Below are 56,865 nucleotides of genomic sequence, written 5' to 3'. Positions count from 1 at the left end.
CTATGTGGAGACTCCGTTGTGGGGCGGGCTGCTGGTCACGCTGGTGCTCTCCTATGTCGGCATCGTCGTCTCGCTGCCTCTCGGCGTCCTGCTCGCGCTCGGCCGCCGCTCGAAGATGCCGGCGGTCAAGATGCTGTCGGTGATCTTCATCGAGACGGTGCGCGGCGTGCCGCTGGTGACCATCCTCTTTATGGCGAGCTTCATGCTGCCGCTCTTCGTGCCGCCGGGCATGACCTTCGACAAGTTCCTGCGTGCCCTGATCGGCGTCGCGCTCTTCGCCTCGGCCTATATGGCCGAAGTAGTGCGCGGCGGCCTGCAGGCGATTCCCAAGGGCCAGTACGAAGGCGCGGATTCGCTCGGCCTCGGCTATTGGCAGAAGATGGGCCTGATCATCATGCCGCAGGCGCTGAAGCTCGTCATTCCGGGCATCGTCAACACCTTCATCGGCATGTTCAAGGACACGACGCTGGTCCTGATCATCTCGATGTTTGACCTGCTCGGCATCGTCAAGCAGAACCTGGCGGACGCCAACTGGGCGACGCCGCAGACCGCCAGGACGGGACTCGTCTTCGCCGCGATCGTATTCTGGGTGTTCTGCTTCGGCATGTCGCGCTATTCGATGTTCATGGAACGCCGGCTCGATACCGGCCACACACGATAGGACAAGGGGTACGGTCTATGACCACGGAGAACGCTGTCAGCGCCGAAGAGATCAAGGTCGATGTCAAGAAGATGCACATCTCCGACACCGACGTCGCGATCGACATCGTCGGCATGTCGAAGTGGTACGGCGATTTCAACGTGCTGAAGGACATCAACCTGAAGGTCATGCGCGGAGAGCGCATCGTGATCTGCGGGCCGTCCGGCTCCGGCAAATCGACCATGATCCGCTGCATCAACAGGCTGGAGGAGCATCAGAAGGGGAAGATCGTCGTCGACGGCAAGGAACTCACAAACGATCTCAAGAAGATCGACGAGGTGAGGCGCGAGGTCGGCATGGTGTTCCAGCACTTCAACCTGTTTCCGCACCTGACCATCCTCGAAAATTGCACGCTGGCGCCGATCTGGGTGCGCAAGATGCCGAAGAAGGAAGCCGAGGAGATCGCCATGCATTTCCTCAAGCGTGTGAAGATTCCCGAGCAGGCGAACAAATATCCCGGCCAGCTGTCGGGCGGCCAACAGCAGCGCGTGGCGATCGCCCGCTCGCTCTGCATGAACCCGCGCATCATGCTGTTCGATGAGCCGACCTCGGCGCTCGACCCCGAGATGATCAAGGAAGTGCTGGAGACGATGGTCGGCCTGGCCGAGGAAGGCATGACCATGCTCTGCGTGACGCACGAGATGGGCTTTGCACGGAAGGTCGCCAATCGCGTGATCTTCATGGACGCCGGGCAGATCGTCGAGCAGAACACGCCGGTCGAGTTCTTCGACCATCCCAGGCACGAGCGGACGAAACTGTTCCTCAGCCAGATTCTGCACTGAAGCGGCGTTCGCCATCCGCCTTCGCTGGCGAGCGTCCGGCGGATCAGAGTTTCAGCGCAGGCGGCTTCCAGCCGTAAAGCCAGTCGAGACTCGTGGCGAGCTTCTCCGGCGTGCGCATGCGCAGGATGGCGTTGCGCGCCATGGCGACAGGCCCCGCCGCGTGCCAGGCCATGCGGTTGAAGGATCCGCGCCGTGTAACGTGCTCGACTCGCTTGCGCCGCTCCTTTTCCCATGCGGCCAGCGCCTCGGCGATGCTGCCCGGCTGCGCCAGGACATGGCCCGCGAGCGTCTCGGCGTCCTCGATCGCCATCGCCGCCCCCTGGGCGGCAAAGGGCGTCATGGCGTGCGCGGCGTCGCCGATCAGTGCGATCCCGCCCGGCGCGGTCCATGGGCCGGCGGGCGGCACGGTGTGGAGCGGCCAGACCAACCATTCGCCGGCATCGTCCGCAAGTTTCTGAAGGGCCGGCGCCGCTCGCCGCATGGCGTTCTTGAGGACCTTCGTGTCCATCCTGCCGGACCAGGTCTCGGCCATCGCATTGCCGCGGGTGAAGGCGGCGAGGTTGAGCGCGGCGCCGGCGCGAACCGGATAGGCGACCATATGGAAGCCCGGCGCGAGGAAGGCGGTGACCACTCCGCCGATGCCGATCCCGGCAAGCGAACTGCCGGCTGGGCTCTCGGCGCGGATGGTCCTGCGCCAGGCGACCTGGCCCGAGAAACGGCTTTTCGCCGCGCCGCCAACCAGCCGCCGCGTCTCCGACCAGACGCCGTCGGCGCCGATGAGCAGCATCCCCGTGATCTGGCTGATGCGGCCGGCGATCTCGACCGAGACCGCCACGCCGAGCGGATGCTGGGTCGCGTCGCGGACGGTCGCGCCGGTCACGAGTTCGATGCCGGGTTCGCGCGCAACATGCGCAAGCAGCGCGCTCTGGAGGTCGGCGCGATGGGCGGTGAGGTAGGGCGCCTTCCAGCGCCATTCGGCGGCCGCGCCAAGCTGCACGCGGCCAAGCTCGGCGAGGTTCGAGGCATCGCGAAGCACGACTGCGTCGGGCCGCACGGCGGCGGGGCGCAAGCCCGGCAGCACGCCCAGGCGATCGAGGATGCCCGTCGCATTCGGGGAAAGCTGGATCCCGGCGCCGACTTCGTCGAGCCGCGAGGCGCGTTCGAAGACGCGGACCGGATAACCGCGCACGGCAAAGGCCAGCGCTGCCGTCAGGCCGGCGATGCCGGCGCCGGCGATGACGATCTGCCGAGTCCGCGCCTCAGCCACAGTTACCCGCCCCCGTGTCGGCTCAGGCAGCGCGGTCGAGATAAAGGCAGTTTTCGGGGCGGGTCTCGTTAGCCTTCAGCGAAGGATCGTAGCGGTAAAGCGTCGAGCAGTAGGGGCAGACCTTCTCCTCGTCCGCTCCCATGTCGAGGAAGACGTGCGGATGGTCGAAGGGCGGGTTGGCGCCTACGCACATGAATTCCTTGACGCCGATTTCGATGGCGGCGTGGCCCGCATCGTTCTGGAAGTGGGGAATTGATCCGCCTGCCATGTCATGCTCCCTCGGCCTCTGTCGATAGGTTTGCTGCCAGCGTTTGTCGCATAACCGCTGCTTTTGCAAGCAGCATGAAATCAAACTGTCGCAAAAGCCTGTCAGGAGGTAGATTGCGCCGACAGTCGGCTACAAACAGGCAAAGCCAGGGACAAGGGACGATATGAGCGAGTTGAAGCCGGCTCAGGCAGAGTTCACGGCCGTTGCCACGGCCGATGGCGTCTCGGGAAATCCGGACCGCTTCGTCAACCGTGAGTTCTCCTGGCTCCAGTTCAATCGCCGCGTGCTCGAAGAGTCCCAGAACGCCAACCATCCGCTGCTGGGGCGGGTGCGTTTCCTGTCGATCTCGGCGGCCAATCTCGACGAGTTCTTCATGGTGCGCGTTGCCGGCCTTGCCGGTCAGGTGCGCGAAGGGATCGTGCTGCGCAGCCCCGACGGCCGCACGCCCGAGCAGCAGCTCGAACAGATACTCCTCGAAATCGGACGCCTGCAGGAAGACCAGCAGAGGTCGCTGTCCAACCTCTTCGTGCTCCTGCGCAAGGAGGGCATCCAGAGTATCTCCGCGGACCAGCTTTCCAAGGACGAGCTTACCTGGCTCGAGGAGCATTTCCTCGAACAGATATTCCCGGTCCTGACGCCGCTGTCGATCGACCCGGCACACCCGTTCCCGTTCATCCCGAATCTCGGCTTCTCGATCGCGCTCCAGTTGCGTCATCTGAAGGACGGCGAGGGCATGACGGCGCTGCTGCGCCTGCCTACTGCGTTGAGGCGCTTCATCAGGCTGCCCGACAACAAATCGGAAATCCGCTTCATCCCGATCGAGGAGACGGTGGGCCTGTTCATTGGCAAGCTGTTTCCGGGCTACGAGGTCAGGGGTTCGGGCACGTTCCGCATCATCCGTGACAGCGATATCGAGGTGGAGGAGGAATCCGAGGATCTCGTGCGGCTGTTCGAGACGGCGCTGAAGCGCCGGCGGCGCGGCTCCGTGATCCGCATCGAGTTCGACAGCCAGATGCCCGAGGAACTGCGGGACTTCGTGGCCGGCGAACTCGGCGTTGCCGGCAACCGCATCAGCGTGCTCACCGGACCGCTCGCGGTGAGCCAGATTGCCGAGATCGTGGCGATCCCGCGCGACGATCTGAAGTTCACGCCCTACAATCCACGCTTCCCCGAGCGCATCCGCGAACATGGCGGCGACTGCTTCGCCGCCATCCGCGAGAAGGACATCGTCGTCCATCATCCCTACGAGTCCTTCGACGTCGTGGTGCAGTTCCTGCGCCAGGCCGCCGCCGATCCGGAAGTCGTGGCGATCAAGCAGACCCTCTACCGCACATCCAACGACAGCCCGGTGGTGCGTGCGCTTGTCGACGCCGCCGAAGCCGGCAAGTCGGTGACGGCGCTGGTCGAGCTCAAGGCGCGTTTCGACGAGGAGGCGAACATCCGCTGGGCGCGCGATCTGGAGCGGGCTGGCGTGCAGGTCGTTTTCGGCTTCATTGAGCTGAAGACGCACGCCAAGATGTCGCTGGTCGTCCGCCGCGAGGACGGCAAGCTGCGCAATTACGTGCATCTCGGCACCGGCAACTATCACCCGATCACGGCGCGCATCTATACCGACCTGTCCTTCTTCACCACCGATCCGGCGATCGCGCGCGACGTGGCGCAGATCTTCAATTTCATCACCGGCTATGCCGAACCGACGACGACCATGCGGCTGGCGCTGTCGCCCTATACGCTGCGCAGTCGCATCCTCGGCCACGTCGCCGACGAGATCGAGCATGCAAAGGCCGGCAGGCCCGCCCGGATCTGGATGAAGATGAACTCGCTCGTCGACCCGACCGTGATCGACGCGCTCTACGATGCCAGCCGGGCGGGCGTCGAGATCGACCTCGTCGTGCGCGGCATATGCTGCCTGCGCCCGCAGGTGCCCGGCCTGTCGGAGAATATCCGCGTGAAGTCGATCATCGGGCGCTTCCTGGAGCACAGCCGAATCTACTGCTTCGGCAACGGCCACGGCCTGCCTTCCGACGAGGCGATCGTCTATATCGGCTCGGCCGACATGATGCCTCGCAATCTCGACCGGCGCGTCGAGACGCTGGTGCCGCTCACAAATCCGACCGTGCACGAGCAGGTTCTGGGCCAGATCATGCTCGGGAACATAATGGACAACCAGCAGAGTTTTGAAGTATTGCCCGATGGCACCTCGCGGCGGATCACGCTGGATGAGGGCGAGGAGCCGTTCAACGCGCAGGAATATTTCATGACGAATCCGAGCCTCTCCGGACGGGGTGACGCGCTGAAATCGCATGCACCCAAGCAGATTGCGCAGTTCAAGCGGCGTAAAAAGGCAAGCGCGTCCCAGGCCGGATGATTTCTCTTTCGCAAGGGCGGCTGCAGGACCGCAGGCCGCTCTCCGTCATCGACATCGGCTCCAACTCGATCCGTCTTGTCGTCTACGAGGGCATCGCGCGCTCGCCGACGGTTCTCTTCAATGAAAAGATGCTGGCGGGACTGGGCCGCGGCATTGTCTCGACCGGCAAGCTCGATCCGGAGGCGGTGACGCGCTCGATGCCGGAGTTCCAGCGCTTCCGGGCGCTTTCCGAGCAGGCTGGGGCCGACCGGCTTCACGTGATCGCCACCGCCGCCGCCCGCGAGGCGGAGAACGGCCCCGATTTCATCCACCGCGTCGAGGCGGTGCTGGGGACCGAGATCCGGATTCTCACCGGCCGCGAGGAGGCCTATTATTCCGCTCTCGGCGTGATTTCCGCCTTCCATCAGGCTGACGGCATCACCGGCGACCTCGGCGGCGGCAGCCTCGAACTCGTGGACGTCAAGGGCGAGGCGATTGGCGACGGGATCACGCTGCCGCTCGGCGGCCTGCGCCTGCAGGACATGGCGAAGAACTCGTTCGCGACGGCTGCCAAGATCGCGCGGGAGCAGATCGCCCGTGCCGAACTGCTGCATGCAGGCGAGGGCAGGCCGTTCTACGCGGTCGGCGGCACGTGGCGAAACCTCGCCCGGCTTCACATGAACACCACCAACTATCCGCTGGCGGTGATGCATCACTACGAGATGAACATCGCCGGTTCGATTCCCTTTCTGCAGAAGGTGGCCCGCGGCGATATCGACAAGATCAAGGGTATCGACGGCGTCTCCAAGGCGCGTCGCGGGCTGCTGCCCTACGGCGCGATCGTGCTGCTGGAAATCATCGCGGCGATGCAGCCCTCCAAGATCGCGGTCTCCGCGCTCGGCGTGCGCGAGGGCTTTCTCTATTCGCTGTTGTCGGAGGAGGAGCGGCGGACAGATCCGTTGATCTCTGCGGCGGAGGAACTGGCGCTGTTGCGCGCCCGCTCGGTGACGCATTCGCACGAGTTGGTCCGGTGGACCCGTGAGGCCCTGGAGGCCTTCGGCATCGTCGAGACCGTGGACGAGGGGCGCTACCGCCACGCCGCCTGCCTGCTCGCTGACATAGGCTGGCGCGCGCATCCCGAATACCGGGGCACGCAGTCGCTCAACATCATCGCGCATGCTTCCTTCATCGGTGTCGATCATCCGGGCCGGCTGTTCCTGGCGCTGGTCAACGCCTTCCGCAACGACGGCGTCTTCAACGACGCCATCGCGCCCGAACTGAAGGCGCTGGCGACGCCGCCCTATGTCGAGCGCGCTAGGCTGCTGGCGGCGATGATGCGGGTCGTCTACCTGCTGACCGCATCGATGCCGGGCGTCATGCCTAGGCTGAAGTGGGAAAAGCGCGACAATGGCGTCTTGGCGCTGGTGATTCCCTCCGACCTCGCCGGGCTCTACGGCGAGCGGCCGGTCGGCCGGCTGGCGCAACTCGCCAGGATCTCAGGGAAAAAGCTGGAACTCGCTGTCGGCTGAGTCGGGCGATTCAACCTCGCCGCCCGTCGATCGACCAGCCGCCGGCGCCTGCCGCGGCGAGCGCCAGCAGACCACCGGCAATCGCGAGATCCTTCATGAAGGCCTGCTGGTGCATGAAAGCGAGCGTCGGATCCTCGCCGCCCTGTCCGTAGTGGCCGATGAACGCCGCCGCGACGCAGAAGGCCGAGAGCAGCAGGGCGGCCACGCGGGTCTGGAAGCCGACCACGATCAGCACGCCTGCGGCAATCTCGAACAGACAGGTCGCCCATGTGAGGAAGGAAGGGGCGGGGAGGCCGAGCGAGGAAAAGTAAGAGATGGCTGCCGCGACGTCTCCGAGCACGGAGACGCCGGACGCGAGGAAGAGGTAGGCCAGAAGCAATCGCGCCGCCAGAAGCGCTGCATTGGTCGCCATGAACGCCTCGCTCGAAGAGCCCACCCATGATCGGTGGCGATCATAAGGGCTAACGACGGTGCGTGGATGAATTTTCCGTCGCAAACGAAAATAGCCCGGATCGCTCCGGGCTATTTTTCTCATATGAGCGTTGGCGTCAGCCGCGGCGTGCGTCGACCGACAGGGCGCCGGCGCCTGCGAAGGCGAGCACCAGCAGGCCGCCGACGACCGCGAAGTTCTTCTGGAATATGAGGAACTGCATCATGTCGGCGAAGTTGGTGTGCGCGATCAGCGTCGCGCCGATCGTGAAGAGCGCGAGCGCCAGCGCGGCGATGCGCGTCTGGAACCCGACCACGATGGCAAGGCCCGCGACCAGCTCGAGCAGGCCGACCAGGACAGCGACGATTGTCGGGGCCGGCAGGCCGATGCTGCCGAACCAGCCGGCGGTGCCGCCGATGTCGGTCAGCTTGCCGAAGCCGGCGAGCACGAACATGGCCGCAAGCAGGATACGGCCGATGAGGATGGCGACCGAAGCGCCGGAGGTTCCGGCCTGGCCGGCAGTTGCAGAAGTGGACATCTCAGTTCTCCGTTGAGGACGTGAATTGGTGTCGTCGATATATCCGAGCGCGCCTGTTCACAGAAGGTGCGCAATTCCCGGCACTTCGTTCACAAAGGAAGAACATTCCAATTTGTCAGCCAGGATGCGTCATGTCCTCCGGACGCACGATGCGGTCGTAGTCCTCGCCGGTGACGAGCCCGGTCTTCAACGCTTCCTCGCGCAGCGTCGTTCCGTTCTTGTGGGCGGTCTTGGCGATTTTGGCGGCATTGTCGTAGCCGATGGTCGGCGCGAGTGCGGTCACCAGCATCAGCGAGCGATTCAGGGCCTCGCGGATATTGTCTTCCCGCGCCTCGATGCCGACGACGCAGTTGTCGGTGAAGGAGACGGCGGCATCGGCCAGCAACTGGACCGACTGGAGGAAGTTATAGGCCATCAGCGGGTTGTAGACGTTGAGCTCGAAATGGCCCTGGCTGCCGGCGAAGGAGATCGAGGCGTTGTTGCCGAACACCTGGATGCAGACCTGGGTCAGCGCCTCGCACTGGGTCGGGTTGACCTTGCCGGGCATGATGGAGGAGCCGGGCTCGTTCTCGGGCAGGGCAAGTTCGCCGAGGCCCGAGCGCGGGCCGGAGCCAAGCAGGCGGATGTCGTTGGCGATCTTGAAGAGCGAGGCGGCGACCGTGTTGATGGCGCCGTGGCTGAACACCATCGCGTCATGCGCGGCGAGCGCCTCGAACTTGTTGGGCGCGGTGGTGAAAGGCAGGTGGGTGATGGCCGCGATCCTCTCGGCAACCTTCTCGGCGAAGCCGACGGGCGCGTTGAGGCCGGTGCCGACGGCGGTGCCGCCCTGCGCGAGCTGCATGAGCGCCGGCAGCGTCATCTCGATGCGGGCGATGCCGTTCTCGACCTGCTGCGTGTAGCCGGAGAACTCCTGGCCGAGCGTCAGCGGCGTGGCGTCCTGCGTGTGGGTGCGGCCGATCTTGATGATCTTGGACCAGGCCTGGGCCTTGTCGTTCAGCGCGTTGCGCAGCTTCGCGAGCGCGGGCAGCAGGCGGTGGTGGATTTCCTCCGCGCAGGCGATGTGCATGGCCGTCGGATAGGTGTCGTTCGACGACTGGCTCATGTTGACGTGGTCGTTGGGATGGACGGGCTTCTTCGAGCCCAGCTCGCCGCCGAGCATTTCGATGGCCCGGTTGGAGATGACCTCGTTGGCGTTCATGTTGGACTGGGTGCCGGAGCCGGTCTGCCAGACGACGAGCGGGAAATGCTCGTCGAGCTTGCCTTCGATGACCTCCTGGGCGGCCTTGACGATGGTGTCGCCGAGTGTCTTGTCGAGCTTGCCGAGGTCCATGTTGACCTCCGCCGCGGCCCGCTTGACGACGCCGAGCGCCCTGACGATCGAGGCCGGCTGCTTCTCCCAGCCGATCTTGAAATTGCCGAGCGAGCGCTGCGCCTGCGCGCCCCAGTAGCGGTCGGAGGCGACCTCGATCGGGCCAAAGGTGTCGGTCTCTGTTCTGAATGTCTCTTTGGCCACGTGCGGTCTCCGGATTGAAATGTCGGCAAGGGCCTATCCCGTTGGCGGCATGGCTTCAAGGGGCGGGAGAGCGTGGGGCAAAAGCAAATCGGTTCAAAGGGAAGCGCGCGTGCTTCCTCGTTGCCACGCCTGCTTTCGCATCTGGCCATTGTCTGGAAAGGTGGGAAGCGGGGCACGGGGCCTGGCCTCTCAAATTGTATTACGTGGCCGGTCTCCCGTGCCCCGCCGGCGTTCTTGCCCTACCTGGAGGGGACGCAGAATCGTTTCACCGCGCGACCTCGGTCAGGGCCCGGTCCTCGGGGCTCATCACCCAGCCGCGCCACCTCCGCGCGACCGAACCGGTACCGTCCCTGCCACGCTCGCCCGGTTCGCGACCCGCGTTCCCGCGCAGGAGATGCGAGGAAGTATCGCTCAGCCGGGAGCGGCGTGAGTGCAGTTGCGAAAAGATTCTTGCAGTGGGGGCTCCGTAGACGCCCGTGACTGTCCGGAAGCGAAGAGATTCCCGTGGCTTGGGGCGAAGGGCGCATAAAACAAAAAAGCCGCTAGTTGCGAATGGCGGTGGAGGTCTCTCCACGCCAACGCAAGCAACCTTCTCCGCATCTCCTGAATTCGTCCGCCTCGAACAATGGGAGGGCTGTCGAAAGGTTCCGCGTTGCGGCTGAGCGGACACAATCGGATGCGAGGGAGGCCAAAACGAAGAACGCCTCCCGCACCTGTTACAGTGCTGGAGGCGTCTTTTGTCCTCTAGCTGTCTCTTAAACTGCCTTTGGACAGCATGATAATGCGCAGCCGGCGAAAGGGTTCCACGGCCAACGAGATTTTTTCGGACGGGCAAAAGAAAAGGGCGGCATCGCTGCCGCCCTTCCGTAGTTCGTAGCCGGGTTGGCTGGATTAGAAATCCATGCCGCCCATGCCGCCCATGCCGCCGCCGGGCATAGCCGGCATCGGGGCGTCCTTCTTCGGAGCCTCGGCGATCATGGCCTCGGTGGTGACCAGCAGGCCGGCAACCGAAGCGGCGTCCTGCAGGGCGGTGCGAACGACCTTGACCGGGTCGACGATGCCCATGGCGATCATGTCGCCATACTCGCCGGTCTGGGCGTTGTAGCCGTAGGTCGCGCCCTTGTTCTCCAGGATCTTGCCGGCGACGATCGATGCTTCCGCACCGGCGTTGGCAGCGATCTGGCGAGCCGGAGCCTGCAGCGCGCGACGGACGATGGCGATGCCCGCGTCCTGGTCGGCGTTGGCGCCCGGCGACTTGAGCTGGGTGGAAGCGCGCAGAAGGGCGACGCCGCCGCCAGCCACGATGCCTTCTTCGACGGCAGCGCGGGTTGCGTTCAGCGCGTCGTCAACGCGGTCCTTCTTTTCCTTGACCTCGATCTCGGTCGCACCGCCGACGCGGATGACGGCAACGCCGCCAGCCAGCTTGGCGAGACGCTCCTGGAGCTTCTCGCGGTCGTAGTCGGAGGTGGTCTCTTCGATCTGCTGCTTGATCTGGGCGACGCGGCCCTGGATCTCGGCCTTCTTGCCGGCGCCGTCGACGATCGTGGTGTTCTCCTTCTCGATGCGCACGCGCTTGGCGCGGCCGAGCATGTTGAGACCAACGTTCTCGAGCTTGATGCCGAGGTCTTCGGAGATGACCTGGCCGCCGGTGAGGATCGCGATGTCCTCGAGCATCGCCTTGCGGCGATCACCGAAGCCCGGAGCCTTGACGGCAGCGATCTTCAGGCCGCCACGCAGCTTGTTGACGACGAGCGTGGCCAGAGCCTCGCCCTCGACGTCCTCGGAGATGATGAGGAGCGGCTTCGAGGTCTGCACGACGGCCTCGAGAACCGGCAGCATCGCCTGGAGGTTGGAGAGCTTCTTCTCGTGGAGGAGGATGTAGGCGTCCTCGAGCTCGGCAACCATCTTGTCCGGGTTGGTGATGAAGTACGGCGAGAGATAGCCGCGGTCGAACTGCATGCCTTCGACGACCTCGAGCTCGGTCTCGGCGGTCTTGGCTTCCTCGACCGTGATGACGCCCTCGTTGCCGACCTTCTGCATCGCCTCGGCGATCATCTTGCCGACCGACTCGTCGCCGTTGGCGGAGATGGTGCCGACCTGCGCGACCTCGTCGGAGGTCTTGATCTTCTTGGCGGCCTTGCCGAGCGCCGTGATGACGTCGTTGACGGCGAGGTCGATGCCGCGCTTCAGGTCCATCGGGTTCATGCCGGCGGCAACCGCCTTGTGGCCTTCCTGGACGATCGACTGGGCGAGAACGGTCGCGGTCGTGGTGCCGTCGCCGGCGATGTCGTTGGTCTTCGAAGCGACTTCGCGGACCAGCTGGGCGCCCATGTTCTCGAACTTGTCCTCAAGCTCGACTTCCTTGGCGACGGTGACGCCGTCCTTGGTGATGCGCGGGGCGCCGAACGACTTGTCGATGACGACGTTGCGGCCCTTGGGGCCGAGCGTGACCTTCACGGCGTCGGCGAGGATGTTGACGCCGCGCAGCATACGCTCGCGGGCGTCACGGGAGAATTTTACGTCTTTAGCAGCCATTGTGAGCTCCTGGGCTTAAGCCCTTGAATTCAGGTGAGAATGGTAGGTGGGATCAGCCGATGATGCCCATGATGTCGGATTCCTTCATGATCAGAAGGTCTTCGCCATCGAGCTTAACTTCGGTGCCCGACCACTTGCCGAACAGGACGCGGTCGCCCTTCTTGACGTCCAGCGGGACGAGCTTGCCGGCTTCGTCGCGGGCGCCCGAGCCGACGGCGACGATTTCGCCTTCCTGCGGCTTCTCCTTGGCGGTGTCGGGGATGATGATCCCGCCCTTGCTCTTCTCTTCGGATTCCACGCGGCGAACGACCACGCGGTCATGCAGCGGCCGGAATTTGGACTTTGCCATTTGGTTGTATCCTCGTGCGGATGTTGAGATTCCTCCGTCCGGGCTAGAGCCGGACTTCGTTAGCACTCGCCAATGAGGAGTGCTAACGCGGCGCTGAGATAGGCCTTGGGGGGTGCCTCTGTCAAGAATTGCGCGACAGGAAGGTCAAGAATTTCTTGGCGGAGGAAAGCCCGTCAGGTTTTCCCGGCGGCGGCCGCGCAGGCGGCGCGCGCATTGATCAGGCCCCAGCCGAAGACGGGGTCCTTGCCTGACACTCCGAGGTCTTCGGCGGAACGGGCGAGCGCGGAAAGAATGTCGGCCGTGGAGGCGTTGTCGCCGGCCGCCTTCAGCAAGGCCGCGGCTGCCGTGACGAAGGGCGCGGCGAACGAGGTGCCGGTCTTCGCCCGCGCGCCGGACACCGACGCCGCGGACCAGATATCGACGCCCGGGGCGGCGAGGTCGATATGGTCGCCGCGGCCGGCGCGGCGATAGACGCGCTTGGCGCGGTCGACTGCGGTGACGGCGATGACCTCGGCATAGGCGGCGGGGTAGGCCGGAGCCGCCTTCGGGCCGCCATTGCCGGCGGCGGCGACGATGACCATGCCCTCCGAGGAAAGCTCACGCACCAGCCGTTCGAGCAGGATGTTGGGCGGGCCGGCGAGGCTCATATTGGCGACCCTGACGCCGCGCCGGTCGAGCAGGTCGAGAGCGCGCAGGAGTTCGTAGACGCCGGAGCGGTCGTCGCGCCGGCCGCCTCTGTAGAAGGCATCGACGGCGATGATCCGCGCGCCCGGCAGGAGGCCGGGGGCGCGGCTGCCGGCGGCACCCACGAGGAGGGCAGCGACGGCGGTGCCGTGCTGCTTGCCTGACACGGGCAGGGCCGTGTCGGCGAGGCGGATCACCTCAACCTGCCCGCCTGCGAAGGCGGCGTGGTCGGGGTTGATGGCGGTGTCTATGAGGCCGATGGCGACGCTTCCGCCACAGCCGGCGGGCAAGCCCGTGCCGCCCGGCCAGTCGATCAGCTCGATCGAGGCGCAATGCGGACCCGAGCAGGCTTCGGCCTGTTCCGAGCGATAATAGTGCGAGAAGTCGGCGAGGGACTGCGGCGCGGCGGCGACGACGAGGTCGCGGGCGGCTTCGAGCCGGGTGTTCGGCGGGATGCGCAGGCGCAGCACCTCGCCACCGAATCCGCCGACTTCCGTGCGATCGAGGATGGTGAAGCCGTCGGCGAGAAGTGCGTCGAGCTGCGGCGCGGTCAGGCCGGCGGCGACGATCTCGTCCGGCGCCCGGTCGGGCAGGGGAGCGGGCGCGCGCACCGCGGGACGCTGCTGGCGGACGCGCGGACGATCGTCGTCGTCGTCATCATCGTCGAAGCCGAAAAAATCGTCGTCGTCGAAGTCATCGTCATCATCGTCGTCGGCGACGGCCGGCTGCGCGCCGAACTCGTCGAGCCACGCATGGCCGGTGGAAAAGGGATGGCCGGCGAGCGCCAGCGCCACCCAGACGGGCAGGAGCAGGCGCGGCTTCAGCAATGAGTTGACTATGCCCACGATTTCCTCACATTCCCGGCGTCGCCGGTTTCCACGGACGGCGGGCCGGCGTCAAGCGGCGGCCGCCCGGTGGGGAAACGCAGGCGCCGACGGTTTATTCCCGACCAGATGCGGATGGATTTCAAGCGCGATGGAAGCCAGGGCAGCATGACGGAGCGGGGCGTCGAGGACCAGCTCGTCGATTTCCTGCCGAACCTCAGGCGGTTCGCGATCTCGCTCTGCCGTTCGCGCGAGGTCGCAGACGACCTCGTCCAGACGGCCTGCGAACGGGCGCTGGCGAACGCCCAGAGCTTCCAGCCGGGCACGCGCTTCGACGCCTGGATGTTCCGCATCCTGAGGAACCTCTGGATCGACGAGGTGCGCAAGCGAAAGACGGCCGGACCGCAGGAGGACATCGACGCGCAGCCGGACCTCGTCGGCGTGTCGGGCGAGCGCGAAGCGGAGGCGCGGCTGACGCTGAAGAGCGTTGCCGAGGCGATCGACGGGCTTTCCGAGGACCAGCGCGAGGTGCTGCTCTTGGTTTGCGTGGAGGAGCTCTCCTACAAGGAGGCGGCCGAGGTGATCGGCGCGCCGATCGGCACGGTGATGAGCAGGCTGGCGCGGGCGCGCCGCAATCTCGCCGAGGCGGCCGGAATATCGGCGCCGCCGGAACGTTCTGCAGTCGTCAAGGGGGCTGGATGATGACCGACAGGACCTTTCCGGACGAGATGCTGATGCGGTTCGCGGACGGCGAGCTCGACGCCGACGAGATGGCCGTGATCGAGAAGGCCATGGAGGCCGACGACGATCTGGTCGCGCGGGTCGCCATGTTTATCGAGACCAAGGCCGAGGCGCAGGCGGCGCTGCGGCCGCTGCTCGAAGAGCCTGTGCCGGAGGCGCTGAAGGCGGCGGTCGAAGGCATGGTCGCAGCCAAGCGCGCGGAAGCGGCGAAGGTCGAGACGGCGCCGGCGACGGTGGTGCCGTTCGAGGCGCGCAAGCAGGCGAGGCCCGCGGTGCGCCGATGGACGCTGCCGCTCGCCGCCTCGATCGCGGCTGTCGTCGGCGGTCTGGCGGGCTACTGGGCGGCAGGCGAGGGCGGGCCGCAGCCGGGCCGGCTGTCCGTGGCGGGCGTCGTCGATTCCACGATCGGCGGAGCGCTGGGAAGCGTCGCCGCGGGAGAGGAAGTCACGCTGGCGGCCGGCGACCGCTTCCGCGCCATCGCCACGTTCCGCGATGATGCCGACAATGTCTGCCGCGAGTTCGAGCTCGATTCGGCCGGGCGCTCGACGGTCATTGCCGTCGCCTGCAATGCGGCCGGCGAATGGCGCATCAGCTTTGCGGTCTCTGCGCCCGGCGATGCCGGCGGCTACGCACCGGCATCCTCGACCGAGGCGCTCGACGCCTACCTGTCGGCGATCGAGGCCGGCGAGCCGCTGTCGGCCGAGGAAGAGGCGGCGGCGCTGGCCGGGTTGCCAAAGACCCGTTAGCCGAACCGGTTTGCCGCAGCGCATCAATTTTTCTTGGACCAGCGACGGCTGCTTCTTGTTTGGTAAGCATGCTTATAATATATGCCGCTCATGGTTACGGACGGCATAGACAGGCTGGGATTTCTGATCCACGACGCCGCGAGGCTGCTGCGCAAGCGCTTCGAGGCGAAGGGCAGCGCCTACGGCCTTTCGGCGGCGCAATGGCGCCTGCTCGTCCGCCTGGTGAAGGAAGAGGGTGTCGCGCAGGCACGGCTCGCCGAACTCCTGGAAATCGAGCCGATCAGCGTATCGCGGCTGCTCGACCGGATGGAGGAGGGCGGCTGGATCGAACGCCGCCAGGACGCCAGCGACCGCCGCGTTCGGATGATCTTCCCGACCGACAAGAGCCGCGAGGCTTTCGCCGCCATCAAGAGCGTGGCGGGCGAGGTCTACGACCTGGCTCTGGCCGGCCTCACCGAGAGCGAGAAGCTGACCCTGGTCAAGGGTCTGAACACAATCATCGGAAACCTGTCCGACGGCGAGCCGCCGACAGCCGACCAAACAAATACCGAAAAAGGCTTGCAGCATGAACGCCGTGGCTAAGATCAAGGACGAAGGCGCCGCCGAGATCGAGCTGGAAAATCCAGCCGCCGCGCCAACCGACAAGTCGGCGCCGCTAACAGTGGCCGCCGAGACCGTGGCGCCTGCGCCCGCTCGCGCCAAGCCGAAGCGCGGCCGCCGCACGCTGCTCATGCTCGCGGTGCCGCTCGCGCTTGCCACCGGCGGTAGCTATGTCTGGCTGACCAGCGGCCGCTACCAGGAGACGGAGAACGCCAATCTCCGCCAGGCAAGGGTGACCGTGTCCGCGGAGGCCGCGGGCCGCATCGTCGAGGTCGATATTGCCGACAACGCGGCGGTGAAGGCCGGCGACAAGCTGTTCGTGGTCGATCCGGAACCCTATCGCATCGCGCTGGCCCAGGCCGACGCATCGCTTGCGGCCGCCCGGCTGAACGTCGACCAGCTTCGCGCCGCCTACGGCCAGGCCGTGGCGCAGGAGCGCGTCGCCGCAAGCGAGGTGACCTACCTCAAGTCGCAATACGACCGCGCCGCCGATCTGACCAAGAAGGGCATCAACGCACAGTCCGCGCTCGACGAGGCGCAGCGCGACCTGCAGCGCGCCGAGGAACAGCACAGGGCGTCCCTCCAGGGCATAGAGAGCGCGCGCGCCGCACTTGGCGGCGACCCGAACATCCAGACCAACGAGCATCCGAGCGTGCTTGCCGCGCAATCGGCGCGCGACAAGGCGGCCTTCGATCTCGCCCAGACGACGGTGTATGCGCCGTCCGACGGCGTCATCAGCCAGGCGTCCTCGTTCAAGATCGGCCAGTACGTCACCGTGGGCACGCCGCTTTTCAGCCTGGTCGAGACCAGCGACACCTGGGTCGAGGCGAACTTCAAGGAGACGCAGCTCACCCACATGACGCCCGGCCAGTCGGCGGAGGTCGTGCTCGACACCTATCCGGGCGTCTCCTTCCACGCGACGGTCGAGAGCATCGGCGCCGGCACGGGTGCGGAGTTCTCGCTGCTGCCGGCGCAGAACGCCACCGGCAACTGGGTGAAGGTGACGCAGCGCATCCCGGTGCGGCTGCGGCTCGATACGAAGGGCGTTGATGTGCCGGTACGGACCGGCATGAGCGCGACGGTCGAGGTCGACACCAAGGTTTCGCACAGCTTCGCCGGCCTGTTCGGCACCGCGAACGCCGCCGAATAGAAGGCAAGCCCGGCGGGCTTCCCCGAAAGACAAACCCATGTTCGAAGTCAGGGCGATCGACCCTCACAACGTGCCGCATCGCGGGCTGATCACCATTGCGATCATGCTCGCGACGATCATGCAGGTGCTCGATACGACAATCGCCAACGTCGCCCTGCCGACGATGACGGGCGACCTCGGCGCGTCCCCTGACACGATCAACTGGGTGCTGACCTCCTACATCGTCGCGGCGGCGATCATGACGCCGGTGACGGGCTGGCTCTCCGACCGTTTCGGCCGCAAGGAACTGTTCCTGACGAGCGTCGTCGGCTTCACCGTGATGTCCATGCTCTGCGGCGCGTCGTGGAGCCTGGAAAGCATGGTTGCCTTCCGCGTGCTTCAGGGCGTTTTCGGCGCCGCGATCGTGCCGCTGTCGCAGACCTTCCTGCTCGACATCAACCCAAAGGAGCGCCACGGCTCGGCCATGGCGCTGTGGGGCGCCGGAATCATGGTCGGGCCGATCATCGGGCCGACCCTCGGCGGCTGGCTGACCGAAAGCTTCAACTGGCGCTGGGTGTTCTTCATCAACCTGCCGGTCGGCATCCTCGCGCTCGTCGGCATGCTGATCTACCTGCCTGCCATCGGCAAGCGGCTGCGCGGGTTCGATTTCTTCGGCTTCGCCATGCTGTCGCTCGGCGTCGGCGCGCTCCAATTGATGCTCGACCGCGGCGCTGAGGTCGACTGGTTCTCGGCCGCCGAGATCTGGATCGAATTCGGCCTGGCGTTGACCGGCTTCTGGGTGTTCATCGTCCATACGCTGACGGCGGAACACCCCTTCATCGATCCGAAGATCTTCATCGACCGCAATTTCGCGACGGGACTGGTGTTCATCTTCGTCATCGGCATCATCCTGCTGGCGAGCCTGGCGCTGCTGCCGCCGATGCTGTCGCGCATCTTCGACTACCCGACCATCACGACCGGCGTCATCATGGCGCCGCGCGGGGTCGGCACGATGGTGTCGATGATCGTCGTCGGACGCATCATCCACCGGGTCGACCCGCGCTACCTGGTCGTGCTCGGCCTCTGCCTGACGGCCTATTCGCTCTATGTGATGACCGGCTTCACGCCCCAGATGGACAGCTATTTGATCATCGAGACGGGCATCGTGCAGGGCCTGGGGCTGGGGCTGGTGTTCGTGCCGCTGTCGACGGTGGCCTTCGCGACGCTGGAGCCGCGCTTCAGGACCGATGCGGCGAGCCTGTTCAGCCTGGTGCGCAACCTCGGCTCGTCGATCGGCATCTCGATCGTGACGGTGGTGCTTTCGCGCAACATCCAGATCAACCACGCCGAACTCGGCGCGGCGATGACGCCGTTCAACCAGAACCTGATCGAAGCCTCGCCGGCCGCCGCTGCCGGCGATCCCGCGGCGCTGATGAAGATCGACGGGCTGGTGAACATCCAGGCGCTGATGATCTCCTATGTGGACGACTTCAAGCTGATGATGATCGTCACGCTCTGCGCTCTGCCGCTGGTGTTCCTGCTAAGGAAGCCGGCGCCGGCGAGGGCGGCCGGAGGCGAAGCCGCCCCTGCCGCGCACATGGACTGAACTAGCGCTGCGCCTCGGTCGCCATTCGCAGCGCGAGGCCCGCCAGGACCGTTCCCATCAGCCAGCGCTGAACCAGAATCCAGAACGGGCGGCCGGCGAGGAAGGCGGCAATCGAGCCGGCCATGACGGCGATGATCGCGTTGACGGTGACGCTGATCGTGATCTGGACTCCGCCGAGCGCAAGCAACTGGGTGAGGACGGCGCCCCGTTCGGGATCGACGAACTGCGGCAGCAGCGACAGGTACATGACCGCCACCTTCGGATTGAGAAGGTTGGTCATCAGCCCCATCATGAACAGCTTGCGCGGGCTGTCGGGCGCGAGCCGGCGGACCTGGAAGGGCGAGCGGCCGCCGGGCCGCAGCGCCTGCCAGGCCAGCCACAGCAGATAGAGCGCGCCGCAGATGCGCAGCACGTCGTAGGCATAGGGCACGGCGAAGACCAGGGCGGTGACGCCGAAGGCGGCGCAGAGGATATAGAAGACGAAGCCGAGCGCCACGCCGCCGAGCGAGATCAGGCCTGCGGCGGGACCTTGCGAAAGCGAGCGCGAGATCAGGTAGATCATGTTCGGGCCGGGCGTCAGCACCATGCCGAGTGCGATCAGCCCGAAGGCGGCAAGCGTCGAGATTTCAGGCATGGCGGCTCCCTCGCCGAGGCAAGCGAAGCATTACCGCCGGCCGCATGTCGGCCGCAGAGGCAGAAAACCGTCACCGATTGCGCCAGAAGGCGCCGGCGGAATCAGCCGACGATGCGCAGGTTGGATAGTTCGTCGGCGATTTCCTTGAATTTCTGGTCGAGATTCGAGCTGGTGGCGTTGAAGTAGAGCTTGGCCGGCTTGCCGGGGTCGGTCGAGTCCTTGCGGAAGCGCGAGTCCGAGGCGCATTTCCTGAGCGCTGCCATCGCCGCCTTCTCGTCGGCCTTGGTCTCGCTGAGGTCGAGCGAGACCGTCAGCATGAGCACGTTGGCGGCCTTCGCCTTGTCGCAGAGCGCGGTCATGTGCTCGTTCAGGGCATTGGTGTAGTTCGTGCCGGAATAGTCGTATTTGCCGATGGCGCCGCTGGTGCCCATGAACATGCGTGTCGTGCCGGTGCCGTTGTGGCCCTGGCCGGTATAGCCGTATGCGGCGTAGGTCGACTTGTTGTCGGCCGGATCGTTGCCGGGCTTCGAATAGGTGTTGGCGCCGTCGGTGAGCACGATGATCACCTTGTCGTTGCCCTTTTCGGTTTCCGGGCGCCCCCCGGTGAACGGCGGCGTGCTGGAGATCGTGCGCCAGCCCCAGGCGGTGCCTTCGGGAACGTTGGTGTAGCCGTTGGAGGCCATCTTATCGATGGCCGTCTTGATCGCTTCGAGGCCTTCGGGCGTGGTGACGTCGGTGAGCGGCGTGATCGGCGTCGTGGTGCAGCTGTAGTTCGGGCCACTGCCCTGCGAGGCGGTGGCGCCATAGGGGCGGACGTCGAAATATTTCTTCATGTTGCGCTGCCGGGAGCTTCCGGACGTGCTCTCGGTGCCGTCGTTCCACCAGTTGTTGGACGCGGAGTAATTGTCTTTTGTCTGGCCCTCGACGTCCCAGCGGTCGCCGGGCTCGTCGGGCGCGAACATCGGCACGAACATGGTGGCGGGATCGCCGAAGCCGATGCCGGTGTTGGCGGTGCCGCCCTGGGCGGGCGTGTCGTCGATGTTGTAGGGATAGGGGCGAGCCTCCACGCAGCCTTGCCAGCTCGCATAGGCCGAGATCGTCTCGTCGTAATAGCCGGTCTCGCGCCATCTGCCTTTCTCGCAGGTGCCGTTCCGGTAGTATTTCGTGCAGACCCATTCCTGGCCGGTGGCGACCCACTCGCGGTCGCTGACATATTTCATGTCCTGGTAGAGCGAGAAGCGCGAAAGGATGCCGTTCTCCTCCGCCGCCCAGCCGCTGCCCCGCTTGTACCAGATGCCGCCCGACTTTTCTGCATATCTGGTGGGGTCGTCGAGCTTCGTCCAGTCGAAGTTCTCGTGATGGAGCGGCGAAAGACCTTCGATGTCCATCCAGTCGGCGCCGGCGTTCTCCGGCCCGACATTGACGGACGCCGCGAAGGGGACAAGCGAGAACTGCACCGGCTTGGCGACCTGCTTGATCTGCGCGGCCTGCAGCGCCAGCGTGTCGACGAGCTGCTTGGCCGCCGATTTCAGCAGCGTCATGCGCCGTTGGCCCGAGCCCGCGCCGTAGTCGTTCATCGAGGTGGAGTTGTCGAGCACCAGCGCGACTTCGAGCGTGTTCTTGAGACGGATCTCGCTGTCGGCCGAGAACGAGATCTCCCGGTTGCGCTGGTCCGCCGGCGTGCCCATCAGGCCGAGGAAGGAGGGCAGGAAATAGGGCTTGTAGTTGAGCACCGCCGACATCTTCAGCGTGCCGCCGCCGTGCTGGTTGTTGGGCAGGAGGACGGTGAGTTCGGTGTCGGCCGGATCGACGGATCCGAGATTGGCCTTGAAGAACTCGTTTGCATAGGTGATCAGCGCCTCGTCGGACGCGCCGCTGGCGACTTGGCGGGCGGTGGCGAGGCCGGCGGCGTCGAGAGCGTTGACGGTCGCCTGCTTCTGGCGGTTCATCTCGCTGAAATCGATGGCGATGGCCACGCTGCCCATGATCGGCAGCATGGCGATGCCCGTCAGCATCGCATAGTTGCCGCCACGATCCCTCAGGAAGTCCAGTATCATTCTCGGGCGGCCCCCGCCGCAGGCGTCATGCTGCTGTTATCCGACGATGCGCAGGTTGGAGAGCTCGTCGGCGATTTCCTTGAACACGGTGGACAGGGTGGCGCCGGTGGCGTTCCAGAAAAGCTTGGCTGGCTGCCCGTCGGTGCCCTTGCGGAAGCGGGAATCCGATGCGCAGCTCTTCATTTCGGCGATCTGCTTCTTGTCCGCGGTCTTGGTCTCGTCGAGATCGAGGGCGACCGTCATCATCAGGATGTTGGAATTCTTGGCGTTCGCGCATACGGCGCGCATGCGCTCGTCGAGCGCCTTCTGATAGTTGGACGAGCCGTAGGTGGTCTTGCTGACGTCGCTGCTGGTGCCCTTGTAGAGCCGGCCCGTCGGCTCGGTTTCGGCGAATTTCTGCCCGGCATAGCCGTAGGCGGCATAGGTCGACTTGTTGCCGGCGTTGTCGTCGCCGCCCTGGTTGCCGTAGACGTTGGCGCCGTCCGTCAGCACGATGACGACCTTGTCGTTGCCCTTCTCGTTGTTGTCGCGGCCCTGGGTGAAGGGCTCGTTGCTCGACAAGACGCGCCAGCCCCAGACGGTCCCTTCGGGGACGTTGGTGTTGCCGGTGGGCTTCATGGCGTCGATGGCCGTGGTGATTGCCGTCTTGCCGGCTTCGACGGTGACGTCGGTGAGCGGCGTGATCGGGCTCGTCGTGCAGGAGAAGTTGGGACCGTAGCCGGAACCCGCGCTGGAAGAGCCATACGGTTTGACGCGGAAATATTTACGGGTGTCCTTCTGGCGGGACAGGGCGTTGGTATTTTCCCAGTCCGCCCACCAGTTGTTGGAATAGCCGTAGCTGTTGTCATTCAGATCGTCGTTGCCGTCACGATCGGTATCGCGCCAGCGGTGACCGGCTTCGTCGGGAGCGAACATCGGTACATACAGCGTTGCCGGGGTGCCCGAGGTCGGCGTGGTGTCGTCCGTATTGTACGGGTAGGGACGCGCCTCGACGCAGCCCTGCCATGAGGCGAATTTGCTGGTTGTGAAGGTGTAGTCCTTGTATTCCCGGCAGCTGCCATTGTTTCTCCATCTGACGCAGACGCGCTCGCCGGTTCCGGGCGTTTCCTCACGATCGGTCTCGGTCAGCATGTCGGCGTAGAGGCTGAAACGGGTCAGCGGCTGGTTCTCGCTTTCGCCCCAGCCTGCGCCGCGCTTGTACCAGACGTCGCCGACCTTCTGCGCCCAGCGGTCGCCGAGAAGGTCCTTTTCGGCCTCGGTCATCTTCGACCAGTCGAAATTCTCATGGTGCATCGGCGAGATGCCGGTTGTGTCCATCCAGGACTGATCGTCGCTGGAAGGCGCGATGTTCACCGAGGCCGAGAAGGGGACGAGCGCGAACTGGACCGGCTTAGAGACCTGCTTCATCTGCGAAGCCTGCTTGGCCAGCGTCTCCACCAACTCCTTCGATGCCTGTCGGAGGAGTTCGATACGCTTCTTGTTCGTGCCCTTGCCGTATTCGTCCATCGAGCCGGAATTATCGAGGACGAGCGCCACTTCGAGCGTGTTCTTGAGGCGGATTTCGGCCTCTGCGGTGAAGTCGACCGTCGGCGAGGTGGAGGTTTTGCCCATCAGCATCGCCGCCACGGGCACGAACGTCGGGTCGTAGGTGAGGTCGGCAAACAGCTTGAGCGTGCCGCCGCCGTAATTGTTGTTGGGCAGGACGACCGTCAGCGTCGTATTGGCGGGGTTCACGGCGCCGAGATTGGATTCGAAGAAATCCTTGGCGTAAGCCACCACATCGGTCTCGTTGGCGCCTTCGGCGATGCGCCTGGCGGTGGCGATGCCGGCCGCGTCGAGCGCGTTCATCGTCGCCGCCCGCTGCCTCGACAGTTCGGTGTAGTCGATCGCGATGGCCAGTGCGCCCATGATGGGCACCATCGATATTGCCGTCAGCAACATGTAGCTGCCGCGCACATCCTTCAAAAACCGGCGAAACATGTTCAAGCGCCCCTGCTTGCCCTGATGTAAGCGGGGCACTTTCCCACAAATCCCTAAATTGCCGGTGTGCAAGATGCCTTCAAGATGAGCGTGCCATTTGAAGGTGCGTTAACCATACCGGCTTCCGCGGCAGGCAAAGGCCTTCGCCAGGGTGGGGCGGCTCTAGAGACGTCTGCCGGCGACGGCGTCGGTTCGGAGACGGCGCGGCGCCGAGAGGCGCTCGCCGGTCATCAGGTCTACGCCCATGTCGATCAGGCTGACGGCGTCGTCCTCGCTGGCGACATCGGTGGCGATGATCTCGACGCCGGCGCCGTCAGCGATCTCGACGAGCGCGGCGCCGTTCGGCTGCCCCTTGCGCAGCTTGACGCGGTCGAGCAGTCGCTGGGCCGCGATCTTCACGACGCCGACGCCGGATGCCTTCAGCTTGTCCAGGCCGGGGCGCGAGCCCGGCCAGTCCTCGACGGCGAGGCGTATTTCGAGGCCGGAGAGCAGTTCGAGCGCCGCAGCATGCCGGCCCGAGTCCACCACCTCGAAGGGCAGCGACACGACGACCGATTTCGCCAGCGCCGGATGCAGCTTGAAGATGTCGAGCACGGTGGCGAATTCCAGCCCGTCGTCGAGGAGCGCGTCGGATACGGCGACATGGGCCGGCATCTTCTCGCTGATGTCGCCGAGCTGCCGCCTGGCCGCCTCGGCTGCCGAAACGACGGCGAGACGCTCGAAGGCGGCGGGGTCGACATCCGCCACCGGCTGCTCGAGGCGGCGTATGTCGACAGGCTTCCCTTCTTCTGGCTGAACATGAAAATGCACCTCGAAGCCGCCGGCCTCGCCACGGCCGGCGGCGATGATGGGCTGCAGGCTGAGATCGGCCTGTCCGCCCGCCATCACGCGCCTCAGCGCAATCTCTACGCCCGGCGCGTCGGTCGGAGCCGGAGCGTGCGGTTCGGCAGGCGCCTGACGGCCCTTGCGGGCAGGGGCGGGTGTGTCGGCGACAACAGCGGGGTGAGGCTCGTCCGTATCGGCGTCCGCCGGCGATATGCGGGCTGAAAGAGCGTCCAGCCTGTTCGAGACGGCCGCGTGGAGTTCTTCGTGCCTTGCCGCTTCGCGGTCACCGCGCAGCGCGACGTCCTTGATCGCGGCATCCATGGAGCGCGTCAGCCGCTCAAGGTCGGCAGCGAACAATTTCGCATGATTGAAGGCGCGGAAAGAGAAGGCCGCGGCGACGAGGGACAGCAGCAGGGTGGCCGAAGCAGTGACCAGCACGATGTCGGTTGCCGGAAGGCCGCGCGCGATCGCGATCTGCAGCAGGAAGGTTACCGCCGCGCAGAAAGCAGCTGCGCCCCCGATGGCCAACAAGATTCGCTGCATTTTTTTTGAACCGACGACCCCTGAAAACATTATGTTGCGCCAAACGTCCTAGCGCAATGGCCTCGCTCTTTTCCGCCTTTCGGTCGGTCCAGCCCCCTCGGTGGCAAAAGCCGGGTGACAGGATGGAGAGCTTCGGTTAATTCGGTGGCCCGTCCAGAGTTCCCTCGAAATCGTTGAATAATGGTGATGGCAGACAGGCCCAAGACGATCACGTCGCTTGACGAGATAACCGGAAACTACGCGGCGATCCTGTGCGATGTCTGGGGCGTGCTGCATAATGGCGTCAGCTATTTCGAGGCTGCCGCGGAGGCGCTTGCGGCGGCGCGGGCGCGCGGAGTTGCGGTGGTGATGATCACCAACTCGCCGCGACCGCATGAGGGGGTGGTCGCGCAGTTCCAGACGATCGGCGTGCCGGATGCGGCCTGGGATCGCGTTGTGACCTCGGGCGACGTGACGCGCGACCTGATCAGCGCCGGGTCGCGCAGGATCTTCCACCTCGGCCCGGAGCGCGACGGCGCCCTCTTCGACGGGCTGGACGTCGAACTCGTCGAGGAATTCGAGGCCAGTTCAGTGGTCTGTACCGGTCTTTTCGACGACGAGATCGAGACGCCGGACGACTACGCCGAGATGCTGCGGCGCATGCGCGCGAGGAACCTGCCGATGATCTGCGCGAACCCCGACATCGTGGTCGAGCGCGGCGACAGGATCGTCTGGTGCGCCGGCGCGCTGGCCCGCGACTACGCCCAGCTCGGCGGCCGTACGCTGATCGCCGGAAAGCCGTATGCCCCGATCTATGCGGCGGCGCTGAAGGCCGCAGCCGACGTGCTCGGTCGCGAATTGCGGCGCGAAGAGGCGCTGGCGATCGGCGACGGCATGCTGACCGACATCAAGGGCGCGTCGGACAACGGCGTCGACGTGCTCTATATTTCCGGCGGCGTCCATGCCCGCGACTACGGCCATCCTGACGAGCCGGAGCCTGAAAAGCTCCAGGCCTTCCTCGACCGGCACGGATATCATCCCGTCGCGATGATGACGAAGCTGCGATAACGAGCCGCCGATGGGCAAGCAGTTTCGCCACATAACGGGAAATGCGACGCTCGACGCCAGCCTGCGCGGCGGCGTCGTGGCGATCGGCAATTTCGATGGCGTGCATCGAGGCCACCAGGCCGTGCTGGAGCGGGCGCTGGAGGAAGCGGAGCGGCGCGGCGTGCCGGCGCTCGTGCTGGCCTTCGAGCCGCATCCACGCAAGTTTTTCAGGCCGGACGTGCCGTTGTTCATCCTGACGCCGTCGGCCATGAAGGCAAATCTTCTGTCGGAACTAGGCTTCGACGCGCTGGTCGAACAGTCGTTCACCCGCGAGTTTGCCGGCCATTCGGCGGAAAGCTTCGTCATCGACGTGCTGGAGCAGCGGCTGGGCATCAGCCATGCCGTGACCGGGGTCGACTTCCATTTCGGCAAGGACAGGCAGGGCGGCCCCGCCTTCCTGATGGCAAGCGGCGAAAGGCACGGCTTCGGCGTGTCGCTCGTCGACGCCTTTCGCGACGAAAGCGCGGAGATCATCTCTTCGAGCCGTATTCGCGGGCTGCTGGAGGACGGCGAGGTCGCGCAAGCGGCCGGGCTGCTCGGCTACCGCTTCACGGTGCAGGCGGAGGTGACGGGCGGGCAGAAGCTCGGCCGTACGCTCGGCTTTCCGACCGCGAACATGACGCTGCCGGCGGACGTGGCGCTGAGGCATGGCATCTACGCCGTTCGCTTCCGCAGGGAGGACGGCTCGCTGCACGACGGAGTGGCGAGCTTTGGCCGGCGCCCGACAGTGACCTCAGACGGCGCGCCGCTGCTCGAAACCTTCGTGTTCGACTTCTCGGACGATCTCTACGGCGAAACCTGCCGCGTGTCGTTCTTCGGTTTCCTGCGCGGCGAGGAAAAGTTCGACGGGCTCGATCCGCTCGTCGCGCAGATGAAGCGCGACGAGGCCGAGGCGAGGGCGCTGCTGGCAGGCGTCAGGCCGCTGTCGGACCTGGACGCCAGGATCGCGTTCTAAGGAATCCCGAGTACGCGACCGGCCAGCGCCAGGATCCGGGTCAGCTGCCGCTTTTCAGCGCGAAGCCGAGGGCGATTGCCGTCCAGCCCTGGAAGATCATGTCGATCGCCAGGAACATGCCGAGCACCCACAGGCTGTTGGTGGGCCAGCCGATCGCGATGACTAGGCCGCAAAGGGCGGTGATGATCGCGGCGGTGATGATCCAGCCGGAGCCCTTCGCCGACCAGTGCTTGTAGCCGATCCAGGCGCGCACGACGCCGGATGCGACGAGGCTCGCTGCCAGGAGCAGGGTAAGCACGGCAGACGCCAGCAGCGGATTGGTGAAGGCGATGATGCCGCCGATCGCGTAGAGCAGGCCGCCGAGCAGCCACCAGAAGAAGCCGCCCCAGCTCTTCACACCGAAGGCTTGGACAATCTCGAAGCCGCCGGCGATCAGCATCATGAAGCCGACGAGATAGACCGAGGCTACGGTGGCGAGCAGCAGGTTGCCGAGCGCGATCACGCCGACGATCAGCATGACGATCCCGAGCGCGACGAACCAGCCCCATTTGGAGCGCAGCTCGCCGATATGTTCCTTCAACGTCTGCGACATATCCGGTGTCAAAGTCATAACCGTGGTCCCTCCTTTGAACGTGAGCGGTCCCGAAAAGCGGACCCGTTCGGGAAGGATGGTACCTCCACCCGGCTGCGGCGTCCACGGTGCGATAACGCAACGGAAAAGGCTGTGAGAATTTAATTCAAATTTTACGTAATCGGCTGAAACAGGAATTTGAGGGGGCATGGCGCGGTCAGCCGTGCTAACGGGGTTTTATGGCAAATCGCATCCCAACTTCCATTCTCGCCGCCGCGGTCATGCTTGCCCTGCCGGCCAGTGCCCATGCCGAAGGCGGGTTGTTCGACTGGGTCCACGGCGACTGGAAGCTGATCGTGGGAGCGACCGGCATGGTGGCGCCCGATTTCGAAGGCGCCAAGGACCTCATGTTCAGCGTATCGCCGGTCATTTCGCTGGGAAAGGCCGGACCGGAGGCGCGTTTCACCTCGCGCAATGACGGCATCTCCTTCTCGCTCTACGACAATGGCCGTCTGCGGGCCGGCGCGACGGGCAAGATCATCTTCGAACGCGATTCCGATGGCGATCTCAAGGGTCTGGACCCGGTTCGCTTCGGCGGCGAGGCCGGCGGCTTCGCGGAGATCTACCCGACAGACTGGCTGCGCGTGCGCGGCGAGGTGAGGCAGGGGATAAGGTCGCACAGCGGCGTGGTGGCCGACATCAGGGTCGATGCCTTCAAGGACATAACTCCGTCGGTGCGTGTGTCGGGCGGCCCCCGCATATCCTTCGCGTCTGAGGACTATTTCGACAGCTACTACGGCGTGAACGCCAAGGAATCGGCCAGATCGGGACTGTCGCAATACGATCCGGACGGTGGCGGCATCAAATCGATAGGCTTCGGCGGAGCCTACGACTGGAAGACGACGGACAGGCTGACGACGAGCGTCTTCAGCGAATATTCCCGGCTGATGGGCGAAGCGGCCGATTCCAGCCTGGTGAAGGAGCGCGGCTCGCCCAACCAGTTCACGATCGGCGTTTCCGCGGCCTACCGCTTCGACTTCACAATGTAGCCTACGGCAAGACCCGCGCGTCTATCGGGTGGCTCGTGACGCTGGCGATGCGGATGCCGTCGCGTTCGAGGAGGGCCGGGTTGAGCAGATAGTTGCTGGCAAACGGCACTATCAGGCAGGGCACCCGCATGATTGCCGTCGCATTGGCGGAAACGAACATAGCTCCGAGCTGCTGAGTGCCGGACAGGTCGCTTTGCCAGCTGGCGGTCAAATCCGGGCTGGCGATCGACACGGAGTCCGGAACCTCGATCTCCAGAAGCTGATAGGTCGGGGGCAGGTTGTGGGCATCGATGTGGACGAGAATTTCAAGCAACGCCGTTGCCGGATGGTCGGAACAATACACCATCGGCGTAGCTTTCGGATTCCATCGGCCAGCACTGACTATGCCGCCACGCCCGGACAAATCGGCGAAATTTGAAATCCGCCAAATCCGCATCGTCAGACGTAGATGCCATAGTCGATGCGATGTAGCTCCTCCTCGACCAGCCGCGCACCTGTCTCCGATTGCAGCAGCACCAGAGGCACCTCGTTCAGCACCCGACTCCTTTCCCTGAGCCAGCGCTGTGCCTTTTCGTGGTTTCCGAACACACGGTCGGCCATGCCGGAAATATGCTGGATACGCAGAACGCGATCGGATTCGGCGACGGTCAGGTCCTCGCCGCGTTCCTTGCGGCGGGCCAAGGTCCGGCGCGGCGCCACGATCGCATAGAGTTCCTCGCCGGTGAAACCGCGCGCCCTGAGTTCATCGATGCTGGCATACGGCAACGGAAACCGCTGGCCGGTAAGCTGTTCGATTTCCTGGAACGAGCCGCGCGGGGTCTCTGCCTGCTCCCAGGAGCCCGCGTCGACTTCGTCCCTGGTTCGCCTGTTTCGAGTCATCCGCGCCGTGCCTGTGCCACTTGCGCATGAATATATGCGCAAATGGCACATAGCGAAAAGTCCCATCGGTTCGCGGGCTCGACACTCCGCGCGCCCTCCGCTAGAAGCGCGGCCATGACGCATCTCCTGCGCACGCCGTTTGCGGCGATACGAATTACCGGCCCGGTTGTCCGGGCGGCCTGACGCCGCCGGAAGCCGGGATTCTTTTCGCGCGCAAAAACCTCGCGCTTTTCCAAAATCATGATAGTTCAACGCCCGGGCCGTCGCCGAGCAGCAATGTGACGGGCAATTTTTGGCAAGCCATATGACCGACACGACCGAAAAGATCGACTATTCGAAGACGCTCAACCTGCCGCAGACGGATTTCCCGATGCGCGCCGGCCTGCCCGAGAAGGAGCCCGCCATCGTCAAGCGTTGGCAGGACATGGGCATGTACAGGCGGCTGCGCGAGGACGCGGCCGGCCGCGAAAAGTTCGTGCTGCATGACGGCCCGCCCTACGCCAACGGCAACATCCATATCGGGCATGCGCTGAACAAGATCCTCAAGGACATGATCACGCGCTCCTTCCAGATGCGCGGGTTCGACTCCAACTACGTGCCCGGCTGGGACTGCCACGGCCTGCCGATCGAGTGGAAGATCGAGGAAGAAAATTATCGCTCGAAGGGCAAATCAAAGCCGGATCTTTCGGAGCCGGCGGCGATGATCGAGTTCCGCCGCGAGTGCCGCGCCTATGCCGAGCACTGGATCAAGGTGCAGGGCGCCGAGTTCCAGCGGCTGGGCGTGGTCGGCGACTTCGACAACCCGTATCTGACGATGGCCTATCACGCGGAGTCGCGCATCGCCGGCGAGCTGTTGAAGTTCGCGATGAGCGGGCAGCTCTATCGCGGCTCCAAGCCGGTGATGTGGAGCGTGGTCGAGCGCACGGCGCTGGCCGAGGCCGAGATCGAGTACGCCGACTATGAGAGCGATACGATTTGGGTCCAATTTCCAGTCAAGCACTTCGATGCAGCGCTTGAAGAAAAGATCGTTCGAGAAACCTTACCTGCCGACCAAATAAGCTACGGTTTTGACGACTTCAGTCTCAAGGACGCTGATGTCGTCATCTGGACAACCACTCCGTGGACCATTCCTGGCAATCGGGCGATCAGCTATTCGCCTCGCATATCCTATGGGCTTTATGAGGTCAGTGTTCCGAATTTCGATCCTGCAACATCTGACGTTGCGCCGAGGCGCCTTAAGCGGGTCGTGATCGCTGACGCGCTTGCGGAAGATGCTTTTGCGAAAGCGAAGTCTGACGAGCACAAGCGCCTGAGGACGATCCTCAACGAGGAGCTTTCATCGGTTCTATGCGCCCATCCGTTTGGCGATCTGGGCTATGGGTTCTGGGTGCCGATGATCGCAGGCGACCACGTCACCGACGATGCCGGCACCGGTTTCGTGCACACCGCGCCCGGCCACGGCCGCGAGGACTTTGACGCCTGGATGGACGCGGCGCCGGAATTGCGCCAGCGCGGCATCGATACGGCGATCCCGTTCACCGTGGACGACGCCGGCTATTTCACCAAGGACGCGCCGGGCTTCGGTCCCGATCGCGAGGGTGGGGCGGCGCGCGTCATCGACGACAACGGCAAGAAGGGCGACGCCAACAAGGCCGTCATCGACGCGCTGATCGCGAGAAACATGCTGTTCGCGCGAGGGCGGCTGAAGCACCAGTATCCGCATTCGTGGCGCTCGAAGAAGCCGATCATCTTCCGCAACACGCCGCAGTGGTTCGTCCACATGGACTACGACCTGAAGGACGGCACGACGCTCAGAACCCGCGCGCTGAAGGCGATCGACGACACCCGCTTCGTGCCGGCGGCCGGGCAAACGCGCCTGCGCGCGATGATCGAGGAGCGGCCGGACTGGGTGCTGTCGCGCCAGCGCGCCTGGGGCGTGCCGATCACCGTCTTCGTCGACGCGGACGGCAACGTCCTGAAGGACGAGGCGGTCAACCAGCGCATCGTAGATGCCTTCGAGGCGGAAGGCGCCGACGCCTGGTACGCCGAGGGTGCCAAGGAGCGCTTCCTCGGCAATCACGATCCGGCGAAATGGTCGATGGTGAAGGACATCCTCGACGTCTGGTTCGATTCGGGTTCGACGCACGCCTTCACGCTGGAGGACCGTCCGGACCTGAAATGGCCGGCCGACGTCTATCTGGAAGGCTCCGACCAGCATCGCGGCTGGTTCCACTCCTCGCTGCTGGAAAGCTGCGGCACGCGAGGGCGCGCACCCTACAATGCGGTCATCACCCATGGTTTCACCATGGACGAGGAAGGCCGCAAGATGTCGAAGTCGCTCGGCAACACGGTCGTCCCGCAGGACGTGATCAAGCAGTCGGGCGCCGACATCCTGCGCCTCTGGGTGGCGACGACCGACTATTGGGAAGACCAGCGGCTCGGCAAGACGATCCTGCAGACCAATATCGACGCCTATCGCAAGCTCCGCAACACCATCCGCTGGATGCTTGGCACGCTGGCGCATGACGACGGCGCGACGGTGCCGTTGGAAAAGATGCCGGAGCTGGAGCGGCTGATGCTGCACCGGCTGGCGGAACTCGATGAGCTCGTCCGCGCCGGCTACGACGCCTTCGACTTCAAGCGGGTGGCGCGCGCTCTGTCCGACTTCATGAACATCGAACTGTCTGCCTTCTATTTCGACATCCGCAAGGACGCGCTCTACTGCGAGGGACCGTCCAGCCTGAAGCGCAAGGCGGCGGTGCAGGTGGTCAGGCATCTGTTCGAGTGCCTGGTGAAGTGGCTGGCGCCCATGCTTCCGTTCACCACGGAGGAGGCCTGGCTCGACCGTTATCCCGGGAAGGAATCGGTGCACCTGGAGCAGTTCCCCAACGTGCCCGCCGAGTGGAAGGACGCCGCGCTCGAGAAGAAGTGGCGGAAGGTCAAGGACGTGCGGCGCGTGGTGACCGGCGCGCTGGAGATCGAGCGTGCGAGGAAGACGATCGGTTCCTCGCTGGAGGCCGTGCCGGTGGTTCATATGGCGGACGCGGCGCTGAAGGAGGCGATCGCCGGCATCGACATGGCCGAGATCGCCATCACCAGCGGCCTGGAGATCACCGATGGGCGGGCTCCGGCCGACGCCTTCACGCTGCCGGACGTGCCAGGTGTGGCCGTCGTGGTGGAGAAGGCGGAGGATCGCGGCCTGAAGAAATGCGCGCGTTCGTGGCGCTACACGGCCGATGTCGGCAGCGACCGCGAATTCCCGGAGGTTTCGGCAAGGGATGCCGAGGTGCTGCACGAATTGCAGTCGCTCGGGCGGCTGTGAGACGGGGCGGATCGAACGGCAACGGCGCCCGTCGTTGCTCTTGACGGACCCTTAAGGTAAACAGGGCACAGTCCGGCAGACAAATTGTCGCCGGATTTCCGTCGGATATGCGTTTGACGCTTGATCGGGGCCGGCGACGGAGAGGCGGTTTTCATTGGGACTGGTGCTTATGAGTGGACGAATTGGCGCGCGTGCGACCCTTGTTGCGCCGCTTGTCGTGGCCGGCCTGGCGGTGTCCGGTTGCGTGAGTTCTCCGACCTACGGCACCGGCACGACCGCCAACAAGCAGTTGACGACCGATGTGAGCACCATGTTCTCGCTGAAGCCGAAGCGCCGGTTCGCTTCGGACTATGCGCCGCGTCCGGAACTGGTGAAGCCCACCAATCCGACGACCGAGCTGCCGCCTCCGCAAGAGAGCATCGTGACGGCTTCGTCCGAATGGCCCGAATCGCCGGAGCAGCGCCGCGCACGCATACGCGCCGACGCCACCGAGAACCGCGACAAGCGAGGCTGGGAACCTGAGGTCGTCAACGACATCGCCGTCGACACTTCCTCAAGCAAGCCCAAGCTCGGTTCCTCCGCGCGCGGCCGGGACTCCGGCGTCGCGCCCGCCGGCGGTGGCGAGGATCTGAAGAAGAAGGGCGCGCAATTCCGCGAGCAGCTTGCCGCGACCAAGCAGGGCAGCCCGACCGTGCGCCGCACGCTGACCGAGCCGCCGATCGAATATCGCCAGCCGGCCGAGACCGCCGCGGCCGACGAACTCGGCGAGGACGAGTTCAAGAAACAGCGCCGGCTGAAGGCCGAGGCGAAGAAGGCGGCGGGTGGCAGCAGCTGGAAAGACCTCGTCCCCTGGCTCTGACCTAACCGCGACTTAGCGGCCGCGATCAGCGCTTCTCCTGAAAGAAGCGTTTCAGCATCTCCGACGCCTTGACTTCGCCAAAGCCGGAATAAACCTCCGGCGCATGGTGGCATGTCGGCGAGGCGAAGAAGCGCACGCCGCTGACCACCGCGCCGCCCTTCTCGTCGACCGCTCCGAAATAGAGTCGGCGGATGCGGGCAAAGGAGATGGCGCCGGCGCACATGGAGCAGGGCTCCAGGGTGACGTAGAGATCTGCCTCGCCGAGCCGCTCGGACGCCAGCCTGGTCGAGGCGTCGCGGATCACCAGCATTTCGGCATGCGCGGTCGGATCGGAGAGTTCGCGCGTGCGGTTTCCGGCGCGGGCGACGATCTCGCCGGCGCGGACGAGGACGGCGCCGATAGGCACTTCGCCGCGCGCGGCGGCGGCTTCAGCCTCGGCAAGCGCTTCGCCCATGAAATCGGAGCGGCCGGAATTCAATTCTATTTCCTCGCAAGCCCGAAACGATCCTGTTATCTAGCCGCGCAAAGAGGCAAAGGCCACATGGACGACGATCGAAAGAAATTTCCGCGCAAAGGCGGCGGCAAGCCGGGCGGACCGCCGCGAAAACCCGGCGAAGGCAGGCCGGCTTTTGCTGGCAAGCCGCGCGCGGCTGGCAAGAAACCCTACGCCAAGCGTTCGCCGGAGGCGGCAGCCTCCGCTGGCGAGCGGCCGAAGCGTGATTTCCGGCGGGACGACAGGCCGAGAGGCGAGGAGCGCGGGGCTGGCGCGCCAAAGCCTTTCCGCAAGGGGCCGCCGCGCGACGACAGACCTTTCGCCAAGCGCGAGGGCGAAGAGGGGCGCAAGCCGTTCGCCAAGCGCGCCGACGGCGAGCGCAAGCCGTTTGTGCGCCGGGAAGAAGGCAGCGACCGGCCGAGACAAGACTTCGAGCGGAGCGATCGCCACGGCGACAGACCCTTTGCCAAGCGCGAGGGCGGTGAGGGACGCAAGCCATTCGCCAAACGTGCCGACGGCGACCGCAAGCCGTTCGTGCGCAGGGAAGAAGGCGGCGACCGGCCGAAGCGCGATTTCGAGCGTCGGGAACGCCCCGCCGCGGAGGGCGGCGCTCCGCGTGAAGGCCTGCGTTCCTTCGGCTCGAAAAGCCATGAAGGGCAGCGGCGCTCCTATGGCATGAAGAGCCATGAGGGCGGCGAGCGCAAGCCGTTCAGGAAACGTCAGGAGGGCGTCGAGGACGTTGCCGGCGAACGGATCGCCAAGCGCCTCGCGCGCGCCGGCATTGCCTCGCGCCGCGACGCCGAGGATCTGATCGCGGCGGGGCGCGTCAGCGTCAACGGCCGCAAGCTGGACACGCCTGCATTCAACGTGATGCCTGAAGACCGGATCGAGGTGGACGGCACCGCCATCCCGGCCATCGAGCGCACGCGGCTGTTCCTGTTCCACAAGCCGGCAGGCTTGGTGACGACGAACCGCGATCCCGAAGGGCGCAAGACGGTCTTCGAGGTGCTGCCGGCCGACCTGCCGCGGCTGATGACCATCGGACGGCTGGACATCAACACCGAAGGCCTGCTGCTGTTGACCAATGATGGCGGGCTGTCACGCGTGCTGGAACTGCCGGCGACCGGGTGGCTGAGGCGCTACCGCGTGCGGGTGCACGGCAAGGTCGAGGAAAAGGCGCTCGCCGGACTGAAGGACGGCATCGCCGTCGACGGCGTTTTCTACGGCTCCATCGAGGCGACGCTCGACCGCGAACAGGGCAGCAACGCCTGGCTGACGATCGGCCTGCGCGAAGGCAAGAACCGCGAGGTGAAGAACATCCTCGGCGCTCTCGGGCTGGAGGTGTCGCGGCTGATCCGCATCTCCTACGGACCGTTCCAGCTCGGCGACCTGCCGGAAGGCCATGTACTGGAGATCAAGGGCCGCATGCTGCGCGAACAGCTCGGCGAGCGGCTGATCGAGGAGGCCGGCGCGAATTTCGAGGCGCCGGTGGTGAACCAGTTCCCCAACCAGCCGGTGAAGCGTGGGCCGGAACCGAAGGCCGAGCCGGTCGAGCGGCCGAGGATTGCGCGGGACGGCGAGCGCGGCCGGATCGGCGAAGGCGGACTGATCAAGAAGCGCCACCGCCGCGAGAATTCGCGGGACGAAGCCCTGGGCAAGCTGTCGACGCGGCCGGACCGCGGGGCAAAACCCGCTTTTGGCGACCGGCCCGACCGGGGACCGAAAAAATTCGATCGCGATGGAAAGTTCGGCGACGGACCGAGGCCTCCGCGCGCGGGAAAACGCGACCAGCCGCCGCTGGAACCACCGGGCCAGCGCAGGTCCAATGTGTGGATGGCTTCCGGTGCAAGGCCGATCGGCGCGGGCCGCGCCGCCGCCGAGAAGGCCGAGGCCGAGGCCAAGCGGACGGCGAAGAAGGCCGCCTATGGCAAGCCCCGGAACGGCAAGCCCGGAGGAAAGCCGGGATTTGGCAAGGCGGGAAGCGACAGGCCGCGAAGTGACAAGCCAGGGGGCGACCGGCCAGGGGGCGACCGGCCAAGGGGCGATCGGCCAACAGGCGGAAGAGGCGGGCCGCGGGGACGAGATGCGGATCGTCGGCGGTGAGTTCCGCGGCAGGCCGCTGGCCACGCCGCGCAGCCAATCGATCCGCCCGACGACCGACCGCACGCGCGAGGCGGTCTTCAACGTGCTCGCCCACCGCTTTGCGGACAAGCTCGAAGGCGCGCGGGTGCTCGACCTGTTTGCCGGAACCGGCGCGCTGGGGATCGAGGCGCTGTCACGCGGCGCGGCGCACTGCCTGTTCATCGAGGAATCGGCGGAAGGGCGTGGCCTGATCCGCACCAATGTCGAGGCATTGGGCCTGCAGGGACGGACGAAGATCTTCCGGCGCGATGCGACCGGGCTGGGCGATGTCGGCACGATCGCGCCGTTCGGCCTGGTCTTCGCCGATCCGCCCTATGGCAAGGGGCTTGGCGAGATGGCGCTTCGCTCGGCGCTCAAGGGCGGCTGGCTGCTGCCCGGCGCGCTTTGCGTGGTGGAGGAGGCGTCATCCGCGCATTTCGCTCCCGGAGAAGGCTTTTCCGTCGTCGACGAGCGCGGCTATGGCGACACCGTGATCCGCTTCATCGAGGCGGCCGGCGCGCGTTAAGAAGCCGCCGCACACTTTTTCGTGTCGATGCTCCAGCTTGCCGCGCCGCTCCGAATTCGGCCTCTTTTGCCCGCCAGATGACCAACAATTAACTTACGGCGCGGGTGTCCGCCCCATATAGTCCGGGCGAAACTCACTGGAGCAGACATGGCTTTTTACGCCGAGGCACCAAAGGCCCGGACATCGGGCATCGGATGGCGACGCAGCCTGCAGGGAGCGGCGCTGGCGCTGCTGCTGTCGGCCGGATCGGCGGCAGCCGTCGACAAGACGCCCGTCGAAAACAAGATATCCAGCTTCCTGCTCGACAACGGCATGGAAGTCGTGGTGATTCCCGACCGGCGCGCCCCGATCGTCACCCACATGGTGTGGTACAGGGTCGGCAGCGCCGACGAGCCGCCCGGAAAATCCGGCATCGCGCATTTCTTCGAGCACCTGATGTTCAAAGGCACGGCCAAGCACAAGGCCGGCGAGTTCGGCGCGAAGATCGCGGAGATCGGCGGCAGCGAGAACGCCTTCACCTCCGACGACTACACGGCCTACTACCAGACGGTGCCGCCCGAGGCGCTCGAGACCATGATGGAATACGAGGCCGACCGGATGCGCGGCCTGATCCTGACCGACCAGGTGATCGGGCCGGAGCGCGACGTCGTGCTGGAGGAGCGCCGCTCGCGTATCGAGACCAGCCCGCAAGCGCTGTTGTCGGAGGAGATAGAGGCGACGCTCTACCAGAACCATCCCTACCGCATACCGGTGATCGGCTGGATGCACGAGATGGAGAAGCTCAACCGCACCGATGCCGTCGCCTTCTACGACCGTTATTATGCACCGAACAACGCGATCCTCATCGTCGCCGGCGACGTTGATGAAAAGGAAGTGCGCGCGCTGGCGGAAAAGACCTACGGCAAGGTGGCGCGCGGGCCGGACCTGCCGCCGCGCATCCGTCCCGAAGAGCCCGAGCAGAACACGGCGCGCACCGTGACGTTGAGCGATCCGCGCGTTTCGGTGCCGAGCTTTTCACGATCCTGGCTGGTTCCCTCCTACCACACAGCCGAGCCGGGCGAGGCCGAAGCGCTCGACCTGCTGTCCGAGATCCTGGGCGGCGGCGTGCGCAGCCGCATTTACCAGGCCCTGGTGGTGAAAAGCGGAGTCGCCTCTTCGGTCGGCGCTTATTTCGACGGGTCCAAGCTCGACGAGACGGCCTTCACCGTCTACGGCGCGCCGCGCGGCACGGCCAAGCTCGAGGAAGTGCAGGCGGCGATCGGCGCGGAGATCGCCGCCATCGTCAAGGACGGTGTGACGGAGAAGGAACTGGAGAGCGCGCGAAACCGTTTCCTGCGCGCGATGATCTTCGCGCGCGACAACCAGGCTTCGATGGCAAATCTCTACGGCGCCGCGCTCGCAACCGGCAGCACGGTGGCGGATATCGAGGAATGGCCCGACCGCATCAAGAAGGTGACGACCGCCGACATCCAGAAGGTCGCTGCGAAATACCTGGCCAGCGACCATTCAGTAACGGGCTTCCTGCTGCCCGCCGACCCGATACAGAATTGACATGAGCATGATGACGCAACTGTTTGCGAAGACTCGGATTTCGGCCGCAGGCCTTGCCTTGGCCGCCTGCATGGCATTGGCCGCGCTGCCGGCGCAGGCCAACGTCGATATCCAGCAGGTGAGGAGCGAGAAGGGCATCACCGCCTGGCTGGTCGAGGACTATTCGGTGCCGATCGTGACGATCCGCTTTTCGTTCAAGGGCGGCAACACCCAGGACCCCGAGGGCAAGGAAGGCCTTTCCGAGCTGATGAGCGGCCTGTTCGACGAGGGCGCGGGAGAACTCGATTCCGACGCGTTCCAGATCAAGCTCGACGATGCCGGGGCCGAGATGCGTTTCGGCGCGGAGCGCGACCGGACTTTCGGCTCGATGCGCATGCTGGCCGAGAAGAAGGACGAGGCATTCGATCTGCTGAAGCTGGCGATCCAGCAGCCGCGCTTCGACGCCGCGCCGATGGACCGCATCCGCGCGCAGATCGTTTCGGGCATAGTCGCCAACCAGCGCGATCCCGAGACCGCGGCGCGGGTCAAATGGGCGGAAGCGCTCTATGGCGCCCATCCCTATGCGCGTCCGGACGAAGGCACGGAGAAATCGCTGGCGACGATCACCGCCGACGACCTGCGCGATTACCACCGGCGGGTGTTTGCGCGCGACAATCTCAACGTGGCGGTTGTCGGCGCCATCGATGCGGAAACGGTGAAGCGGGAGCTCGACAGACTGTTCGGCGACCTGCCGGAACGATCCGACCTGCGGCCGGTCGAGAAGGTGGACCTGAAGCTCGACCAGGAAGTGCGGGTGGACTACGACCTGCCGCAGACGTCGCTGCAGCTCGCCTATCCGGGCGTTCCGCGCGACGCGCCCGACTTCTTCGCTGCCTATCTGATGAACCACATATTGGGCGGCGGCACCTTCACCTCGCGGCTGTTCGACGAGGTGCGCGAAAAGCGCGGGCTGGCCTATGGCATCAATTCCTCGCTGGTGACGCAGGAATACGCCTCAAGCCTCGTGATCGGCACGGCGACGCGTTCCGACCGTGCCGCCGAAACGCTCGGCGTCATCCGCGACACGGTGCGCAGGATGGCGGAGGAGGGGCCGACCGAGGCCGAGCTGGCGGCGGCCAAGCAATATGTCATCGGCGCCTACGCGCTCAACAATCTCGACAGCTCCAGCGCGATCGCCTCGACCCTGCTCTCCCTGCAGGAAGAGAAGCTCGGGATCGACTATATCGACCGGCGCACCGCCCTGATCGAGGCTGTCACGCTGGACGAGGTCAAGGCGGCGGCAAGAAAGCTGCTCACGGCCGATCCGGCGATCCTGGTGATCGGGCCCCCGTTGGAAGGGACCAAGGGGTGACGACCGACGCCGTGGCCGGCGGCGGTCCGAGCTTCGCCATAGCCTTCGGCGGCGGCGGGGCGAGGGGGCTGGCCCACATCCACGTCATCGAAGCGCTCGACGAACTCGGCATACGGCCGGTCGCGGTGGCGGGGACCTCGATCGGCGCGATCATGGCGGCGGCCGTCGCCTCCGGCATGACAGGCAAGCACATCAACGCCTACGCCCGCTCGATCCTGTCGCGCCGCGCCGAGGTGGTCGCCAGGATGTGGAGCGCCCGTCCCGAGACGCTGTCGCAGATGATGGGCGGGTTCAAGGTCACGCAGTTCAACATCGAGCGCGTCCTGCATGCCTTCCTGCCGCACCAGGTTCCGAAGACCTTCGAGGAGCTGGCGATACCGCTGCAGGTCACGGCGACGGACTATTTCGGCCATCACCTGAAAGTGTTTTCCGAAGGCGATCTGCATCTCGCGCTGGCAGCCTCGGCCGCGATACCGGCGGTCTTCGCCCCGGTGGTGCGGGAAGGGCGGACCTACATCGACGGAGGCATGTACAATCCGGTGCCGTTCGACCTCCTGCACGGCAAGGCCGATATCGTGATCGCGGTCGATGTTGTGGGTTCGCCGCAGGAGGAGGGCCGCAAGCCGACCTCGATCGACCTGATGTTCGGCGCCACGCAACTGCTGATGCAGTCGATCATCGCGCACAAGGTGGAGCGTTGCCCGCCCGACATACTGCTTTGCCCGCCGGTATCCAAATACCGTGTGCTCGACTTCCTGAAGATAGACACGCTGATGGCCGAGACGGCGCCGGTGAAGGACGAGCTGAAGCGCGCCGTGGAGGCGGCCCTCAGGGCCAGGGCAGCCGCCTGACTGAAGTGCGCGACGCCGCAGCCATTGCAGAAGGCCGGCCGGAACAATAGATGGTTGGGCAGAGTTCCCCGCCTAGCGCATGAACAATCAGGACAGACGATGAATGATGCAGCCGATGCCGCGCGCTTGACCGACCAGGTCGCGGCCCTTGTCGAGGCGGCGAAGAAGGCCGGCGCGGACGCCGCCGACGCGGTCGCGGTAAGAGGGCGCTCGACCAGCGTCTCGGTGCGGCTGGGCAAGGTGGAGAGCACCAATTCCTCCGAAGGCGACGACGTGTCGCTGAGGGTGTTCGTCGGCAGGCGCGTCGCCAGCGTCTCGGCAACGGCTTCGTCCGATCCGGCAGCACTTGCCGAGCGCGCGGTCGCCATGGCGAAGGTGTCGCCGGAAGACCCCTACCAGGGGCTGGCTGACGCCAACCTGCTCGCCAAGACGATCCGCGACCTCGATCTCTACGATACGACGGCGGTCTCGGCGGACGAACTGCGCGAAAGCGCGCTCGCGGCCGAGGCGGCCGCGCTGGCGGTGCCGGGCGTGACGAATTCGGGTGGCAGCGGCGCCAGCGCGGGCCTTGGCGGGCTGGTGCTTGCGACGTCTCATGGCTTCGTCGGCCACTATCTCGGTTCGCGCTTCGGCCGCTCTGCGAGCGTGATCGCCGGGCAGGGGACCGGCATGGAACGCGACTACGATTATTCGTCGCGGCCGCATTTTGCCGACCTCGATTCCGCCGAAGAGATCGGCCGCAAGGCCGGCGAGCGCGTGGTGCGCCGGCTGAACCCCCGCAAGGCGAAGACCGGCACGGTCGACGTCGTGTTCGACCCGCGCGTGGCGCGTGGGATCGCCGGGCATCTCGCCGGCGCGATCAACGGCGCGTCGGTCGCCCGCAAGACGAGCTTCCTGCGCGACAGGATGGGCCAGCAGGTCGCCTCGGCGGCTATCACCGTGACGGACGAGCCGGCGCTGATGCGCGGCCAGGCTTCGCGGCCGTTCGACGGCGAGGGCATTGCCGGCGAAAAGCTGCTGATGGTCGAGAAAGGCGTGTTGAACCACTGGTTCCTGTCGACCTCGGCGGCGCGGGAGCTCGGCCTCCAGACCAACGGCCGCGGCGCACGCTCGGGCTCGTCGGTGTCGCCGTCTTCGACCAATCTGGCTATCGAGGCGGGCGAAAGGAGCCCGGAAGACATCATCAGGTCGCTGAAGACTGGCTTCTACGTCACCGAAGTGTTCGGCCAGGGCGTCGACATGATTACCGGCGAATACAGCCGCGGCGCTTCGGGCCTCTGGATCGAGAACGGCGAACTGACCCATCCTGTGGCGGAGGTGACGATCGCGTCGAACCTCAAGGATATGTTCCTCAGGATGGTGCCGGCGAGCGACCTCGACCGCAACTACGCGACCGCGAGTCCGACGCTGCTGATCGAAGGGATGACCCTTGCCGGCAGTTGAGCAGATCAACGAAACCGACCTTGCGGGCGATCTCGCTCTGCTGCTGGAGGCCGCGCGGGAGGCCGGAAAGATAGCCCTGCGCTATTTCGGGCAAAGCCCGGAGGTGTGGCTGAAGGGCGGCACGTCGCCGGTAAGCGAGGCCGACTACGCCGCCGACCATTTTCTGAACGAGACCCTGCTGGCTGCAAGGCCGGACTACGGGTGGCTCTCCGAGGAGAGGGCGGACGACGCCGCGCGGCTCGCGGCTCGTCGCACCTTCGTGGTCGATCCGATAGACGGCACGCGCGGTTTCCTGGAGGGCCGGCGCGACTGGTGCGTCTCCGTCGCGGTTGTCGAGCAGGGCCGGTCGATCGCCGGCGTGCTGGAATGTCCGGCCCGCCAGGAGACGTTTTCGGCGGTGCTCGGCGGCGGCGCCTTCAAGAATGGCAAGCGGCTGAAGCTCGGTGCTGTGCGGCCGGTGGCGCTGGTCGGAGGCCCGGCCGTGATGATCGATGCGCTGCCGCCCGACACACGCGACCGCCTGAAGCGCGCGGAATACGTGCCCTCGCTCGCCTACCGCCTGGCGATGGTGGCGGACGGAACCCTCGATGCGAGCTTCATAAAGCCGAATTCGCATGACTGGGACTTGGCGGCGGCGGACCTGATCCTGCGCGAGGCGGGCGGCGACATTCTCGACGAGCACGGCAGGCCGCCGAGCTATGGCGGATCGCAGATCCGGCACGGCTCGCTGGTTGCCGGCAGCGGCGCGCTTCTGGCCGCCATGGCCCGAACCATCGCCGTCGCCGGTTGAGAAGCGTCGAAATATGTTTGAAAAGGAAGCGTTTTCGGCTACTTCGCCACATATTCGGCTGAGCGCATAGTTGCTACGAAATGCCGGTTTTGCACAGGGCCGCGGCCCAAAAATCGATTCCGATTCCCCAGCCGATGCGTTAGACAGGCGGCTAGCAGCGAACAAGGTGTCCAAAATGGCCGGCGCAGATGGCGAAAAACAGCTTTTGCATCTGGTTTTCGGCGGTGAACTGAAGAAGCTCGGCAGCACGGAATTTCGTGATCTCGACGGGCTCGACATCGTCGGCATCTACCCGAACTACAAAACTGCCCACGCAGCCTGGAAGGCGAAGGCCCAAGCGAGCGTCGACAACGCGCACATGCGGTATTTCGTCGTTCATCTGCACCGGCTGCTCGATCCCGACATGACGGGGCCGGACATGAAAGGGCCGGAGATGAAGGGCTCCGGATCGGAACAATAATGGACGAGCAGACCGCAGCGCAGCCGGTGGTCCGGCGTGCCGCCAAGAAGAAGGCCGCCAATCGGCCAAAGGCCTTGTGGATGAAGATCCGCGAGCCGCTCGCCCAGTCGCGCGTGGCGAAGGGCGTCCTCACCTCGATGTTCGCACAGGCGCTGCGCTTCGTGAAGCTGACCAATCCGACGGTCGCCGGCTCGATCAAGCTTGACGGCACCTACGAGGTCGACGAACCGGGGATCGTGGCGCTCTGGCACGGCCAGCACCTGCTTGCGCCGGTCTTCTATCCGAGCAGCAGGGAACTGGTCGCGATGGTGTCGCGCAGCGCCGACGCAGAGCTGAACGCGATGGTCCTCGAGAAGTTCGGCATCGATGCGGTGCGCGGCTCCGGCGGACGGCAGAACACCCGCCATTTCGACAAGGGCGGCGCCAAGGCGCTCATTGCCCTGAAAAAGGCGCTCGACGCCGGCAAGAACGTCGCCATGATCGCAGACATACCGCATGGCAAGCCGCGCGAGGCCGGAATGGGCGTCATCCTGCTTGCCCGCCTGTCCGGTCGGCCGATCATCAGCGCGGCGATCGCGACCAGCCGCCGCAAGGTGCTGGAGAAGAGCTGGGACAAGACGACGATCAGCCTGCCTTTCGGCCGCAGCGCCATGGCCATCGGCGACCTCATCTATGTTCCGAAGGACGCGGACGAGGCCGAGATGGAACGCAAGCGGCAATTGCTGACCGACACACTCAACGCGGCGACGGCCGAGGCCTATGCCCTCGTAGATGGTGTGCGATGAGCGAGAAGTGGGCGCGTACCCTGCTGGCGGCATACCGGCTCGCGGGCGCGGCCGCTTTCCCGCTGGTCGGTCCCTACGTCGCCTGGCGCGCCACCAAGGGCAAGGAAGACCCGAACCGGCGGTATGAGCGCTCCGGCTACGCCGGTAAGCCGAGGCCGGACGGGCCGTTGATCTGGGCGCATGCGGCAAGCGTCGGCGAGACGATCGCCATCGTCCCCCTGGTCGAAAGCATTCTCGGTCTCGGCGTCAACATCGTGCTCACCACCGGAACGGTGACGTCGGCGCAGGTGGCGGAGGAACGCCTGGGCGACAGCATCATCCATCAGTTCGTGCCGCTCGACCTGAGGCCAGCGATCACGCGCTTCCTCAACCACTGGCAGCCGGATCTGGCGATCATCGCGGAATCCGAGATCTGGCCGATGACGATCATGGAGCTCGGAGGACGTCGCATCCCCCAGGTTCTGGTCAACGGACGCCTTTCGGAGCGCTCCTTCGCCTCGTGGCAGAAGCGTCGCTACATAGCTGAGGCGCTGTTCGAGAACCTCTCGCATGTGGTGGCGCAGTCGGAGGCGGACGCCGAGCGCTTTGAGGCGCTGGGCGCCAGGCCGGTGACGGTATCGGGCAACCTCAAGGTCGACACAGTCCCACCACCCGTCGACGAACGAGCGCTGCACTCGATCGCGCGCCAGCTCAGCCTGCGCCCGACCTGGGCAGCCGTCTCGACGCATGAGGGCGAGGAGAGGATGGCGGCGGAAATCCACAGGATGCTGCGTTCGCGCCATCCCGGGCTGCTGACCATCATCGTGCCGCGCCATCCCGAGCGGGCCGCGGCGCTGGCGGCCGAATTCGCGGCGATGGGGCTGCGGGTCGTGTTGCGCAGTTCGGGCGATCGCGTCCGTTCGGACACGGACATTTTGCTCGGCGATACGATCGGCGAGATGGGCCTCTATCTCAGGCTGACCGAGATCGCCTTCGTCGGGCGTTCGCTGACCTCGGAAGGCGGCCAGAACCCGCTCGAGCCGGCGATGCTGAAAACGGCGGTGCTCGCCGGGCGCAACGTGCAGAATTTCCGCGAAGCCTACCAACGGCTGATCGACAGCGGCGCGGCCAAGCTCGTCGCCGACCGCGACATGCTGGCCGGCGCGGTCAATTTCCTGCTGATCAACGACGGCACCCGCCGCAAGATGATGGCGGCGGGAACCGCGACCGTCGACGAGATGCGCGGCGCGCTTTCCAAGACGCTGAAGGCGCTCGAACCGTTCATCCATCCGCTGATCGTCAAGGCGCGGCTCAAGGGTACGCGCTGAATGGCCAGCGAAGCGCCTCCGTTCTGGTGGGAGCGGCCGGATTGGCGCGCCTACGCCCTCTACCCGGCGTCGCGCATCTACAGCTTCGTCGCCACGCGGCGGATGATCAACGCGCGGCGCGAGAAGCTGGACATCCCGGTGCTGTGCGTCGGCAACTTCACCGTTGGCGGCACCGGCAAGACGCCGGTCGCGATCGCGCTCGCCAAGCAGGCGAAGAAGATGCACCTGACGCCCGGCTTCCTGTCGCGCGGCTATGGCGGCAGCATCGGCGAGCCGCATGTCGTCGACCGCAAGCACGACAGCGCCCGGCAGGTTGGCGACGAGCCGCTGCTGCTGTCGGACCACGCGATCACCGCGACGACGCCGAACCGCGTTGCAGGCGCCAAGCTCCTGATGCAGCGCGGCTGCGATTTCCTGATCATGGACGACGGCTTCCAGAGCGCCCAGATCCACATGGACTATGCGCTGGTCGTGGTGGACGGGCGCTACGGCGTCGGCAACGGCCATGTGCTGCCCGGAGGGCCGCTGCGCGCCAACCTGATCGACCAGGTTCGTTTCGCGACCGGCATCGTGCGCATGGGCGAGGACAAGGCAGGCGAGGCGGTGGTCAGGCTGGCGGCGCGCGCCGGCCGCCCGATCTTCGAGGCAGTGACGAGGACGCGCGGCGCCGACAAATTCGCCAACCGGCGCTTCCTCGCCTTCGCCGGCATCGGCCATCCGGACAAGTTCTTCGACACGGTGACCAATGCGGGCGGCGAGGTCGTGATGACCCGGTCGTTTTCGGATCACCATTTCTACTCGAACGACGAGTTGAAGGAACTGGTGGATATGGCCGGCGGCGCCGAACTGGAGCTGATCACCACGGCCAAGGATTTCGCCCGCCTGCGCAACGGCACGGCGCTGAAGGAAATGCTCGACAAGCTCAACGTGCTGGAGATCGACGCGGTGTTCGAGAACGCGCTTGCGACGAAACGCATCATCGAGGAAACGCTCGCTGCCTGGCGGGAGCGGCGGCTGAAGGCCTGACGCCCGGTTATTTCAGCATAATCTTTTCCGAAAACCGCTACACACTTTTCGGGATCATGCGTCAGGTGCGCCGGCGGCTAAGCTCCGGATTGGCGTCCATTTCACGCTTCAGCGAGGCGGCTGCGTTGATATAGGCCTCCTGCCGGGCGACGCTCCAGTACTTCAACTCGTCGAGCGGGATGGATTCGCCGGTGACGGCGCAGCGCACGAAGGCGCCGGGGCTGGTGACCTGGAAATCGCCGTCGAGATAGCGGATACGGGCTTCCCGGGCGCCGGGACCCTCAAATCTGTTCATCATCGTTTTGTTCCGCCACAAAACCCCGAAGAGGTCAAGCGGGCGAAATCGCGCTGGATGCCGACGGGCATGGCTAACGCCGGCCGAACAGCCGCTCGATGTCGGCGAGCTTGAGTTCGATATAGGTCGGGCGGCCGTGGTTGCAGGTGCCGGAGCCCGGCGTCGCCTCCATCTGGCGCAGAAGCGCGTTCATCTCCTCGGGCTTCAGCAACCGGCCGGAGCGGACCGAGCCGTGGCAGGCCATGGTCGCCGCGATACGGTCGAGCCGTTCCTTCAGCGTGTCGACCGTGTCGTTGTCTGCGATCTCGTCGGCGAGATCGCGTACAAGCTGGCCGACATCGGTCTCGCCGAGCATGGAGGGCGTCTCGCGCACCGCGACCGCGCCGGGGCCGAAGCGTTCGATACCGAGGCCGAAGCGGGAGAGCGTGTCGGCATGGGAGGCGAGGCGCTCGGCATCCTCCTCGGGAAGGTCGACGATCTCGGGAAGGAGAAGCATCTGCGCCGGCATGGGACGCGAGTGGAGGGCCTCTTTCAGCGCCTCGTATACCAGGCGCTCATGGGCGGCGTGCTGGTCGACGATAACCAGGGAATCGTGGGTCTGCGCGACGATGTAGTTCTCGTGCACCTGCGCGCGGGCGGCACCCAGTTCGGCGCCGAGCAGGCTTTGGTCCGGCGCGTCGATGCCGGCGCGCGCGTCGGCGCTGACGGCCGGGCCGGCGTCGAAGGCGGCCTGGACGCTTTCTCCAAAACCCTGGCCGAAACCCATGTCGAGGGGACGGTAGGGCGAGCGGGCGGTGTCGAAGCCGCCGGAGGAAGCGCGGAAGGACGGATCGTAGGTGCGGTGGCCGTTGGCGGGACCCGGATGGCCGTAGGTTGCTGGACCCGGCCTGAATGCATTGGCGAGGCCGGCCGCTCCCGTGGTCGCCGAGCGGATGCCGGCGGCGGCGAGCGCCTGCTTGATGGCGCCGACGATCAGGCCGCGGACGAGGCCGGGATCGCGGAAGCGGACATCCGCCTTTGCGGGGTGGACATTGACGTCAACCAGCGCCGGATCGAGCGTCAGGAAAAGCACTGACACCGCATGGCGGTCGCGCGGCAGCACGTCGGCAAAGGCGCCGCGGATGGCGCCGGCGATCAGTTTATCGCGCACCGGGCGGCCGTTGACATAGGCATATTGCTGCAGCGCGTTGGCGCGGCTGTAGGAGGGGATGGATATGTGGCCGGAAAGCGCCACGTCCTCGCGGACCGCGTCGACGGCAAGCGCGTTTTCAGGGAAGTCGGAGCCCATCACCTGAGCGATGCGGCGCAGACGCCCTTCCGGCGTGTCGTCCGCCGCCGGCAGGTCGAGCGTCGAGCGGTCGGTGCCCGAGAGGGTGAAGCGGACGGAAGGGAAGGCGATGGCGATGCGCTTCACCACGTCCGATATCGCCGAGCTTTCGGCGCGTTCGCCCTTCATGAATTTCAGCCGGGCCGGCGTCGCGAAGAAGAGGTCGCGGACCTCGACCGACGTGCCGCGGTTGGCGGCCGCCGGCTTCACCGCCGACAGATGGCCGCCTTCGACGGAAACCTCGGCCGCGGCATCGGAGCTTGGCGTGCGCGAGCGGATGGCAAGCCGTGCGACGGAGCCGATCGAGGGCAGGGCCTCGCCGCGGAAGCCGAGCGATCGGATGTCGTGGATGTCGGTCGAAAGCTTGGACGTGCAATGGCGGGAGACCGCGAGCATCAGCTCGTCGATGGCTATGCCGGAACCGTCGTCGACCACGCGGATGAGCGACAGGCCGCCGCCGGCGGTGGCGATCTCGACGCGCGAAGCGCCGGCGTCGAGCGCGTTCTCGACCAGTTCCTTCACCACGCTTGCAGGACGTTCGATGACCTCGCCGGCGGCGATCTGGTTGATCATCGTGTCGGATAGCTGGCGGATGGGCATGCGGCGATTATACAGGGATTCGGCCGGCCGGCGACCGGTCGGTTACGGCAGATCACATGATGTTGCCGCGTCAGCCACTCGGCCCGTAGTCCCTAGGGCCTTACTCGCAGGCGAAGAACGTCGCGAAATCGCCGACCACGGAAACCCCGGCGTAGCGCAGCTTGGGCCGAAGCAAATTCCTCCGGTGGCCCGGGGAGTTCTTCCATCCCGCAAAAAGGCTTTGTGCGCTTCGATATTTTTGGCCGACGTTTTCCGCGCACACGATGCTGATCCCGGCCGCCCTTGCCGCAGCCGATCTCTGCCGGAAGCCATCGTGGCTGAGCCTGTTCCTCGTCGCCTGATACCGGCTGTGCTGCCGGGCCAGGGCCTGCAGCGTGCCATTGGGAACAAGCGGCGAGAGGCCGCGGCTCTTCCTGTAGGAATTGATCAAGGCGAGCGTCTGCGGGCCAAAATTGCCGGTCGCCGCCAGCACGACGTGCGCGGTGGGCTTGCCGTCACCGGAATAGGCCAGGCTCGGGAAGGTTGCCAGAACGACGGCGGCGAAGGCGGCTATGTGAAGGCGCATGAACAAACGTAGCTGCCTTGGCCTCCGGCCTTCAAGGACGTCTCGAAGCAACGTGTGGCAAAGGTTATCAATTTCCTTCACGCGGCTCGGAGGCCGATTGACCCGGCCAGGTATTGCCGGATGGCCGGCAGGTCGACGACCTTTCCGCAAAGGCCGACATGGCCGTCGGGCCGGATCAGATAGAATGACGGCTGCGGGATGCCGACACGGGCGAGTTCGGCGTCGTTGTCCGGGTCGGAGGGAATTGTCCAGGTCCGGACGATGTCGCCATAGCCAAGATCGGTCGAATTCGGCGCGGGTTGACCGAGGGCGACGAGGTGGAAATGAAGATCGTCGAAGGCGCGAAACGTGTCCTCGACCGTGCCGTGTGCCTGTAGCCTGAGGTGGAGCCAGGGGAAGCGGTCGCCGCAATGCGGTCCTTCGAAGGGCAGGGCGTCGAGGGCCTTCGAAAGCGAACTCCTGCGGTAGTTGATCCCGGTCTGCGACACGATGCGGAAAGCGTACTGCTGGATACGCTCGTTCGACATCGCGAAGGCGGCGATGCGGGCGAGGATCTTGGTGCGCATCAGCCCGGCCAGATGGCTGTCGGAAACGACGAGCTTGAAGCCGTTGTCGGTGGTCTTGAGCAACCTTTCCGCGACGGGGTGGCGTTCCTCGTGATAGCTGTCGAGGAGGTCGGGCCTGGCCTCGCCCTTGACGACCAGCGCCAGCTTCCAGGCGAGGTTGTAGGCGTCCTGCAGGCCGGTGTTCATCCCTTGCGCGCCGACCGGGCTGTGTATGTGGGCGGCATCGCCCAGGATGAAGGCGCGGCGGTCGCGAAAACGCTCGGCGGCGCGATGATGGATGCGATAGGCCGAAAACCAGCTGCACCTCTTGATCACGAGATTGTCGCCCGCCTCCTCGCGCAGCGATGGCAGGACGGCGTCGAGCGCGAGATCGTTCCGGTCGCGAAGCTCTGGCGGGACGATGCCGACGATGCGCCAGTGGTCGGTGCCGCGCATCGGGAAAAGCAGATGAAAACCCGTCCGCCAGAGATAGACATTGACCTGTTCGGGCGCCATCGTGCCTGTCATCTCGATATCGGCGACGAAGAAGACGTGCTCGTAGGGCGCGCCGGGGAACTCGATGCCGGAGAGCTTTCGAACGGCGCTGTGGGCTCCGTCGCAGCCGGCAGCAAAGGTAGCCATTACGGTGCGGCTCGAACCGTCGGGCAGCTTCAGCGTCGCCGAGACATGGTCGGGATGCTGGACGAGATCCACCAGCTCGGTGTTCCACTGGACGCGGACGCCGAGCGCGGCGAGCTTCTCGCCCATGATAAGCTCATTGTCGTCCTGGCCGAGCACGAGGATGTAGGGATAGGGCGTGACGCCGCCACCGGCGTCGCCGAGCGGGACATGCGCCATGCGGCGGCCCTGCGCCCACAAGGTGGCGCCGGCGCCCTTCTTGCCCAGTTCCAGCGCGCGGTCGGCGATACCGAGCTGGGCATAGATCTCCAGCGTGCGGGCCTGGACGCCGAGCGCACGGCTCTGCTGGGCCGGGCCGCTGTGGCGATCGATGATCTCCACATCGACGCCGCGCCGCACGAGCTGGTTGGCAAGCATGAGGCCGGTCGGGCCGGCGCCGACGATCAGGACATCCGTATCCACATTGCCCCTCCGCAACTGGAGACGCCCGAACCTAGCATAGGACGGGATAGGCCGCATCTGTCCTGCCGGACATTGGCGAGATCAGCCCGCCGCATGAATTTCAGTGGGGACGTCCAAGGATTTCATCGAAAGCGGAAATTGTGGTACAGGCCGGTGGGGTTGCTTGGGAGGGGTCATGGCCGCGCCGCTGTTTGCAATCGTGTTTTTGACGGTCTTGGGCTCGCCTGCGCTGGCCGGGGAGCCAAGCGAGGTGGTGAGGCCATTCTACCTGCAGCCGGGGCTCGAACTCGAGCAATCGGCGCGCGGGCACTTCATCGATCCGGCGCGCAAGGTGCTGAACCAGAACGACGCGATCCGGCAGGGCGGCGAGGTGGGCTGCCTGGACCCGGCGTTGCCGTTCAACGACACCAATTACGATCCGGCCGAGATCGCCAGCACGCTGAAGCTCGAAGAGATCGTGAGCGGCAACGAAGCGACGGTGCTGGCGAAGTTCATGGCCGAGGGTGAGGAACAGGCGGTGCAGTGGCAACTCAAGGATATCGGCGGCCGCTGGCGCATCGCGGACATGATCTCGACATCCAAGGATTGGGCGCTGAGCCGCTTCCAGTGCGAGTGATGCACAATCTCGCGAGCAGCGGGGAACGTTAGGGACGCGCCTTCGTTCGGATCTCACACGAGGACGAAAGGACTTCGCCATGCTGATCACCCGCCGCACGACACTGGCGCTTGGCGCCGCCGCAGCCGCCTCCGCCATGTTCAAGCCCCATGTCGCCCGTGCCGCGGCGCCCTTCGAGCAGCCGCCGCTGCCCTATGCCGAGGATGCGCTGGCGCCGCAGATCTCGGCGCGCACGGTGGGGCTGCACTACGGCAAGCACCACAAGGGCTATTTCGACAAGCTGAACGAACTCGCGCCGGGCACCCCCTATGCCGATATGCAGCTTGAGGAGGTGGTCGTGGCGTCGAAGAAGGGCGGCGACGACAAAATCTTCAACCAGGCGGCGCAGGCCTGGAACCACGTCTTCTACTGGGACCAGTTCGACGGCGGCCCGGCCGCGCCGGAAGGGGCGTTCGCCGAGGCTGTCGCGCGCGATTTCGGCGACGAAAAGGGGCTGTTCGACGCTTTCGGCAAGGAGGCCAACAATGTCTTCGGCACCGGCTGGGTGTGGCTGGTGTCCGATGGCGGCAAGCTCGCCGTGAAACCCTATCAGGATGCCGGCAACCCGCTGCCGGACGGCCAGACGCCGCTCGTCGGCATCGACGTCTGGGAGCACGCCTATTATCTCGACTACGAGAACCGCAAGGCCGAGCATGTGGCCGCGGTGCTGGCGGGGCGCGTCAACTGGAAGAAGGCAGGCGAGCGGATGAGCTAGCCGCGCCGCTCACCAGTCCATCACGACCTTTCCGGAATTGCCCGACTTCATCGCCTCGAAGCCGGAGATGTAGTCGTCGACGCCGATGCGGTGGGTGATGAGACCCGAGACGTCGAGCGGCCCCTGCACCAGCGCGATCATCTTGTACCAGGTCTCGAACATCTCGCGGCCGTAGATGCCCTTGAGATGCAGCATCTTGAAGATGACCTTGTTCCAGTCGATCTCGAAGCCGGTCGGCGCGATGCCGAGGATGGCGATCTTGCCGCCATTGTTCATCGTGTCGATCATGTCGCGGAAGGCGTTGGCCGACCCCGACATTTCGAGGCCGACGTCGAAGCCCTCGCGCATGCCTTCCTGGCGCATGACATCGCGCAGGTTTTCTTTCGAGGCGTCGACCACGTGATGGACGCCGAGCTTCTTCGCCAGCGCCAGCCGGTTCGGATTGATGTCGGTGATGACGACCTTTCGCGCGCCGACGACCTGCGCGACCAGCGCGCCCATGATGCCGATCGGCCCGGCGCCGGTGACCAGCACATCCTCGCCGACGAGGTCGAAGGACAGCGCCGTGTGCACGGCGTTGCCGAGCGGATCGAAGATAGCCGCGATCTCGTCGGGAATGTCGTGGGGGATCGGCACCACATTGTGCTGCGGGATGGCGACGTATTCGCCGAAGGCGCCCGGCCGGTTGACGCCGACGCCTTGCGTGTTGCGGCAGAGATGGCCGCGCCCGGCGCGGCAGTTGCGGCAGTGGCCGCAGACGATATGGCCCTCGCCGGAGACGCGCTGGCCGACCTTGTATTCGGTCACCGCCGCGCCGAAGTCGGCGACCGTGCCGACGAACTCATGGCCCGTCACCATCGGCACCGGCACCGTCTTCTGCGCCCACTGGTCCCAGTTGTAGATGTGGACGTCGGTGCCGCAGATCGCGGTCTTCCTGACCTTGATCAGCACGTCGTTGGGGCCGATCTCCGGCACCGGCACCTCTTCCATCCAGATGCCCGGCTCGGGCCGCGCCTTCACCAGCGCGCGCATCATGTTGGACATGAAAAACTCCAACCAATCGATTCAATTCGGCCGATCTGCGAAACCCAGCAGAAGCCCGCTTATATTACTTACCCCCGCGAAGCGGCGAACGGAATGCCGGTGCATGACAGACAAAGTTCAAGTCAAGAAGCGACGGCGGCGGGTTGGCTGCCTTCCCGTGGTGCTCATCCTGATTGTTGCGCCGATAATTGCCTGGAAGGTTCTCGAACATCGTTTCCGGCTCTGGCTGATCCCCGAGGATCTCGGCGTTTGGTGGATCAGCTATGCCGAGCAGGAGAGCTGGGGCTTCGGACCGGGAGGCAACGAAACCTCCGTCATTATCTACGCGTTGCCTGAAGAAGCCGCTCGGGCCACTTCTGCGAGCGGTGCCGCATATCTCAACCAGCTCGACAGCGCGGCTCGGCCGCCCCGCGACCGCCACAACATGTTTGGCGAGTGGAAGCCAACCCCTGTTTTGGAAGGCGAACTGGGCAAACGCGCCAACCTTGCCGGCTATCTCAATCGCTATGGCTTCGGAATCCGGATCAACAGGGGCATCGAGACCTACATCAACTCGGTAATCTCTTCGCCGGGCAGCTTCTACGCCTATGGACGTATTGGTGTGGCGATTGTCGATCCCAGCAAACGCAAGGTCGTCTTCCTGCATTCGGGGTGAGCCTATCGGATGATAGCCAGTTCCTTGCCCACCGCGCCGAACGCGTGGATCGCCAGGTCGATGTCTTCGGGCGAATGCGCCGCCGACATCTGCGTCCTGATCCTGGCCTGGCCCTTCGGCACGACGGGGAAGGAGAAGCCGATCACATAGATGCCGCGCTCCAGCATCCTTTCCGCCATCTGCTGCGCCAGCGTCGCTTCGCCGAGCATCACCGGGATGATCGGATGATCGGCGCCCGCCAGCGTGAAGCCGAGCTTCGTCATCCCGGAGCGGAAGCGCGCCGCATTCTCATAGAGGCGCGTGCGCAGCGCATCGCCCCTCTCGACGATGTCGAAGACCTTCAGCGAGGCGCCGGCTATGGCCGGCATCAGCGTGTTGGAGAAGAGATAGGGGCGGGAACGCTGGCGCAGCCAGTCGACCACCTGGCGCCTGCCCGAGGTGTAGCCGCCCGACGCGCCGCCGAGCGCCTTGCCGAGCGTGCCGGTGATGATGTCCACGCGGCCTTCGACGCCGCAATGTTCGGCCGAGCCGCGCCCGTGCCTGCCGATGAAGCCGACCGCGTGGCTGTCGTCCACCATCACCATCGCGCCGTATCTCTCCGCAAGATCGCAGACGCCCCGGAGATCGGCGATGATGCCGTCCATGGAAAAGACGCCGTCGGTGGCGATCAGCTTGAACCGGCTGCCTTCGGCCCTCTTCAATTCTTCCTCGAGGGCGGCCATGTCGTTGTTGGCATAGCGGAAGCGCTTGGCCTTGGAGAGGCGGACGCCGTCGATGATCGAGGCGTGGTTGAGCGCGTCGGAGATGATAGCGTCTTCCTCGGACAGCAGCGTCTCGAACAGGCCGCCATTGGCGTCGAAGCATGAGCCGTAGAGGATCGTGTCCTCCATGCCGAGGAAGCCGGAGATCCTGGCCTCGAGCTGCTTGTGCTCCTCCTGCGTGCCGCAGATGAAACGCACCGAGGCCATGCCGTAGCCGTAGCGGTCGAGCGCGGCCTTGGCCGCATCGCGCAGCTCGTCGCTGTCGGCGAGGCCGAGATAGTTGTTGGCGCAGAAGTTCAACAGCTTTCGGCCGGAGACCTCGATCTCGGCCGATTGCGGGGAGGCGATCACCCGTTCCGACTTATAGAGGCCGGCAGCCTTCAGCCCTTCCAGCTCGGACGAGATGTGGTTGAGGAATGGATTGCTCATCGGCAGTCTGCCCTGGATTGAAACCGCAGGGACTGTCGCGCGGCGCGGCCGAAAAATCCATGAAAAAGGCGACCGGAACGCAAGTGGGCGAGACGTTTAGGGGACGTCTCGCCCACCTTCACCCTTTGCCGCCCAAGCACGGCTCAGGATAGCGGGGCCCCGATGATGTCGATGCCGTTTCTCGCGCAGGCCTCCGTCAGCGCCGCGATCATCGCCGGCGTCGGTTCGACGGGCGGCGGGAGCCCGGCGCTGAGCGCCGGCTCGCCCATTTCCCGGATCATGGTCTCGAAATCGCCGCCGGAGGTGATCGTCAGGCAGCGCGCGCCCTCCGGCGATTCGACCCGGAACGAATGCGGCTTGCCCTTGGGCGCCAGCACCGTCTCGCCTGCATGGGCGATCGATTGCTTGCCGTCGATGTGGATGAGCATCGAGCCTTCCAGGATGTGGAAGACCTCGTCCTCGTTGCGGTGGATGTGCAGCGGCGGGGACTCGCCGTAAGGCATATAGTGCTCGACGACGCTGACACGATCCTCGCCCGCATTCCACGAAAGGCGCACATTCACCAGCGTGCCCTTGAACCAGAACAGTTCACCCGAAGTCGCCGCCGGCGCATGCATGTTCATCACTTTGTTCCTCCAGATTCCTTGCATGGATAGGAGTAGGGCCGGGCTGTAACGGTTCGACAGCGAGCGGGGCCGGAATCGTATCAGCTCTCTGAAACAGTCTGGCCGGACCAGTTCGGGGCGCGCCTGTCACGAATGCGACGCGGTCGCCCGACGTTTCCCTTGCTCCGCCTGGCGGCGAAACCGGCTAGCTTGCGGTCGCCAACGGGAGCGGACAGGGATGACGATCACCAGCATCAGCCTCTTCAGGCAGTGGCAGCCGTTTCGCGACGGCACCTACCGCTGCTCGGGCGGGCGCAGCGCCGAGGGTTTCGACTCGACCATCGTGGAGATAGTCACAGGCGACGGCGCTGCCGGTTACGGCGAAATGGCGCCGCTTGGAAGCTTCTACGATCCGGCCTTCGCCGAAGGGGCGAGGGCGGCGATGCGCGAGCTGGCGCCGAAGCTGATCGGCGAGAAGGCAGCCGGCATCGATGCGATCAGCCGGCGCATGGATCTACTGCTCAAGGGGCATCCCTATGCCAAATCCGCGGTCGATATGGCGCTGTGGGACCTCGCCGGCAGGCGAAGCGGCCTGTCGCTGGCGACGATGACCGGCGGCGGGGAAGGGGACAGCGTGCCGCTCTACCGCTCGCTGGCGCAGGAGATGCCGGAGGCAATGGCGACGCGTGCCCGCAAATACATCGCCGAGGGCTACCGCCGCCTGCAGGTGAAGGTCGGCCTCGACGTGCGCGAGGATATCGAGCGGCTGGAGGCGGTGCGCGCCGCCGTCCCTTCGGACACCGTGCTGTTCTGCGACGCCAATGGCAGTTGGGGCACGGCCGAGACGAGGCAGTTTCTCGCCGCGACGCGCGCCATCGACTATGCGCTGGAGCAACCCTGCGCGACCTATGAGGAGAACCTGGCGATCCGCCAGGCATGCGACCGGCCGCTCATCCTCGACGAGACGATCGACAGTGTCGATGCGCTGCTGCGTGCGCTTGGCGACTCGCTGGTCGACGGCATCACCATCAAGCTCGCGCGTGTCGGCGGCCTGACAAAGGCGCGGCTGATCCGCGATGTCGCCGTCGCGCGAAACCTGAAGATCACCATCGAGGATACCGGCGGCGCCGAGATCGACACCGCTGCCTATTCGGGCCTGCTGCTGTCGACGCCGGAGGGGCTCAGGCAGCATACGGTCGACTTCCACAACTGGGTGACGGTGTCGAACGCCAAGGCCGATTTCAGGATCGCCGGCGGACGGATGTGGCTGCCGGAGGGGCCGGGCCTTGGCGTGGAGGTCGACCGGCTGGCGCTTGGCGAGCCGGTCTTTAGCTGCTCCACCTAGCGGCCGTCCTTCTCAGAAGAACGCCTGCAGGCCGGTCTGTGCGCGTCCCAGGATGAGGGCGTGGACGTCGTGGGTGCCCTCGTAGGTGTTGACCGTCTCCAGGTTCTGCGCGTGGCGCATCACGTGGAACTCGATCTGGATGCCGTTGCCGCCATGCATGTCGCGAGCCTG

Annotated in this window: 52 protein-coding genes and 1 pseudogene (1 of these 53 only partly in view); 29 read left to right on the top strand and 24 right to left on the bottom strand. The window is 65.5% G+C overall.

Annotation, left to right across the window (positions count from 1 at the left end):
* Positions 1-661 carry the 3' portion of an amino acid ABC transporter permease gene (locus D8676_RS25055; RefSeq protein WP_121583824.1) on the top strand. Its footprint begins 497 nt before the window's first position, so 661 of the gene's 1,158 nt are visible here — the last part of the coding sequence; the start codon falls outside the window, past its left edge; it ends in the stop codon at positions 659-661.
* 17 nt (positions 662-678) lie between these two features.
* Positions 679-1,482: an amino acid ABC transporter ATP-binding protein gene (locus D8676_RS25050; RefSeq protein WP_121583823.1), complete on the top strand. Its 804-nt coding sequence runs from the start codon at positions 679-681 to the stop codon at positions 1,480-1,482.
* A 43-nt stretch (positions 1,483-1,525) separates the two neighbouring features.
* Here D8676_RS25050 and D8676_RS25045 read toward each other — a convergent pair whose 3' ends face one another.
* A complete protein-coding gene (locus D8676_RS25045) occupies positions 1,526-2,749 on the bottom strand; it encodes an FAD-dependent monooxygenase (RefSeq protein WP_121583822.1) in 1,224 nt (407 codons plus the stop codon).
* A 22-nt stretch (positions 2,750-2,771) separates the two neighbouring features.
* Entirely contained in the window at positions 2,772-3,017 is a 246-nt protein-coding gene (locus D8676_RS25040; protein WP_121583821.1) for a zinc-finger domain-containing protein, read from the bottom strand.
* A 163-nt stretch (positions 3,018-3,180) separates the two neighbouring features.
* Here D8676_RS25040 and D8676_RS25035 point away from each other — a divergent pair, with 163 nt between their 5' ends.
* Both D8676_RS25035 and ppx read left to right on the top strand, forming a co-directional pair.
* On the top strand, positions 3,181-5,385 hold the full coding sequence (locus D8676_RS25035; RefSeq protein ID WP_121583820.1) for an RNA degradosome polyphosphate kinase: 2,205 nt from the start codon (positions 3,181-3,183) through the stop codon (positions 5,383-5,385).
* Positions 5,382-6,893, top strand: coding sequence for an exopolyphosphatase (gene ppx, locus D8676_RS25030; RefSeq protein ID WP_121583819.1), 1,512 nt, complete (start codon positions 5,382-5,384; stop codon positions 6,891-6,893). The genes D8676_RS25035 and ppx overlap by 4 nt, the downstream gene beginning before the upstream one ends.
* Positions 6,894-6,903: 10 nt before the next feature.
* On the opposite strand, the gene D8676_RS25025 is transcribed toward ppx, so the two are convergent.
* The 6 genes from D8676_RS25025 to D8676_RS25000 form a co-directional block, all read right to left on the bottom strand.
* On the bottom strand, positions 6,904-7,305 hold the full coding sequence (locus D8676_RS25025) for a DoxX family protein (protein WP_121583818.1): 402 nt from the start codon (positions 7,303-7,305) through the stop codon (positions 6,904-6,906).
* 136 nt (positions 7,306-7,441) lie between these two features.
* Positions 7,442-7,861, bottom strand: coding sequence for a DoxX family protein (locus D8676_RS25020; RefSeq protein ID WP_121583817.1), 420 nt, complete (start codon positions 7,859-7,861; stop codon positions 7,442-7,444).
* Positions 7,862-7,976: 115 nt separating this feature from the next.
* Positions 7,977-9,374: a class II fumarate hydratase gene (gene fumC / locus D8676_RS25015; protein WP_121583816.1), complete on the bottom strand. Its 1,398-nt coding sequence runs from the start codon at positions 9,372-9,374 to the stop codon at positions 7,977-7,979.
* An 891-nt stretch (positions 9,375-10,265) separates the two neighbouring features.
* Positions 10,266-11,909, bottom strand: coding sequence for a chaperonin GroEL (groL, locus tag D8676_RS25010; protein WP_121583815.1), 1,644 nt, complete (start codon positions 11,907-11,909; stop codon positions 10,266-10,268).
* 52 nt (positions 11,910-11,961) lie between these two features.
* Positions 11,962-12,258 (bottom strand): co-chaperone GroES, encoded by a 297-nt coding sequence (groES, locus tag D8676_RS25005; protein WP_121583814.1) that lies wholly within the window; start codon positions 12,256-12,258, stop codon positions 11,962-11,964.
* A gap of 173 nt (positions 12,259-12,431) precedes the next feature.
* Entirely contained in the window at positions 12,432-13,787 is a 1,356-nt protein-coding gene (locus tag D8676_RS25000) for a S8 family serine peptidase (RefSeq protein WP_245427149.1), read from the bottom strand.
* Positions 13,788-13,934: 147 nt separating this feature from the next.
* Here D8676_RS25000 and D8676_RS24995 point away from each other — a divergent pair, with 147 nt between their 5' ends.
* The 5 genes from D8676_RS24995 to D8676_RS24975 all read left to right on the top strand — a co-directional run bounded on the left by D8676_RS24995 (position 13,935) and on the right by D8676_RS24975 (position 18,588).
* Complete coding sequence (locus D8676_RS24995) at positions 13,935-14,468, top strand: RNA polymerase sigma factor (RefSeq protein ID WP_121583841.1); 534 nt, start codon at positions 13,935-13,937, stop codon at positions 14,466-14,468.
* Positions 14,468-15,253 (top strand): anti-sigma factor, encoded by a 786-nt coding sequence (locus tag D8676_RS24990; protein WP_121583840.1) that lies wholly within the window; start codon positions 14,468-14,470, stop codon positions 15,251-15,253. Before D8676_RS24995 ends, D8676_RS24990 begins: the two co-directional genes overlap by 1 nt.
* A 90-nt stretch (positions 15,254-15,343) precedes the next feature.
* Positions 15,344-15,835, top strand: a complete 492-nt coding sequence (locus tag D8676_RS24985) for a MarR family transcriptional regulator (protein WP_121583839.1) — start codon at positions 15,344-15,346, stop codon at positions 15,833-15,835.
* Complete coding sequence (locus D8676_RS24980) at positions 15,819-17,003, top strand: HlyD family secretion protein (protein WP_121583812.1); 1,185 nt, start codon at positions 15,819-15,821, stop codon at positions 17,001-17,003. The genes D8676_RS24985 and D8676_RS24980 overlap by 17 nt, the downstream gene beginning before the upstream one ends.
* Positions 17,004-17,040: 37 nt before the next feature.
* A complete protein-coding gene (locus D8676_RS24975; protein ID WP_121583811.1) occupies positions 17,041-18,588 on the top strand; it encodes a DHA2 family efflux MFS transporter permease subunit in 1,548 nt (515 codons plus the stop codon).
* A 1-nt stretch (position 18,589) separates the two neighbouring features.
* Here the strand turns inward: D8676_RS24975 and D8676_RS24970 are convergent, their stop codons facing one another.
* From D8676_RS24970 to D8676_RS24955, 4 genes are all read right to left on the bottom strand, one after another.
* A complete protein-coding gene (locus D8676_RS24970) occupies positions 18,590-19,222 on the bottom strand; it encodes a LysE family translocator (RefSeq protein ID WP_121583810.1) in 633 nt (210 codons plus the stop codon).
* A 101-nt stretch (positions 19,223-19,323) separates the two neighbouring features.
* On the bottom strand, positions 19,324-21,279 hold the full coding sequence (locus D8676_RS24965) for a TadE/TadG family type IV pilus assembly protein (RefSeq protein WP_121583809.1): 1,956 nt from the start codon (positions 21,277-21,279) through the stop codon (positions 19,324-19,326).
* A 36-nt stretch (positions 21,280-21,315) separates the two neighbouring features.
* Positions 21,316-23,259, bottom strand: coding sequence for a pilus assembly protein (locus D8676_RS24960; protein WP_121583838.1), 1,944 nt, complete (start codon positions 23,257-23,259; stop codon positions 21,316-21,318).
* Positions 23,260-23,421: 162 nt separating this feature from the next.
* On the bottom strand, positions 23,422-24,615 hold the full coding sequence (locus tag D8676_RS24955) for an EAL domain-containing protein (RefSeq protein WP_183097239.1): 1,194 nt from the start codon (positions 24,613-24,615) through the stop codon (positions 23,422-23,424).
* 198 nt (positions 24,616-24,813) lie between these two features.
* Here D8676_RS24955 and D8676_RS24950 point away from each other — a divergent pair, with 198 nt between their 5' ends.
* Together D8676_RS24950 and D8676_RS24945 are read left to right on the top strand one after the other, a co-directional pair.
* Positions 24,814-25,674: a TIGR01459 family HAD-type hydrolase gene (locus D8676_RS24950; RefSeq protein WP_121583837.1), complete on the top strand. Its 861-nt coding sequence runs from the start codon at positions 24,814-24,816 to the stop codon at positions 25,672-25,674.
* Between the two features lie 10 nt (positions 25,675-25,684).
* Positions 25,685-26,668 (top strand): bifunctional riboflavin kinase/FAD synthetase, encoded by a 984-nt coding sequence (locus D8676_RS24945; protein WP_121583807.1) that lies wholly within the window; start codon positions 25,685-25,687, stop codon positions 26,666-26,668.
* Between the two features lie 40 nt (positions 26,669-26,708).
* Here D8676_RS24945 and D8676_RS24940 read toward each other — a convergent pair whose 3' ends face one another.
* On the bottom strand, positions 26,709-27,278 hold the full coding sequence (locus D8676_RS24940) for an HdeD family acid-resistance protein (RefSeq protein ID WP_121583806.1): 570 nt from the start codon (positions 27,276-27,278) through the stop codon (positions 26,709-26,711).
* Positions 27,279-27,478: 200 nt separating this feature from the next.
* Between D8676_RS24940 and D8676_RS24935 the strand changes: the two genes are divergently transcribed.
* The gene (locus tag D8676_RS24935; protein ID WP_121583805.1) at positions 27,479-28,288 is read left to right on the top strand and encodes a MipA/OmpV family protein; all 810 of its coding nucleotides are present in this window, start codon (positions 27,479-27,481) and stop codon (positions 28,286-28,288) included.
* 1 nt (position 28,289) lies between these two features.
* On the opposite strand, the gene D8676_RS24930 is transcribed toward D8676_RS24935, so the two are convergent.
* Together D8676_RS24930 and D8676_RS24925 are read right to left on the bottom strand one after the other, a co-directional pair.
* Positions 28,290-28,724 carry an RES family NAD+ phosphorylase gene (locus D8676_RS24930; RefSeq protein ID WP_121583804.1) on the bottom strand — a complete coding sequence of 145 codons (435 nt, stop codon included), beginning with the start codon at positions 28,722-28,724 and terminating at the stop codon, positions 28,290-28,292.
* A gap of 2 nt (positions 28,725-28,726) precedes the next feature.
* Complete coding sequence (locus D8676_RS24925; protein WP_121583803.1) at positions 28,727-29,167, bottom strand: antitoxin Xre/MbcA/ParS toxin-binding domain-containing protein; 441 nt, start codon at positions 29,165-29,167, stop codon at positions 28,727-28,729.
* Between the two features lie 304 nt (positions 29,168-29,471).
* Between D8676_RS24925 and ileS the strand changes: the two genes are divergently transcribed.
* Both ileS and D8676_RS24915 read left to right on the top strand, forming a co-directional pair.
* Entirely contained in the window at positions 29,472-32,489 is a 3,018-nt protein-coding gene (gene ileS, locus D8676_RS24920; protein ID WP_121583802.1) for an isoleucine--tRNA ligase, read from the top strand.
* Between the two features lie 244 nt (positions 32,490-32,733).
* Positions 32,734-33,348, top strand: a complete 615-nt coding sequence (locus D8676_RS24915) for a hypothetical protein (protein ID WP_245427147.1) — start codon at positions 32,734-32,736, stop codon at positions 33,346-33,348.
* Between the two features lie 25 nt (positions 33,349-33,373).
* On the opposite strand, the gene D8676_RS24910 is transcribed toward D8676_RS24915, so the two are convergent.
* Positions 33,374-33,802, bottom strand: a complete 429-nt coding sequence (locus D8676_RS24910; protein WP_121583836.1) for a nucleoside deaminase — start codon at positions 33,800-33,802, stop codon at positions 33,374-33,376.
* Between the two features lie 87 nt (positions 33,803-33,889).
* Here D8676_RS24910 and D8676_RS24905 point away from each other — a divergent pair, with 87 nt between their 5' ends.
* The 11 genes from D8676_RS24905 to lpxK all read left to right on the top strand — a co-directional run bounded on the left by D8676_RS24905 (position 33,890) and on the right by lpxK (position 46,052).
* Complete coding sequence (locus D8676_RS24905; protein WP_121583800.1) at positions 33,890-35,944, top strand: pseudouridine synthase; 2,055 nt, start codon at positions 33,890-33,892, stop codon at positions 35,942-35,944.
* Entirely contained in the window at positions 35,925-36,488 is a 564-nt protein-coding gene (gene rsmD / locus D8676_RS24900) for a 16S rRNA (guanine(966)-N(2))-methyltransferase RsmD (protein ID WP_121583799.1), read from the top strand. Before D8676_RS24905 ends, rsmD begins: the two co-directional genes overlap by 20 nt.
* A gap of 147 nt (positions 36,489-36,635) precedes the next feature.
* Complete coding sequence (locus tag D8676_RS24895) at positions 36,636-38,039, top strand: pitrilysin family protein (RefSeq protein WP_121583798.1); 1,404 nt, start codon at positions 36,636-36,638, stop codon at positions 38,037-38,039.
* Positions 38,040-38,109: 70 nt separating this feature from the next.
* A complete protein-coding gene (locus D8676_RS24890; RefSeq protein WP_348629038.1) occupies positions 38,110-39,390 on the top strand; it encodes a pitrilysin family protein in 1,281 nt (426 codons plus the stop codon).
* Positions 39,387-40,241 (top strand): patatin-like phospholipase family protein, encoded by an 855-nt coding sequence (locus D8676_RS24885; RefSeq protein ID WP_245427145.1) that lies wholly within the window; start codon positions 39,387-39,389, stop codon positions 40,239-40,241. The genes D8676_RS24890 and D8676_RS24885 overlap by 4 nt, the downstream gene beginning before the upstream one ends.
* A gap of 99 nt (positions 40,242-40,340) precedes the next feature.
* Positions 40,341-41,684 carry a TldD/PmbA family protein gene (locus D8676_RS24880; protein WP_121583796.1) on the top strand — a complete coding sequence of 448 codons (1,344 nt, stop codon included), beginning with the start codon at positions 40,341-40,343 and terminating at the stop codon, positions 41,682-41,684.
* A complete protein-coding gene (locus D8676_RS24875) occupies positions 41,671-42,474 on the top strand; it encodes a 3'(2'),5'-bisphosphate nucleotidase CysQ (protein WP_245427143.1) in 804 nt (267 codons plus the stop codon). Before D8676_RS24880 ends, D8676_RS24875 begins: the two co-directional genes overlap by 14 nt.
* A gap of 175 nt (positions 42,475-42,649) precedes the next feature.
* Positions 42,650-42,934 (top strand): DUF4170 domain-containing protein, encoded by a 285-nt coding sequence (locus D8676_RS24870; RefSeq protein WP_121583795.1) that lies wholly within the window; start codon positions 42,650-42,652, stop codon positions 42,932-42,934.
* The gene (locus D8676_RS24865) at positions 42,934-43,719 is read left to right on the top strand and encodes a lysophospholipid acyltransferase family protein (RefSeq protein WP_121583794.1); all 786 of its coding nucleotides are present in this window, start codon (positions 42,934-42,936) and stop codon (positions 43,717-43,719) included. The genes D8676_RS24870 and D8676_RS24865 overlap by 1 nt, the downstream gene beginning before the upstream one ends.
* Positions 43,716-45,026: a lipid IV(A) 3-deoxy-D-manno-octulosonic acid transferase gene (gene waaA / locus D8676_RS24860; protein ID WP_121583793.1), complete on the top strand. Its 1,311-nt coding sequence runs from the start codon at positions 43,716-43,718 to the stop codon at positions 45,024-45,026. The genes D8676_RS24865 and waaA overlap by 4 nt, the downstream gene beginning before the upstream one ends.
* Complete coding sequence (lpxK, locus tag D8676_RS24855; protein ID WP_121583792.1) at positions 45,027-46,052, top strand: tetraacyldisaccharide 4'-kinase; 1,026 nt, start codon at positions 45,027-45,029, stop codon at positions 46,050-46,052.
* A 61-nt stretch (positions 46,053-46,113) separates the two neighbouring features.
* Here the strand turns inward: lpxK and D8676_RS24850 are convergent, their stop codons facing one another.
* The 4 genes from D8676_RS24850 to D8676_RS24835 form a co-directional block, all read right to left on the bottom strand.
* The gene (locus tag D8676_RS24850) at positions 46,114-46,350 is read right to left on the bottom strand and encodes a DUF2093 domain-containing protein (protein WP_121583791.1); all 237 of its coding nucleotides are present in this window, start codon (positions 46,348-46,350) and stop codon (positions 46,114-46,116) included.
* Between the two features lie 70 nt (positions 46,351-46,420).
* The gene (gene mutL / locus D8676_RS24845; RefSeq protein ID WP_121583790.1) at positions 46,421-48,274 is read right to left on the bottom strand and encodes a DNA mismatch repair endonuclease MutL; all 1,854 of its coding nucleotides are present in this window, start codon (positions 48,272-48,274) and stop codon (positions 46,421-46,423) included.
* Between the two features lie 100 nt (positions 48,275-48,374).
* Complete coding sequence (locus D8676_RS24840) at positions 48,375-48,920, bottom strand: CAP domain-containing protein (protein ID WP_245427141.1); 546 nt, start codon at positions 48,918-48,920, stop codon at positions 48,375-48,377.
* Positions 48,917-50,485, bottom strand: coding sequence for an FAD-dependent oxidoreductase (locus D8676_RS24835; protein WP_121583789.1), 1,569 nt, complete (start codon positions 50,483-50,485; stop codon positions 48,917-48,919). Before D8676_RS24835 ends, D8676_RS24840 begins: the two co-directional genes overlap by 4 nt.
* A 175-nt stretch (positions 50,486-50,660) precedes the next feature.
* On the opposite strand from D8676_RS24835, the gene D8676_RS24830 reads away from it, so the two are divergent.
* The gene (locus D8676_RS24830; protein ID WP_121583788.1) at positions 50,661-51,101 is read left to right on the top strand and encodes a hypothetical protein; all 441 of its coding nucleotides are present in this window, start codon (positions 50,661-50,663) and stop codon (positions 51,099-51,101) included.
* Positions 51,102-51,180: 79 nt separating this feature from the next.
* Positions 51,181-51,855, top strand: a complete 675-nt coding sequence (locus tag D8676_RS24825) for a superoxide dismutase (protein WP_121583787.1) — start codon at positions 51,181-51,183, stop codon at positions 51,853-51,855.
* Between the two features lie 9 nt (positions 51,856-51,864).
* Here the strand turns inward: D8676_RS24825 and tdh are convergent, their stop codons facing one another.
* Positions 51,865-52,899, bottom strand: coding sequence for an L-threonine 3-dehydrogenase (gene tdh, locus D8676_RS24820; protein WP_121583832.1), 1,035 nt, complete (start codon positions 52,897-52,899; stop codon positions 51,865-51,867).
* 103 nt (positions 52,900-53,002) lie between these two features.
* On the opposite strand from tdh, the gene D8676_RS24815 reads away from it, so the two are divergent.
* Positions 53,003-53,554, top strand: a complete 552-nt coding sequence (locus tag D8676_RS24815) for a hypothetical protein (RefSeq protein WP_147448257.1) — start codon at positions 53,003-53,005, stop codon at positions 53,552-53,554.
* Between the two features lie 2 nt (positions 53,555-53,556).
* On the opposite strand, the gene D8676_RS24810 is transcribed toward D8676_RS24815, so the two are convergent.
* Both D8676_RS24810 and D8676_RS24805 read right to left on the bottom strand, forming a co-directional pair.
* On the bottom strand, positions 53,557-54,744 hold the full coding sequence (locus D8676_RS24810; protein WP_121583785.1) for a glycine C-acetyltransferase: 1,188 nt from the start codon (positions 54,742-54,744) through the stop codon (positions 53,557-53,559).
* Positions 54,745-54,887: 143 nt separating this feature from the next.
* Positions 54,888-55,367 carry a cupin domain-containing protein gene (locus D8676_RS24805; protein ID WP_121583784.1) on the bottom strand — a complete coding sequence of 160 codons (480 nt, stop codon included), beginning with the start codon at positions 55,365-55,367 and terminating at the stop codon, positions 54,888-54,890.
* A 220-nt stretch (positions 55,368-55,587) separates the two neighbouring features.
* Between D8676_RS24805 and D8676_RS24800 the strand changes: the two genes are divergently transcribed.
* Positions 55,588-56,694, top strand: coding sequence for a mandelate racemase/muconate lactonizing enzyme family protein (locus D8676_RS24800; RefSeq protein WP_121583783.1), 1,107 nt, complete (start codon positions 55,588-55,590; stop codon positions 56,692-56,694).
* Positions 56,695-56,706: 12 nt separating this feature from the next.
* On the opposite strand, the pseudogene D8676_RS24795 reads toward D8676_RS24800, so the two are convergent.
* A pseudogene (locus D8676_RS24795) lies at positions 56,707-56,865 on the bottom strand (acyl-CoA dehydrogenase); the annotation flags it as partial.

It is taken from the genome of Mesorhizobium sp. YM1C-6-2 (assembly GCF_003666685.1).
In the GTDB taxonomy this organism is placed as follows: Bacteria; Pseudomonadota; Alphaproteobacteria; order Rhizobiales; family Rhizobiaceae; genus Mesorhizobium_K.
Note: the sequence above shows the minus strand (reverse complement) of the source record. Positions and strands in the feature narration are given on the sequence as shown.

Coding starts and splice junctions, on each gene's coding strand:
- ileS (WP_121583802.1), top strand. CDS start 29,472: ATGACCGACACGACCGAAAAGATCGACTATTCGAAGACGCTCAACCTG.
- D8676_RS24805 (WP_121583784.1), bottom strand. CDS start 55,367: ATGAACATGCATGCGCCGGCGGCGACTTCGGGTGAACTGTTCTGGTTC.
- D8676_RS24965 (WP_121583809.1), bottom strand. CDS start 21,279: ATGATACTGGACTTCCTGAGGGATCGTGGCGGCAACTATGCGATGCTG.
- rsmD (WP_121583799.1), top strand. CDS start 35,925: ATGCGGATCGTCGGCGGTGAGTTCCGCGGCAGGCCGCTGGCCACGCCG.
- D8676_RS24850 (WP_121583791.1), bottom strand. CDS start 46,350: ATGATGAACAGATTTGAGGGTCCCGGCGCCCGGGAAGCCCGTATCCGC.
- D8676_RS24830 (WP_121583788.1), top strand. CDS start 50,661: ATGGCCGCGCCGCTGTTTGCAATCGTGTTTTTGACGGTCTTGGGCTCG.
- waaA (WP_121583793.1), top strand. CDS start 43,716: ATGAGCGAGAAGTGGGCGCGTACCCTGCTGGCGGCATACCGGCTCGCG.
- groES (WP_121583814.1), bottom strand. CDS start 12,258: ATGGCAAAGTCCAAATTCCGGCCGCTGCATGACCGCGTGGTCGTTCGC.
- D8676_RS24895 (WP_121583798.1), top strand. CDS start 36,636: ATGGCTTTTTACGCCGAGGCACCAAAGGCCCGGACATCGGGCATCGGA.
- D8676_RS24905 (WP_121583800.1), top strand. CDS start 33,890: ATGGACGACGATCGAAAGAAATTTCCGCGCAAAGGCGGCGGCAAGCCG.
- groL (WP_121583815.1), bottom strand. CDS start 11,909: ATGGCTGCTAAAGACGTAAAATTCTCCCGTGACGCCCGCGAGCGTATG.
- D8676_RS24950 (WP_121583837.1), top strand. CDS start 24,814: ATGGCAGACAGGCCCAAGACGATCACGTCGCTTGACGAGATAACCGGA.
- D8676_RS24975 (WP_121583811.1), top strand. CDS start 17,041: ATGTTCGAAGTCAGGGCGATCGACCCTCACAACGTGCCGCATCGCGGG.
- D8676_RS24930 (WP_121583804.1), bottom strand. CDS start 28,724: ATGCGGATTTGGCGGATTTCAAATTTCGCCGATTTGTCCGGGCGTGGC.
- D8676_RS24995 (WP_121583841.1), top strand. CDS start 13,935: ATGACGGAGCGGGGCGTCGAGGACCAGCTCGTCGATTTCCTGCCGAAC.
- mutL (WP_121583790.1), bottom strand. CDS start 48,274: ATGCCCATCCGCCAGCTATCCGACACGATGATCAACCAGATCGCCGCC.
- D8676_RS25020 (WP_121583817.1), bottom strand. CDS start 7,861: ATGTCCACTTCTGCAACTGCCGGCCAGGCCGGAACCTCCGGCGCTTCG.
- D8676_RS24910 (WP_121583836.1), bottom strand. CDS start 33,802: ATGGGCGAAGCGCTTGCCGAGGCTGAAGCCGCCGCCGCGCGCGGCGAA.
- D8676_RS25025 (WP_121583818.1), bottom strand. CDS start 7,305: ATGGCGACCAATGCAGCGCTTCTGGCGGCGCGATTGCTTCTGGCCTAC.
- D8676_RS24940 (WP_121583806.1), bottom strand. CDS start 27,278: ATGACTTTGACACCGGATATGTCGCAGACGTTGAAGGAACATATCGGC.
- D8676_RS25040 (WP_121583821.1), bottom strand. CDS start 3,017: ATGGCAGGCGGATCAATTCCCCACTTCCAGAACGATGCGGGCCACGCC.
- D8676_RS24825 (WP_121583787.1), top strand. CDS start 51,181: ATGCTGATCACCCGCCGCACGACACTGGCGCTTGGCGCCGCCGCAGCC.
- D8676_RS25050 (WP_121583823.1), top strand. CDS start 679: ATGACCACGGAGAACGCTGTCAGCGCCGAAGAGATCAAGGTCGATGTC.
- D8676_RS24985 (WP_121583839.1), top strand. CDS start 15,344: ATGGTTACGGACGGCATAGACAGGCTGGGATTTCTGATCCACGACGCC.
- D8676_RS24800 (WP_121583783.1), top strand. CDS start 55,588: ATGACGATCACCAGCATCAGCCTCTTCAGGCAGTGGCAGCCGTTTCGC.
- D8676_RS24880 (WP_121583796.1), top strand. CDS start 40,341: ATGAATGATGCAGCCGATGCCGCGCGCTTGACCGACCAGGTCGCGGCC.
- ppx (WP_121583819.1), top strand. CDS start 5,382: ATGATTTCTCTTTCGCAAGGGCGGCTGCAGGACCGCAGGCCGCTCTCC.
- D8676_RS24865 (WP_121583794.1), top strand. CDS start 42,934: ATGGACGAGCAGACCGCAGCGCAGCCGGTGGTCCGGCGTGCCGCCAAG.
- tdh (WP_121583832.1), bottom strand. CDS start 52,899: ATGTCCAACATGATGCGCGCGCTGGTGAAGGCGCGGCCCGAGCCGGGC.
- D8676_RS24970 (WP_121583810.1), bottom strand. CDS start 19,222: ATGCCTGAAATCTCGACGCTTGCCGCCTTCGGGCTGATCGCACTCGGC.
- D8676_RS24980 (WP_121583812.1), top strand. CDS start 15,819: ATGAACGCCGTGGCTAAGATCAAGGACGAAGGCGCCGCCGAGATCGAG.
- D8676_RS24810 (WP_121583785.1), bottom strand. CDS start 54,744: ATGAGCAATCCATTCCTCAACCACATCTCGTCCGAGCTGGAAGGGCTG.
- lpxK (WP_121583792.1), top strand. CDS start 45,027: ATGGCCAGCGAAGCGCCTCCGTTCTGGTGGGAGCGGCCGGATTGGCGC.
- D8676_RS24960 (WP_121583838.1), bottom strand. CDS start 23,259: ATGTTTCGCCGGTTTTTGAAGGATGTGCGCGGCAGCTACATGTTGCTG.
- D8676_RS24815 (WP_147448257.1), top strand. CDS start 53,003: ATGACAGACAAAGTTCAAGTCAAGAAGCGACGGCGGCGGGTTGGCTGC.
- D8676_RS25035 (WP_121583820.1), top strand. CDS start 3,181: ATGAGCGAGTTGAAGCCGGCTCAGGCAGAGTTCACGGCCGTTGCCACG.
- D8676_RS24870 (WP_121583795.1), top strand. CDS start 42,650: ATGGCCGGCGCAGATGGCGAAAAACAGCTTTTGCATCTGGTTTTCGGC.
- D8676_RS24925 (WP_121583803.1), bottom strand. CDS start 29,167: ATGACTCGAAACAGGCGAACCAGGGACGAAGTCGACGCGGGCTCCTGG.
- D8676_RS24890 (WP_348629038.1), top strand. CDS start 38,110: ATGGCATTGGCCGCGCTGCCGGCGCAGGCCAACGTCGATATCCAGCAG.
- D8676_RS24945 (WP_121583807.1), top strand. CDS start 25,685: ATGGGCAAGCAGTTTCGCCACATAACGGGAAATGCGACGCTCGACGCC.
- D8676_RS24990 (WP_121583840.1), top strand. CDS start 14,468: ATGACCGACAGGACCTTTCCGGACGAGATGCTGATGCGGTTCGCGGAC.
- D8676_RS24935 (WP_121583805.1), top strand. CDS start 27,479: ATGGCAAATCGCATCCCAACTTCCATTCTCGCCGCCGCGGTCATGCTT.